This window comes from Nocardia sp. NPDC051463 (assembly GCF_040681975.1).
Lineage (GTDB): Bacteria > Actinomycetota > Actinomycetes > Mycobacteriales > Mycobacteriaceae > Nocardia.
Genome location: NZ_JBFBAB010000010.1, coordinates 114,783 through 172,453, shown reverse-complemented (window position 1 = coordinate 172,453; position 57,671 = coordinate 114,783). Strand labels below are relative to the sequence as shown.

At 66.3% G+C, this 57,671-nt stretch carries 42 protein-coding genes and 1 tRNA gene (2 of these 43 cut by a window edge); 17 read left to right on the top strand and 26 right to left on the bottom strand.

Translation table 11 applies throughout. The features are described from left to right. Positions 1-494 carry the 5' end (the start) of a helix-turn-helix domain-containing protein gene (locus tag AB0M74_RS16330; protein WP_366527048.1) on the bottom strand. 697 nt of this gene lie to the left of the window's left edge, so only the first 494 of its 1,191 coding nucleotides appear in the window; its start codon is at positions 492-494; the stop codon falls past the left edge of the window. 276 nt (positions 495-770) lie between these two features. Between AB0M74_RS16330 and AB0M74_RS16325 the strand changes: the two genes are divergently transcribed. Together AB0M74_RS16325 and AB0M74_RS16320 are read left to right on the top strand one after the other, a co-directional pair. Then, entirely contained in the window at positions 771-1,112 is a 342-nt protein-coding gene (locus AB0M74_RS16325; RefSeq protein ID WP_366527047.1) for a hypothetical protein, read from the top strand. Further along, on the top strand, positions 1,109-1,300 hold the full coding sequence (locus AB0M74_RS16320) for a hypothetical protein (RefSeq protein WP_366527046.1): 192 nt from the start codon (positions 1,109-1,111) through the stop codon (positions 1,298-1,300). The genes AB0M74_RS16325 and AB0M74_RS16320 overlap by 4 nt, the downstream gene beginning before the upstream one ends. An 89-nt stretch (positions 1,301-1,389) precedes the next feature. On the opposite strand, the gene AB0M74_RS16315 is transcribed toward AB0M74_RS16320, so the two are convergent. After that, positions 1,390-2,538 carry a methyltransferase gene (locus tag AB0M74_RS16315; RefSeq protein ID WP_366527045.1) on the bottom strand — a complete coding sequence of 383 codons (1,149 nt, stop codon included), beginning with the start codon at positions 2,536-2,538 and terminating at the stop codon, positions 1,390-1,392. A gap of 84 nt (positions 2,539-2,622) precedes the next feature. Continuing rightward, entirely contained in the window at positions 2,623-3,225 is a 603-nt protein-coding gene (locus AB0M74_RS16310) for a hypothetical protein (RefSeq protein ID WP_366527044.1), read from the bottom strand. A 148-nt stretch (positions 3,226-3,373) separates the two neighbouring features. On the opposite strand from AB0M74_RS16310, the gene AB0M74_RS16305 reads away from it, so the two are divergent. The 4 genes from AB0M74_RS16305 to AB0M74_RS16290 all read left to right on the top strand — a co-directional run bounded on the left by AB0M74_RS16305 (position 3,374) and on the right by AB0M74_RS16290 (position 5,826). Next, positions 3,374-3,952 (top strand): hypothetical protein, encoded by a 579-nt coding sequence (locus AB0M74_RS16305; protein WP_366527043.1) that lies wholly within the window; start codon positions 3,374-3,376, stop codon positions 3,950-3,952. 58 nt (positions 3,953-4,010) lie between these two features. Then, entirely contained in the window at positions 4,011-4,421 is a 411-nt protein-coding gene (locus tag AB0M74_RS16300) for a DUF6153 family protein (protein WP_366527042.1), read from the top strand. 87 nt (positions 4,422-4,508) lie between these two features. Beyond that, entirely contained in the window at positions 4,509-5,132 is a 624-nt protein-coding gene (locus tag AB0M74_RS16295) for a DUF305 domain-containing protein (protein ID WP_366527041.1), read from the top strand. Positions 5,133-5,283: 151 nt separating this feature from the next. Beyond that, on the top strand, positions 5,284-5,826 hold the full coding sequence (locus AB0M74_RS16290) for a hypothetical protein (protein ID WP_366527040.1): 543 nt from the start codon (positions 5,284-5,286) through the stop codon (positions 5,824-5,826). A 217-nt stretch (positions 5,827-6,043) separates the two neighbouring features. Here the strand turns inward: AB0M74_RS16290 and AB0M74_RS16285 are convergent, their stop codons facing one another. The 3 genes from AB0M74_RS16285 to AB0M74_RS16275 all read right to left on the bottom strand — a co-directional run bounded on the left by AB0M74_RS16285 (position 6,044) and on the right by AB0M74_RS16275 (position 9,322). Continuing rightward, entirely contained in the window at positions 6,044-6,385 is a 342-nt protein-coding gene (locus AB0M74_RS16285; protein WP_366527039.1) for a hypothetical protein, read from the bottom strand. Between the two features lie 453 nt (positions 6,386-6,838). After that, entirely contained in the window at positions 6,839-7,705 is an 867-nt protein-coding gene (locus AB0M74_RS16280) for a metallophosphoesterase (protein WP_366527038.1), read from the bottom strand. Between the two features lie 192 nt (positions 7,706-7,897). Further along, positions 7,898-9,322, bottom strand: a complete 1,425-nt coding sequence (locus AB0M74_RS16275) for an MFS transporter (protein ID WP_366527037.1) — start codon at positions 9,320-9,322, stop codon at positions 7,898-7,900. Between the two features lie 173 nt (positions 9,323-9,495). On the opposite strand from AB0M74_RS16275, the gene AB0M74_RS16270 reads away from it, so the two are divergent. Further along, positions 9,496-10,092 (top strand): TetR family transcriptional regulator, encoded by a 597-nt coding sequence (locus AB0M74_RS16270; RefSeq protein WP_366527036.1) that lies wholly within the window; start codon positions 9,496-9,498, stop codon positions 10,090-10,092. A gap of 1 nt (position 10,093) precedes the next feature. On the opposite strand, the gene AB0M74_RS16265 is transcribed toward AB0M74_RS16270, so the two are convergent. Then, positions 10,094-10,507 (bottom strand): nuclear transport factor 2 family protein, encoded by a 414-nt coding sequence (locus AB0M74_RS16265; protein ID WP_366527035.1) that lies wholly within the window; start codon positions 10,505-10,507, stop codon positions 10,094-10,096. A gap of 9 nt (positions 10,508-10,516) precedes the next feature. After that, a complete protein-coding gene (locus AB0M74_RS16260; RefSeq protein WP_366527034.1) occupies positions 10,517-10,921 on the bottom strand; it encodes a hypothetical protein in 405 nt (134 codons plus the stop codon). A 90-nt stretch (positions 10,922-11,011) separates the two neighbouring features. On the opposite strand from AB0M74_RS16260, the gene AB0M74_RS16255 reads away from it, so the two are divergent. After that, complete coding sequence (locus AB0M74_RS16255) at positions 11,012-11,392, top strand: helix-turn-helix domain-containing protein (protein ID WP_366527033.1); 381 nt, start codon at positions 11,012-11,014, stop codon at positions 11,390-11,392. Positions 11,393-11,404: 12 nt separating this feature from the next. Here the strand turns inward: AB0M74_RS16255 and AB0M74_RS16250 are convergent, their stop codons facing one another. The 3 genes from AB0M74_RS16250 to AB0M74_RS16240 form a co-directional block, all read right to left on the bottom strand. Further along, positions 11,405-12,709: an MFS transporter gene (locus AB0M74_RS16250; RefSeq protein ID WP_366527032.1), complete on the bottom strand. Its 1,305-nt coding sequence runs from the start codon at positions 12,707-12,709 to the stop codon at positions 11,405-11,407. A gap of 75 nt (positions 12,710-12,784) precedes the next feature. After that, positions 12,785-13,450, bottom strand: a complete 666-nt coding sequence (locus tag AB0M74_RS16245; RefSeq protein WP_366527031.1) for a trypsin-like serine protease — start codon at positions 13,448-13,450, stop codon at positions 12,785-12,787. A 141-nt stretch (positions 13,451-13,591) separates the two neighbouring features. Continuing rightward, positions 13,592-13,939, bottom strand: a complete 348-nt coding sequence (locus tag AB0M74_RS16240; RefSeq protein WP_366527030.1) for a DoxX family protein — start codon at positions 13,937-13,939, stop codon at positions 13,592-13,594. Positions 13,940-14,396: 457 nt separating this feature from the next. Between AB0M74_RS16240 and AB0M74_RS16235 the strand changes: the two genes are divergently transcribed. Next, entirely contained in the window at positions 14,397-15,641 is a 1,245-nt protein-coding gene (locus AB0M74_RS16235) for a fatty acid desaturase (protein WP_366527029.1), read from the top strand. 22 nt (positions 15,642-15,663) lie between these two features. Here the strand turns inward: AB0M74_RS16235 and AB0M74_RS16230 are convergent, their stop codons facing one another. Beyond that, on the bottom strand, positions 15,664-16,392 hold the full coding sequence (locus AB0M74_RS16230; protein WP_366527028.1) for a TetR/AcrR family transcriptional regulator C-terminal domain-containing protein: 729 nt from the start codon (positions 16,390-16,392) through the stop codon (positions 15,664-15,666). Positions 16,393-16,526: 134 nt separating this feature from the next. On the opposite strand from AB0M74_RS16230, the gene AB0M74_RS16225 reads away from it, so the two are divergent. The 3 genes from AB0M74_RS16225 to AB0M74_RS16215 all read left to right on the top strand — a co-directional run bounded on the left by AB0M74_RS16225 (position 16,527) and on the right by AB0M74_RS16215 (position 19,609). Next, on the top strand, positions 16,527-16,685 hold the full coding sequence (locus AB0M74_RS16225) for a hypothetical protein (protein WP_366527027.1): 159 nt from the start codon (positions 16,527-16,529) through the stop codon (positions 16,683-16,685). Positions 16,686-16,797: 112 nt separating this feature from the next. After that, complete coding sequence (locus AB0M74_RS16220) at positions 16,798-17,898, top strand: tryptophan 7-halogenase (RefSeq protein WP_366527026.1); 1,101 nt, start codon at positions 16,798-16,800, stop codon at positions 17,896-17,898. Then, positions 17,795-19,609, top strand: a complete 1,815-nt coding sequence (locus AB0M74_RS16215; RefSeq protein ID WP_366527025.1) for a LodA/GoxA family CTQ-dependent oxidase — start codon at positions 17,795-17,797, stop codon at positions 19,607-19,609. The genes AB0M74_RS16220 and AB0M74_RS16215 overlap by 104 nt, the downstream gene beginning before the upstream one ends. Positions 19,610-19,682: 73 nt before the next feature. On the opposite strand, the gene AB0M74_RS16210 is transcribed toward AB0M74_RS16215, so the two are convergent. After that, on the bottom strand, positions 19,683-20,714 hold the full coding sequence (locus AB0M74_RS16210) for a PDR/VanB family oxidoreductase (RefSeq protein WP_366527103.1): 1,032 nt from the start codon (positions 20,712-20,714) through the stop codon (positions 19,683-19,685). 238 nt (positions 20,715-20,952) lie between these two features. Between AB0M74_RS16210 and AB0M74_RS16205 the strand changes: the two genes are divergently transcribed. Further along, a complete protein-coding gene (locus AB0M74_RS16205; RefSeq protein WP_366527024.1) occupies positions 20,953-21,567 on the top strand; it encodes a helix-turn-helix domain-containing protein in 615 nt (204 codons plus the stop codon). 463 nt (positions 21,568-22,030) lie between these two features. Further along, positions 22,031-22,534 (top strand): hypothetical protein, encoded by a 504-nt coding sequence (locus tag AB0M74_RS16200; protein ID WP_366527023.1) that lies wholly within the window; start codon positions 22,031-22,033, stop codon positions 22,532-22,534. 6 nt (positions 22,535-22,540) lie between these two features. Here the strand turns inward: AB0M74_RS16200 and AB0M74_RS16195 are convergent, their stop codons facing one another. The 4 genes from AB0M74_RS16195 to AB0M74_RS16180 form a co-directional block, all read right to left on the bottom strand. Then, entirely contained in the window at positions 22,541-40,630 is an 18,090-nt protein-coding gene (locus tag AB0M74_RS16195; RefSeq protein WP_366527102.1) for an amino acid adenylation domain-containing protein, read from the bottom strand. A gap of 1,217 nt (positions 40,631-41,847) precedes the next feature. Then, positions 41,848-41,921, bottom strand: a tRNA-Leu gene (locus AB0M74_RS16190). Positions 41,922-42,087: 166 nt separating this feature from the next. Then, on the bottom strand, positions 42,088-43,602 hold the full coding sequence (locus AB0M74_RS16185; RefSeq protein WP_366527022.1) for an amino acid permease: 1,515 nt from the start codon (positions 43,600-43,602) through the stop codon (positions 42,088-42,090). A gap of 54 nt (positions 43,603-43,656) precedes the next feature. Continuing rightward, the gene (locus AB0M74_RS16180) at positions 43,657-45,123 is read right to left on the bottom strand and encodes an oligopeptide:H+ symporter (RefSeq protein ID WP_366527021.1); all 1,467 of its coding nucleotides are present in this window, start codon (positions 45,121-45,123) and stop codon (positions 43,657-43,659) included. A gap of 330 nt (positions 45,124-45,453) precedes the next feature. Here AB0M74_RS16180 and AB0M74_RS16175 point away from each other — a divergent pair, with 330 nt between their 5' ends. Beyond that, positions 45,454-45,903: an SRPBCC family protein gene (locus AB0M74_RS16175; RefSeq protein WP_366527020.1), complete on the top strand. Its 450-nt coding sequence runs from the start codon at positions 45,454-45,456 to the stop codon at positions 45,901-45,903. 7 nt (positions 45,904-45,910) lie between these two features. On the opposite strand, the gene AB0M74_RS16170 is transcribed toward AB0M74_RS16175, so the two are convergent. The 9 genes from AB0M74_RS16170 to AB0M74_RS16130 form a co-directional block, all read right to left on the bottom strand. After that, entirely contained in the window at positions 45,911-46,858 is a 948-nt protein-coding gene (locus tag AB0M74_RS16170; RefSeq protein ID WP_366527019.1) for a Ppx/GppA phosphatase family protein, read from the bottom strand. Positions 46,859-46,919: 61 nt separating this feature from the next. Next, a complete protein-coding gene (locus AB0M74_RS16165) occupies positions 46,920-47,450 on the bottom strand; it encodes a DUF501 domain-containing protein (RefSeq protein WP_366527018.1) in 531 nt (176 codons plus the stop codon). Further along, positions 47,447-48,106, bottom strand: coding sequence for a septum formation initiator family protein (locus AB0M74_RS16160; protein ID WP_366527017.1), 660 nt, complete (start codon positions 48,104-48,106; stop codon positions 47,447-47,449). The genes AB0M74_RS16165 and AB0M74_RS16160 overlap by 4 nt, the downstream gene beginning before the upstream one ends. Before the next feature lie 16 nt (positions 48,107-48,122). Continuing rightward, entirely contained in the window at positions 48,123-49,409 is a 1,287-nt protein-coding gene (gene eno / locus AB0M74_RS16155) for a phosphopyruvate hydratase (RefSeq protein ID WP_366527016.1), read from the bottom strand. 401 nt (positions 49,410-49,810) lie between these two features. Further along, entirely contained in the window at positions 49,811-50,536 is a 726-nt protein-coding gene (locus tag AB0M74_RS16150; protein WP_366527015.1) for a lytic murein transglycosylase, read from the bottom strand. A 55-nt stretch (positions 50,537-50,591) separates the two neighbouring features. After that, positions 50,592-52,190 (bottom strand): ATP-binding cassette domain-containing protein, encoded by a 1,599-nt coding sequence (locus tag AB0M74_RS16145; RefSeq protein ID WP_366527014.1) that lies wholly within the window; start codon positions 52,188-52,190, stop codon positions 50,592-50,594. Further along, the gene (locus tag AB0M74_RS16140; RefSeq protein WP_366527013.1) at positions 52,187-53,002 is read right to left on the bottom strand and encodes an ABC transporter permease subunit; all 816 of its coding nucleotides are present in this window, start codon (positions 53,000-53,002) and stop codon (positions 52,187-52,189) included. The genes AB0M74_RS16145 and AB0M74_RS16140 overlap by 4 nt, the downstream gene beginning before the upstream one ends. Before the next feature lie 212 nt (positions 53,003-53,214). Then, positions 53,215-54,144, bottom strand: a complete 930-nt coding sequence (locus AB0M74_RS16135) for an ABC transporter permease (protein ID WP_366527012.1) — start codon at positions 54,142-54,144, stop codon at positions 53,215-53,217. Beyond that, on the bottom strand, positions 54,144-55,658 hold the full coding sequence (locus tag AB0M74_RS16130; RefSeq protein ID WP_366527101.1) for an ABC transporter substrate-binding protein: 1,515 nt from the start codon (positions 55,656-55,658) through the stop codon (positions 54,144-54,146). The genes AB0M74_RS16135 and AB0M74_RS16130 overlap by 1 nt, the downstream gene beginning before the upstream one ends. Before the next feature lie 329 nt (positions 55,659-55,987). On the opposite strand from AB0M74_RS16130, the gene AB0M74_RS16125 reads away from it, so the two are divergent. Both AB0M74_RS16125 and AB0M74_RS16120 read left to right on the top strand, forming a co-directional pair. Then, entirely contained in the window at positions 55,988-57,199 is a 1,212-nt protein-coding gene (locus AB0M74_RS16125; protein WP_366527011.1) for a TauD/TfdA family dioxygenase, read from the top strand. Next, positions 57,171-57,671, top strand: the 5' portion of a protein-coding gene (locus tag AB0M74_RS16120) for an ornithine cyclodeaminase family protein (protein ID WP_366527010.1). It continues 510 nt past the right edge of the window; the window shows 501 of its 1,011 coding nt (coding positions 1-501); its start codon is at positions 57,171-57,173; its stop codon lies off the right edge, out of view. The genes AB0M74_RS16125 and AB0M74_RS16120 overlap by 29 nt, the downstream gene beginning before the upstream one ends.

Genomic DNA, 57,671 nt, shown 5'->3' with positions numbered 1-57,671 from the left:
GCGACATAGAAATCGGCCAGCTGGTACACGCCCGCCAACACCCGGCGCGCGGAGCGACGGCCATCGCCGACGACTCTCGCCGCGCTCTGCGCGTCTCGGATCAGACCGGGCAGCAGTGTCCCAAGTTGCGTGCGATGATCGGGGCTGCCATGCCGCACCTGCCACGCCTGCCGCAGCCGGGCGATCAGGTGGTCAATGCTCGCTGTGCGATCTGGTTCGGCGACCCGGAAATCTGTCAACGCGGCTTGCACCGCGGTCAGCGCCGAGTGCCGCTCTCCCGCAAACACCGCGACAGGTACAGCGTGGTCGTTGCCGGTCAACTCTGCGAGATCCTCGATTTCAAGTGCACGTGCGATCCGCAGCAACATAGGTAGACGGGGCGTCTGCAGGCGCCCGTTCTCCACAGCCTTGAGCCACTCGGCAGATCGTCCGACCAATCCTGCGAGGACTGGGCGCGACATTCCAGCACGTTCACGCTGGCGTTTGATTCGCACACCAACCGGCTCTTCGTTGGGGCTGTTGACCACCGCAACCCTCCCGCCGCTGATAGAACGCCTCCAGCGTAGCCGCAAATGTATGGGGTACGGAATGTACCTGGTGGTTCAGATCACAAGCCCTACCGTCAGTTCAGCAGCCAGCGCCGAGGTCTTAAACCAGGACAGGACTCGGCCCCGCTCCGGCCTCTCCGGTCACGCGGCGGATGGTCCGAGACTCCGGCGCTGATGCGCCTCCAACAACACATTGCAGACGCGCCGAGGGGGACCCGCCCAATGCCCGCAGAAACCATCGCAACGATCGCTGTCGCTTTATGTTTGATCGAGGGAGGTGGTATCTGCTATCTCCTTGCGAGAGGTCCGGCCTACCCGCCCAACGCCCAACCAGTCAACGACATCCTCGAGCGAATCGCCGCCGAAGGCTCCCTCCGTATGGACTCCTGGGATGTCGAGGCGGCACATCGTGCGCCCGACAAGCCTTTCACGATCGAGGAAGCTCACCGGGAGATGCAGTGTCACCGCAAGTGTGGTGTCGATGCCTGCGCCCGCAAGCACTCAGCGCAGGCCGTGCTCGTCGAGGCCGGACGAATCAAGGTTGATCTGCGGGTGGGGCGATGACGATGCCCGCCGATTTCGAGCGCGCGATGGATCGCTGCGACGAGGTCGCCAACCGGATGGATATCGAACGCGCCCACGGCATCAAAGTGATCCACGGCCACAAGAAGACACCTCGCTGCACCCCGGACGATTGCCCACGGTTACGGGGTGCATTGGAGTTCATCGCGCTCGCCGAAGGCCGCCGATGACCACCGACGACAATCCGGATCGGATATTCATCCAAGCCGTGGATGACCTGGAGCCAGGCTCCAGCAACCACCGAGACCGACGACTCGAACTACCGATGCGCGTCGCGCAGCCCACACACCGACCGCGTCACCGTGAACTTTCGATTGCGACCGATCACCTCGGTCTGCCCGACCATCCGCTCGATCACCCCTCGATAATTCAGGTGCGAGTTGAAGACCGTCCAGAGCTCACCGCCGGGCCGCAGTACCCGGCCGGTCTCGGTGAACATCTTGATCGCCGAGCCGGTGTGCACGGCCGCACCGACATGGAACGGCGGATTGCACAGCACCAGATCGGCGCTATTGTCGGCGGCCGAGGACATCGCGTCATCGCGCACCACCGTCACTCGGTCGGCGACGCCGTTGGCTTCGGCCGTTGCCCGCGCCGAGGCGACCGCGGCGGCCGACTGGTCGGTGCCGAGGACGGTGATGCCCGGCCGCGCCTTCGCCAGGGTGACCGCGAGGATTCCGGTGCCGCAGCCGAGGTCGACGGCGTCGCGGGCGTCTGGCTTCATCCACTTCAGGTGCTGCAGCAGGAACCTGGTTCCGATGTCGAGGCGGGCCCCGGAGAAGGCGGCGCCGTGCGCGACGACCTCGATGTCGAGATCCTCGATCCGCTCCCGCACCGGGAACGGCAACTCGCCAACCGGTTTCGGCCCCGTGACGAGCAGGGTGCGCGACTTCTGCCTGCCGCGACTGGCGCGCACCTCCGAAAAGGAATCGGCGAGTAGGTCGTTCATCGATGTGGTGAGGTATTTGTCCCGACCGCCCGCGAATACCTGGACCTTCGGATCGGCGTAGCGCGCGATGGCATCGGCGACCTCGGCAAGCCCGGCGAGGACCCGCGGCAGCCGCAGCAACACCACCTGCACATCCGCGAGCAGGCTGTCGGTGAGCGGCTGTGCGCTGTAGCGATCCGCGAGTCCGAGCGTGCGGGCGTTGTTGGCCAGCGCGAGCTCGCCGGTGAGCAGGTCCTGATGTACCCGGACATCGCGCAGGTCGTGTCCGACGATCGCGCCGAGGGTGAGCGCACCGTAATTGTCTCCGATAACGGCTATTCTCCCGCTACCAGCCGCGGCAATCGCGTCGTCGGCGATATCGAGGATCAACCGATCGGCGGCATCCACGGCGTAGAGGTTTTGCGCCTCGACATCCGGATACCGCCGCAGTCGGCCAAGTACTTCCTCGACAGTTTCCACACGTCAAGTGTGCTAGATCGTTGCCGCGCGGTCGCGTCGGGGCCGGGAAAACCACCGAGCCACAGCGCCGCAACGATATCCGGATCAGCTCACGACAGCCTTCCCGCCGCTCGGCGCCACCGCGAACCAGGTGCCACCGACGCCTTGGCCGAGCAGATCACCGGCTTTCTGATCCTTCCCGAAGTAGTACACCGGCCAGCCGCCGACGGTGACTTGGCAGGCGCCATCGGCACGTTCGATGAATCCGACGCGCTGCGGGTCGACGCCGGACACAGAGATCGACTGATCTCGCGCCACGGTCAGCGGCGGCCAGGTGACGGCGCACTGCCCGGCGCAATTGGAGGCCGACGGATTGGCGGTGTCCTTGTCGAACCGGTACAGCGACCGGCCCGCTCCGTCCGAGACATAGTGTCCGACACTCGGATTACTGGTCACATTGAGCTGCACCGTGTGCGCGCCCGCAGGAGCGGGCCCGTCGTAGATCTTCAGCCAGCCCTGCGTCTTCGCGACGGCGGGCACCTGTCCGGCCTGCGGCGCAGCGACGGCGGACGCGGGCGCGACCGAACTGGTGGCAGCGACCGGTTTCGCCGGTTCCGCACCTCCGCACGCGGTCAGCAATCCGGCGAGTGCCACCGCGGCCGCGGCGAACGGCAGCGCAGAACGACGGAAACTTGTGGTCGACAGCATTTTTCGAATCCCTCCATGGATCGTGGTGCACCCGGTGCACCCGGTCACCGGTAACTACGGGGCAGCCGGCGATCTGGTTCACCGGCATCGGAAACGGCATCGTGCAAATCAACGGCAACATTCGATTCGACGGCTACCATCGGGCTCTATGCGCACAAGGATGGTGTTGGCAGCCGCTGCCGCAGCGGCCCTGCTCGCCGGCTGTGACGACGACGGGACTGCCACCTCGGACTCCCCGACCACATCGGCCGCGAGCACGCTCGTCGACGCGACACCACGGTCCGCACCACCGGACGCGCAACCGAAGCGGGGCAAGCCCTCCGGCGACGCGGGCCTCACCGTGACCGATATACGGATCGGCCACCAGCCCGGATTCGACCGCGTGGTCTACACCCTCAGCGGAGTCGGCGCCCCAGGCTGGATCGTGCAATATACCGACCGAGCCGTCCAAGACGGCAGCGGCAAGATCATCGACGTCGCGGGCCGCTCGATCCTCGAGGTCCAAATCATCGGCTCCGCATATCCATTCGACAGCGGCGTAACCCCCTACGCGGGTCCCGACCCCGCCACCGACCCCAGTGCCGCCGTGGTCAAGGGCGTCTACCGGTCTGGTGTCTTCGAGGGCACCACCCAGTCCTTCATCGGCGTGAACGCCGACCGCCCGTCCTTCTCCGTCACCACCCTCGACAACCCCACCCGCCTGGTCATCGACATAGACACGCCATGACAAATTACCCACTAGGGGTATCTCAGAGCGTCGAACCGCCATGCCTAGAATGGGCGAGGTGACAGCACCGCACGCTCCACTGCGCGCATCCGGGCTCCCCCGGCTGCTCGGCGTGCTGGCGCTGCTCGCGGGCATCATTGCGATGCATGCGGGCGTGTTCGCGATCCCCGGCGAACACCATATGGCCGCAACCGTCACGACGACCACGCCCGCCGACGACCACGGCACCACCGCGACCGGAACGGACTGCGGCAGCGATGGCTGCGGCCACGCCCATGGCGGCATGCACGCGTGCGTATTCATCCTGACCGCCGTCGGTCTCGCCGTGATGCTGGTGTTGCTCTACCAGGTCACCGTCGATCGACCGCACCTCGACGCAGCAGCACTGCGCAATGGCAGGCCCCGGCGTGAACGGGCACCGCCATGGACGGTTCCGTCACTGGCCGAATTGTCGATTCTGCGGATCTGACAGGTCCACCGTGTCCGAGCCACCGAGCACGGCCGCGGCTTTCACCTGTCCGACACCGAGTCATTCGCATTCACCAGGAGCACAGATATGTTCATCACCCGTACCCGAATCACCGTCGCCATTGCCGTCGCCGCGGCAGCACTTTTCGCCGCGGGCTGCGGCAACGACGACTCCGGCTCTATGCCCGGCATGGAGCACGGCTCGACAGCAGGCGCGGCGGCCACCTCGGGCCCGCCTGCCGCCCGAACCGACTTCGACGCCGCAGATGTGTCCTTCCTGCAGATGATGTATCCCCATCACGCGCAGGCCGTCGACATGGCGAAGCTGGTCCCTGGCCGCAGCGAAAATCAGCAATTGCTCACGCTCGCCGCGCAGGTCGAGAAGGCACAGGCCCCGGAGATGCAGCAGATCAGCACCCTGCTGCAGAGCTTCGGCCAGCGGCCGCCGACCGGGACAGACGGACACGCCGGCCACGACATGGCGGGCATGATGACGCCCGAGCAGATGAGTTCCCTGCGCGCCGCGTCGGGCGTCGAGTTCGATCGTCAGTGGATGACCATGATGATCGATCACCACGCCGGCGCGATCGCGATGGCGAACACCGAGCTCACCACGGGCGCCAACCCGGAAGCGAAAGCATTGGCCGGTGCCATCGTCACCGCGCAGCAAGCCGAAATCGGCACCATGCGCGCCATGCTCGGCCAGGGCTGACGCCGCGGGCAACGGCCACCGCGCCGGTATCGGTTCGTCATCGATATCGGCGCGGTCCGCTGACGAGCGGCGCGCCGACGTACGGTCGAAACGTCCGGCCCCGTTCGGCACCTCCAGCGGCCGGGGACTCGGAGGGAGAGGGGATCGGACAATGCGTCGACCGGAACGCGCGGGTCTGGCCGCCACCGTCGCGGCGACTGCCGCTGGTCTTGTCACGATCGGCGCCTGTTCGACGCAGATCTCCGGCACCGCCGCGGTCGATCAGACCGACCTCGCCGCCTACACCTCCGAGGTCACGGCGTCCTCGATCGCCGCGTCCTCTTCACGTGCCGCGGCGGCGGCGCGCACGACCGAGGCCGCGTGCACCGCCCTGCGCAGCGCGAATGCCAGCTCCGTCCACGATTTCAATGAGTACATCACCGTGAGCAACAATCGCGGGCTCGACGACCCCGAGGTCAATGCCAAGGCCGACGTCGCAGTCAACACGCTGCGCGGCAACGCGCGCACTCTCGACGCACAGTTGACCAACGAGGTGGCGGCCGACGTAGCCGGTCCGCTGCGCGCCTACCGCGACGACACCAATGGACTGGCCGACACACTCGCCCAGCGCGCACCGACCGACACCCTGAACGCCGCCATCGACAGGTTCAACGCGACCAAGGATGCCGCGATCGCCGTCTGCAAGGGCCACTGAGACAACTTATGTCGAGCCGCGTTCCGCGCGCTCGAGAAAGGCTCCAGCAGTTCGTCGCACGGCGCGCCGATGTCGGGCACGAGGTGATCCATGCCGGGGCTAGGGCACGCTCACCGGGTTCGCGCGGCAATGGCCTCGCAGATCTCCTCGAATCCCCGCTGGAGTCCGCCTGAGACCATGGTCGCCGAGAGGCTGACCAAATTCGGTCGAGAACGGCTCAAGCCCCCGGCGGTAGGACCGCCTGCCAGGAAGCGTGCGCCCCGGACTCCGCCGTCCGGCTCTGCCGCAACCGCGCGTTCCGACGCTCGAGCACAATGAGCGCGGTGCCGCCGAGCACGACAACAATGGCGATGATCGCGCCGGCCACCGCCGCCCCGCTATAACCGGCCACCCCGATCACCACGGCGGCGACAGTCACCAGACCTCCGAGAAGGAGCAGGACGAACCCGGCCCGATTTCGGGCGTCGGCCAGCGCTCGTCCCGGTGGGGATTCGGGTGTGCGGGCGATATCGGGTGCGTCGTCGAGTGGGGGAATTTCCCACGATCCGTCCGCTGTCATGCTGGTACCTCACGTTTCAGTTCGGGCGAAGCGCCCTGCTGCGTCATGGTTTGGGCGAACCGCCCTGCTGCGTCACGGTTGGGGCGAAGCGCCCTGCTGCGTCACGGTTTGGGCGAAGCGCCCTGCTGCGTCATATCGAGGGATTGCCCGATTACGCGGCCCCAAACTGTTCGACGGCTACCACTCATCGATCGGACCAGGCTGTCGCGCCCAGCCACCCGACCGGGACCGGGTGAGAGGGACTGTTGAGTGCTGACGATCGACCCGACCACGTCGGCGATCAGTGGACCAGTGCCGTGCATCGCGAAGAACGGCAGGCCGTAGGTGATAATGCTCGACCCGGCCGACCAACCGTCATCGCCAACGAGCTGCACCCTCAGCCGACTTCCACGCGTCCGGCCGGGTCGGCTGGTTCACCACGCAGCGGGAAGGCGGCTCGGCGCACGGAACGGATCAGCTCACCAATGCCGGCTGCTCACGATCTGCCAGGGTGCGGCGATAGGGCAGTCGCAGGACCAGCCAGGATTGGTCCGGGGCATAGTCGCGCGGATGCGAGGCTTCCGGGTCGGCGCCGAGGCCCTCGACCCGAGTCCACCGATCGGCACCGCACCGGATCGTGTCGGTGTAGCGGTAGTGCAGATGGCCGTGCAACATCAAGCCTGGTCGCAGCGTGTTCACGGCGCGCTGGACGCGGTCCTGATTGGGCAGGCATTCGGGGAGGTTCTTGCGATTCCAATCCGGGGTCGAGTCGCGAGGTTTGTCGTGCGCCAGCAGCACATCGACCGGCGTGGGGTCGGCGGCGAGCGCCGCGTCGAATTCCTCGTCGGGCATCTGTTCCTCCGGAAACCACAACTTCCCCGCGGTGACGGGATGCCGCGACGATCCGAAGCGTCTGCGCCGCGCGGCATTCCGCTCGACCTGCGCCTCCTTCGCCAGACGCCACGGTTTGTCGACCGAATAGGCGCCGCCGAACGCCGCGAACCTCGTCTCCCCCCACACCCAGCGATGGCCACGCGGTGCGTACCGAATGTTGCTACGGCACACCAGAAAACCGTCGTCATCGGCTTTCTCGTCGTACAGCTCATGGATCAGCGACGTCTTGTCGTGGTTGCCGTCGAGGAAGTACACGTGGACCCGCCGCTTACGCGCGACCCGGTTCACCACATCGAAGTAGCGCCTGCCGTCCGGGGTGTGTTCCCAGGCGCCGAAGTCCCCGAGCACGAACATCCGCTCGCACTCCTGTCGCACCGCGATACCGACCAATCGGACCGCATGATCGGTATTGCCGTGCAGGTCTCCGGTCATCAGCACGCTCCCCATGACCACATGGTGGCAGGTGCGGCCGCACTCGGCATCCGCATTTCCAGCTACGATCGCCGCCGCCACCCACCGGGCCGGGTTGAGCCCCTTGCCGATCGGCGCGAGTGCATCTCCCCACGGCTCCCACCGAGGTGTGTCGAGATATTCCCGGCGCCGATAGTGATGCGGCCATCGACACCGGGATGCCTGCCGTCAGTGCGCGCCGACACGCATGCCGACCGGCGGCTTGCCGGCCGGGATGAACACCGTCGCGCCCGCCGCCACGACCGCCGCGACGACGGCGCCGAACACGAAGGCAGCGCTGAATCCGCTCAGATCGGCTCCGCCCGTCCGGAGACTCACGGCGGCCACAGTGGACAGCACCGCAACGCCGAGCGCCGCACCCACTTCGTGGAAGGTGTTGACCAGCCCGGAGGTAATCCCGGCCTGATCGTGTGTGACATTCGCCAGCGCGGTGGTCGTCGCGGTGACAAAGGTGGCGCCCTGGCCTGCCGCCGCGATCGTCAGGCCGATGATCAGGGCGGGGGTACCGTGCCACCCCGCGGGTATGGCCAGGCCCACGGCCGCGATCGCCAGGGCGACAACGCCGACCGGTCGATATCCGAACGTGCCGATCAGCCGCCCGGCGTTGTGTGCGCCGACTATGGTTCCCAGCGCGATGGGCACGAACAACAGCCCGGTGACGAGGGCCGAATTCCCCTGCGCCTGCTGAAGATAGAACGAGCCGAGGAAGAATCCGGTGATCAACAGCCCGGTCGCGACCAGCATCAGCACCGCCCCGGCCGCGATCGGCCTGCGCACGAGCAGGCGCGGATCCAGCAGCGGCGCAGCGGTATTGCGCTCATAGCCGACGAATATCACGCCCAATACGCCGGCCGCGAGCAACGGGACCACGGTGAAGGGATCGCCCCAACCGTCGTCACCCGCGTTGATCAGCCCGTATATCGCGGTGCCCACGGTGGCGGTGACGAGCACCGCGCCGAGCACATCGATGTTGCGCCCACCCCGCCCGCGCCGATCAGGGACGACCCTGGTCATCGCCACGAGCAGTGCCGACCCGACCGGCACATTGACGAAGAAGATCCACGACCAGCCGGGTCCAGCCGTCAGCAGACCACCGACCAGCACGCCGACCGCTGCGCCGGTGCCGCCGAGCGCACCCCACACGCCGAGAGCCTTGTTGCGCTCGGCGCCGTGGAAGGTGGTGGTCACGATCGCCATCGCCGCCGGCGACAGCAGCGCGGCCCCGATGCCCTGTCCGACCCTGCCGCCCAACAACATCGGCGCGTTCACCGCGAGCCCGGCGAGCAGCGACGATCCGGTGAAAACGACCAGCCCGGTCAGCGCCACCCTGCGGGCGCCGAACAAATCGGCCGATCGACCACCGAAGACCATCAGCCCGCCGAACAGCAGGGTGTAGGTCGTGATCACCCAGGTCGTGGCGGCACGACCCAGTTCGAGGTCCCGTCCGATATCCGGCAGCGCGACGGTCACCACGGTGATGTCGAGGATGAGCATGAACTGGGCGACGGCGAGCACCGTCAGGGCCCGCCATCGGCGCGGATCCGGGGCTTCTTCGGTGCCGTGATGCGGGTGAGCCGGCGTCTGCGAGTGCATGTCTGCCTCCTAAATTGAACGCAAGTGTTCGAGTTACGTTTCACACTGTAACTCGAACACCGATGTACGAGAAGAGGCGGATCTGGACAACGACTCACCGGCGCCCGGCCCACCGCCGTCCTATAGTGGCGACACAACCCGTACAAACTTGTTCGAGAAGAGGTGGCGACCTGATGGCAGCACCGCGGACGCGTCAGCAGGGCCAGGCCAAACGTGCCGACGCCAGACGCAATATCGCCGCGATCCTCGATGCCGCTCAGGAAGCGCTGATCGCCGACCCGGAGGCGAATATCGGCGAGATCGCCAAGCGAGCGGGCGTCGGCCGGGTCACCCTCTACGGACACTTCGCATCCCGCGCAGAACTGGTCGACGCGGTGTTCACCCGAGCCGTCGCGGCGAGCGACCACACCCTCGACGCCGTCGACCTCGAGGGTGACCCGCGGGCGGCCATGGGCAGGCTCGTCGCCGCTTCATGGAAACTCATCGACCAGTTCCGCGCACTGCTGCTCGCGGCACACAATCACATCCCGGCCGAGCGCATCCGGGCCGCCCACGACCGGCCGATGCACCGCGTCGGCCGCCTCATCGAGCGTGGCCGAGCCGAAGGCGCGTTCCGCGCCGACCTGCCCACCTCCTGGATGGTCGCGGTCTATCACAGCGTGATCCACGGCGCCGCAACGGAAATCGCCGCGGGTCGACTCGCCGACGACGATGCCGCAGATGTCATCACCAGCACCCTGCTCGCCGCGTACGCACCACCCGCCGAGTAGCTCAGTTGTCGGCGAACAGCACACGGTCGGCGTAAGCGGTATCGAAATACTCGCGGGCCGCCGCGATCTTGCCGTCGCTGACGCGGAAGAGGATCACCACTGTATTCACATACTCCGCTCCGGAAACAGTGGTCGCTCGCGTCGTCCACTCTGCACTCGCGCGGTCGCCGTCCGCCAGGACGGTGTGAACTTCCAGCGTCATGGGCGCGCCCGGATCGAAACGGCTGATCATCTGGGCGAGGAACCCGTCGAAGATCTCGTCCGGGCCGGTCCAGGTGCGTGAGGTCGGGAGATCACCGATCAGCGTCCAGGTGCCGTCCGGCGTGAACGCGGCGCGGCATTGCTCGATATCGCCGGTTTGCAGCGCGTTGATGTATGCGACGATCGCAGCGCGGGTCTGCTCGGTGGTCGACATGGTGGTTCCTCATTTCATTTCGATGGTGAGTACCGCGCTTCCCCGGATCAGCCGGTTATTCAGCTCGGTCAGCACCGTGCGGGTTTCGGCCCAGTCTTCGATTCGCCAGCTTCGAGGTCGGCACAGCGACCAGATCGGCCCGACCGCCGCTCTCGGGGTGCGCGACGACCCTGGTACCCGCCGCGGGCCCGGATCCGTCGGCTGCGACCGTGCGGACCCGCCGACGATGTCCTGCCCCATCACACGGCCCGATGCCACCGGCGTCCCGTACACGCCCGTCAGCGCGAAGATCTCACCTCGATTCACCGAGAACGCCTCGACCTGCACCAGCACCTCGTCGGCGGCGGGCACAGGTTCGGCCATATCGACGAATTCCACAAGCGTCGAATCAGCGGTAGCCGCCAGTGCTTTCATTGCGCTCTCCCTTCTCGAACCGTCACGAACAACCATATGAGCGGCGGTTTCCCCCTGGAAGAAGGCAGTAAGTAGTGGTATAGGTACCTGGTGGATACCAAGTCACCTGAAAAGGCGATGGCCTACGATATTTTCAACAGCAACTGCCCGTCTCGGCATGTGTTCGATCGCCTCGGCGAACGCTGGACCGGCCTGGTCCTGCTGGCACTCGGGCCGGGCACACAGCGGTTTTCGCAGCTGCGCCGCCAAGTCCAAGGAATCACGCAGAAGATGCTCACCCAGACCCTGCGCGGTCTGGAACGTGACGGAATCGTCGAGCGGCGGGCCTATCCGACAGTCCCGGTCACCGTCGAATACTCGCTGACTCCGCTCGGCCGCAGCCTCTGCGACGCGGTCGCGGTGCTGCGCACCTGGGCCTACGAACACATCGACGAGATCGAGGCCGCCAACGCGAAGTACGCCCGCCCCTGACGGACTTGCCCGTCAGCGCACCCGAATTCGGTGCCGCAGGACGAGCACGCCCACCGCCGCCCCCACCATGCAGAGCCCGACGACCCACAAACCAGCGCGCTGGCTGCCGGTCAGATCCTTCAGCGCACCGGTCACATACGGCGCGACGAAGCCGCTGACATTGCCGATCGAGTTGATCAGCGCGATACCGCCCGCCGCGGCGGCCCCGGAGAGGAAGGTGCTCGGCAACGCCCAGAAAGTGGGCAGCGCGGCGAGCACCCCGACCGCGCACACGGTAACAGCGGCCATGGCCGCGAACGGATTTCCGAGATAGAGGGCCACCGGAATGGCGAGCCCACCGATCAGTGCGGGCAGGGCGACATGCCAGGTCCGCTCGCCGGTCCGGTCACCGTGCCTGCTCCACAACACCATGACCACGGCACCGATGACATAGGGCACGGCATTGATGAGACCGCGCTGGACGATCGAGAAGTGCGTTCCGTATTGCTGCTGGAATCCGCCGATGATGGTCGGCAGGAAGAATCCGAGCGCATACAGGCCATAGACGATGCCGCCGTAGATGAGCGCGAGGCCGAGTACCCGCGGATGGGTCAGCGCCTTGCGCACCGTCCAGTGCTCGGCCTGCTCCAGCGCGGCCTGTTCAGCCGCGAGTTCGGCTGTCAGCCAATCCCGTTCCTGCGGTGAGAGCCAGCCCGCCTTATCCGGACGGTCGGTGAGATAGAACCAGGTCATGACCGCAAGGCCCAGCGCGGGCAGGCCCTCGACCAGGAACATGAAGCGCCAACCGGTGAGCCCGAACACGCCGTCGCCGTACTGGATGATCAGACTCGACACTGTCGAGCCGAGCGCGGTGGAAATCGGTACCGCGGTCATGAACAGTGCGACGATCTTCGCGCGGTGCTGCTGCGGAAACCAGTAGGTGAGGTAGAGCAGAATGCCGGGGAAGAAGCCGGCCTCCGCGACACCGAGTGCGAAGCGCAGCACATACAGCATGGTCTCGTTGGGCACGAAAGCCATTGCGGTGGCGACGATCCCCCAACTCGCCATGATCCTGGCGATCCACCTCCGTGCCCCGAACCGATGTAGCGCCAAATTGCTCGGCACTTCGAGAATGAGGTAGCCGATGAAGAAGATCCCGGAGGCGAGACCGAACGCGGTTTCGCTCAGCCCGAGATCGGCCTTCATGCCGCTGGGCCCGGCGAAGCCGATATTCACCCGGTCCAGGTAGTTGACGAAATACAGCAGCCCGAGAAAGGGCACCAGACGGAGGGTGATCTTGCGCACCGCCGCGCCGGATACATCAGTGGCATCGACCATTCGGGCACTCTCGACGCGCAACGCCCGGGAGTCAAGTCCTCGCCAGGCGCGACACTGTCGACCGCGCCGGTACCGCTACTCGATATACCAACGGAAGGTGTCGTATCCGACGGCGTGGGCATCGATGGCTTCCCGCAGGTAGTTGGCCGTTTCGACCACGACGCCACCGGATTCCCTGCCCCCGATCAGAATTCCGAGGAATGCCGCACGTCCCTCGGCGGTCTGGTTGTACACGATGCCGCCGGAATCGCCCCGGTCGGCGTTGAAGTCGGTGATGAAGTAGTTCTCGCCCACCGAGGTGATGTTTCCGCAGGTCCAGGTGGTTGCCCAGCCGACGTGGCACACGCCCTCGCCGACAAAGGGTTCGGTGTAAGTGGATTGGATGCCGAAGGTGCCCAGCGAGGCCGAGATGCCGACATTGTTCGCGAGCCGGATGAGGGCGAAGCCCAGGTTCGCGACCGTCGAGTCGTCACCGTAGCTCTGTTCGAACCATCCGACGAGGCCGCCGTTGACGTCGTAGACGCGCGCCCCCTGCTGAAAGCAGTGCGCGGCCGTGACGGCGTACTGCGCACTACCCATATGCCCCGTCGCCCCGACAGAGCAGATCCGGTCGGCAGTCCGGATCGTCATGCCCGGGTATGCGGTCACCTGAGCCTGCGCGGTCGCGGGAAATCCCACACTGAGACAGACCGCGAGGGCTGCCATCGTCACCAACATCGACAGCCTCTTGCGGTAGTACATGATTCGCCTTCTCGGTCGTGTCGACCCGGCCACTGCGCCGGTAGTCCGCCTGCGTACGCCGACCTATGCACGATATCGCCCGTCGCCGCGATGCGCGCGCTCAACGACGACCCCTTGCGTCCCTGCCGAGTCGAACAGAGTTCAGGCGGCGAATCCGAGTGCCGTCGCGCCGATGACCGGAGCCATGTACAGCAGCGGGAACGGGACATGGGAGTACAAGCGCGCCCTGAGCACCGTGCCGACGGCGCCGCCGAAATACAGCACCAGCCCGAGCGCGGCCATGATGCCGATCAACGGCACGAAAAGCCCTGATGCCAGCCCGATCGCACCCATCGCCTTGGCGGCACCGAGCCAATTCCACCACGACTCGGGCACACCGGATTCCGTCAAGGCTGCGATCACCCAGCCGGCCCGGCCGAAGACCGCAGCGGCCGAATAACCGACCCAAGCTGCGGCCAAGATGGTGGCGGCGGCATACGCAGTGGACATCGGTGCAGCTCCTCATCGCAATGGATCGGGGCCAGCCTATTGCCCGCTGTACCGCCGCGCGGTTGTTCCACCGGACATGCGAAGTCGAGCGCCCCCGGCGTCATTGCCCCACGAGATAGATCATCGGCCACACCGGGAATCCGTTAGGACATCGGCGGGAGCCGAGCCTGCAAGACCATTGGGTCGCGGCCTGTGGGCACCGACTCGGTGGTCGCCAGAAGGCAGGAACCGGCGAGACCGCGCTCGCGCATTCCGCGCATACCGGCTTTCATCGGTTATTCACACCGTAGTTGTCGCTCGTTGACCTACAGCGTTGACACTCGACCCCCTATCGGCGTGTACTGAGGTTCTGGCAGATCCGATCTCGGACATGTGGAGTTCCACCCGGATGGGCCCGTTCAGCACGACGGTGACCGCGCACCAGAGTTTCGATCTGACCGAACAACGAGGACCTGGTATGGCAATCACCGAAATCAAGGAATACGCGCATTTGAGCGCGGCGGACGTCGAGGCGCTCGGGCACGAACTCGATGCGATCCGCCGCGACATCACCGAGCAGCGCGGCGAGCGGGACGCGGCGTACATCCGTCGCACGATTGCCTTCCAGCGGGTACTGGACGCCGCGTCGCGGCTGGTGATCGGCGGCAGCAGGACCAGAGCCGGCTGGCTGCTCGGCACCGCGGGCTTGGCGGTGGCCAAGAGCATCGAGAACATGGAAATCGGCCACAATGTGTGCCACGGCCAATGGGATTGGATGAACGATCCCGAAATACATTCCAGCACTTGGGAATGGGACATGGCGGGCGTGTCGGCGCAGTGGCGCTATTCGCACAACTATCGCCATCATGTGTTCACGAATGTGCTCGACATGGACGACGACATCGGCTTCGGCGTCATGCGGGTGACGCGCGACCAAATCTGGCAGCCCCGTTTTCTACTGCAGCCGTTGCAGAATCTGTTTTTGGCCGCCACCTTCGAGTGGGGTATCGCTCTGCACGGCATGTATGCCGAGCGCGATCGCATGCCCACCCAGGAGCAGCGGACCGCGCAGACCAAGGCGATGATCGGCAAGCTGGTCAGGCAGGCAAGAAAGGACTACCTGCTCTTCCCGGCGCTCAGCGGGCGGCGGTGGCGGCGAACCATCGCCGCGAATGCCGCCGCCAACGTACTGCGCAATGTCTGGGCGTATCTGGTGATCTTCTGCGGACATTTCCCCGACGGCGCCGAGAAATTCACTCCCGAAGTCATGAAGCACGAGACCAAAGCGGAGTGGTACCTGCGGCAGATGCTCGGCACCGCGAACTTCGATGCGGGCCCGCTGTTGGCATTCATGAGCGGAAACCTGTGCTATCAGATCGAACATCACCTGTTCCCGGACCTGCCGAGCAATCGCTATGCCGAGATCGCCGAGCGGGTGCGCGTCCTGTGCGACAAATACGATCTGCCCTACACCACCGGGTCGTTGACCCACCAGTACCTGCTGACGCTGCGTACCATCCACAAACTCGCCCTCCCGGACCGCTTCCTCACCGCCACCAGCGATGACGCACCCGAGACCGCCTCCGAACGACGATTCGACAAGGATGTCGCCGCCACGACGCCGGACACCCGCTCAGCGGCGACCCGACGCGGTCTACGCACCGCCCTGAAGAACCGTGCCCTCCGTCGGCGCATCGAATCGATTGCCGCACTGCACCGTTGAGAACCCAATCGCCCCTCCCGTATCACCCATGCGGCGTGCGAGCAGCCTTGCCGGGATCAGGCAGTGTCGCGGCGAGCCCGGCGAGCAGGATGTCGAGCCCGCGCTCGAGTTCCGCAGCGCCGTCGTAGGAGGCCAGGACGGGGGCCAGCTCGCGTAGCAGCGGAAACTCACCGATCGGCAGCCGGTGCAGCCCGAGGCGCAGTACTTCGTCGGTTTCCTCCGGACGTTCCACGAGCTCCTGGAGTTCGTTGAGGATATGGCCGTAGAGGAATCCGAAGAGCGCACGGTAGATATGCAGTGCGTCGGCTCCCGAGAATCCGGCGCGGGTCAGCAGGCCGATGATGTCTTCCAAAGGCCGTACCACGGCCCGAGGACGCATCCCCAGTGGCGTCGCCAACGGCCGCGTCACCAGCAGCGGGACAACACGAGGATGAGCGAGCGCCAGTCGCCGGAAGTCGCGCGCGACCACCCGTAGCTGATTGCCCCAATCACTACCGGTGGCATCGACCGCCAGTTGGGCGAACACCGACTCGGCGACACCGTCGAGCACCGCGGCCTTGTTCGGGAGGTGCCGATAGATCACCATCGGATCCCGGCCCACCGCGTCGGCCAGGCGGCGCATCGATAGCCCCTCGACACCGTCACGATCGACGATCTCCAGCGCGGCCGCGAGCACCACCGCCCGCGTGATCTGGCCATTGTCACGACCCCCTGCGGCAGCGCCCTTGCCGCCGGTCGGCGATTCGGCCATCACAGAACACTCCCTCGATGGAACCAGTGTGGGTCATGAGTGTATACCTACAGCGTTGACACCTATGGTTCATCGGAGTTCACTGGAGGTATTCGGCGACCCAGCTGGTTACCGCCCGGAGAAAGACCACCGCAATGACGCTCGCCGACAAAGCCCGCACCGCGCTCCGTGCCATCAAGCGATTCCTCCGCCCCAGCGAACCCGCCTCGCTGTATAACGAGGGCCGCCCCACCCGCGCCGCAGTCAAGGCCGAACAAGCCGCGCGCAAAATCGGCCGCAACGCCGAGCACTGAGCAGTACCGATACCGAGCCCGGACCGATACTCGAGCACGCTGTGGGTTGCGCGGGTAGGACGAGTACTCGACTACCCGTGTAGTCGAGGTGCGCCGGTCCTACCGTGGGGCAATGGCCGTCCCCCAGCTCTCGGTGGATGTCGCCATCGCGGGCGCGGGAGTCGCCGGATCGGTGGCGGCGTTGGTCGCTGCCCGCGCAGGCAGGAGCGTTGCGCTGATCCACGCGCGGCCACGACGCCGACATCGGGGCGAGACCGTGCCCCCAGAGTTCCGGCCGCTGCTGGAAGAACTCGGCCTCTGGCCGGAATTCCTCCGGTCCGGACCGCGCGAGTGTTGGAGCAATCAATCGTGCTGGGGTAGTGCGCAGCCGCACGAACGGCATTACATCTGCCACCCGTACGGATGTGCTTGGCACATCTGCCTGCCCGCTTTCGAGGCCGAGCTGCGCGCGACAGCGGCCCGACAGCGCGTTCGCCTGATCGACGGCCACGTCACGCGTGCGCAGAACCACACCGAACATGTTGCGCTGCATGTCGAAACATCCGACCGCACGATAGGTGTCGATGCCGCCGTAGTGATCGATGCGACGGGCCGTTCGGCGCGGGTGGCACGTGGACTCGGCGCCACCCGCGTCAACATCGATCAAACGACGAGTTTCGCCGCTACCTGCGAGGCCACCGGAAAGACTTGGGCGACTGACACTTTGGTGGAAGCTACCGATATCGGCTGGTGGTATTCCGCACCGGCGATCGATGGACTATCGGTCATGTTGGTGACCGACACCGAGGTTGTCGATCTCGCGGCGAACGGACTGGGCAAGCAGTGGGTCGCGTTGCTCCAGCGAACTCCGAACACCAGTGCTCGCGCCAAGGCGGCACCCGTCCCCGACATTGCCGTCGCCGCGGCGGGCCCGTCCAGGCTGGCCCCTGTCGCCGGGCCGAATTGGCTCGCCATCGGCGACGCGGCGGCCACCTACGACCCGCTCAGCAGCAGCGGGATCCTGCACGCGGCCGGCAGCGCGGCCGCGGGCGCGCAGGCCGCCGATGCCCTACTCGACCAAGACTTTTCGGCAATCACCGACTACCCACACCGTGAGATGGAGCTATTCGATGAGCACCTCCGACAACGTAGCGAGCGATACCGGACCGAGCAGCGGTGGCCCGCCTCGGCCTTCTGGACTCGCCGCGGTATCCCCGCCGCCAGCAGGCACTGACACCGACCCGTCGCATATCGCCTTCGCGCGGATCCACCCCGGCATCGGAGTGGCGCGTGTCGGCAACAGCCCGGACGAGTTCTTCCTCGGACCGGAAGCACCGGGAATTCCGGCTAATCCCGAGGGGCCGTTCAAGGACGCACACGGTCGGATGAAGCGGCAGGCTGTTCGATTTCGGCTGTACGGGTACAACACCGCGGGCAAGGCGGTGCGGGAGCTGACCACGGCCGAGGCGAATATCGACTGGACAGTCCAGCTGGTGAACGCGAAGGCCGCCGCGGAGACCTTCGAGGCACCGGGCGCGCCGCGGCGACAGCGCAACGCAACGATCGTCGATACCCCCGACAATCCCACCGCACGAATGGCATTGGTGATCGATCCCGGTCCCCGCACGGTCTCTGGCTCGGATACCGGCGCAGCGGCACCGCGTTTCGACACCGGCAGCTTCCTCGGCGAAAAAGTCCCGCTCGGCGAACTACGCACCGACGAGGACGGCAGGCTGGTCGTGCTCGGTGGCTTCGGCACCTCACGGTCGGTCGCGAACGCGAAGATCGAGCAATTCGCCAATAACGACACCTGGTTCGACGATACCTCCGACGGCCCGGTGACCGCTCGCGCCGTACTGCACGACGGCCGCGAGATACCCGTCACTGCGTCGTCGTGGGTGATCGTCGCGCCGCCGGACTACGCGCCCGCGGTCGGGAACATCGTCACCCTCTACGACGTGCAGGTCGGCATCACACCCGCCACGACGCCACCCACGACCATCTCGTTCACCACCGACATTTATCCGATCCTGGCACGCGCGGCGGGCTATCGCTGGGTCAATCTCGGCGCCAACCAGTTTCACGGTCACGGCACCGGCGGCGACTTCCTGAATCCCGAGGCGCTGCGGGTGCTGTCGGACAACACCGCGACGGCGCGGACCGCACGCATGAGCGTGTTCCAGCGGTTGCGTGATCCGAATCTGCGGGACGCCGCCGCACGGCAGGCATCGAAACGCTTCATGCCGCCACTGTCGGGCGACGCGGGCGACGCAAGCACCGGCCAACCGGCAACGTTCCTGGCTTTGCTACCCCACCAATATGCGGCAATGCGCCGGTGGGCCGACGGCGACTTCGACGCGGACTGGCCGGGCCACGAACCGACGCCACGGCGGTTCGATCAGATACCGGTGACCGAGCAACCGGCCGCCCTCGATCGCGCGGCGCTGGAGGCATGCGCGGGCGGGCCATTCTTCCCTGGCATCGAAATGACCTACACCAGTCGCGATCCGAGTATGTATGTGCAACCACACCGGCTGCGCCCCGACCTGCCCCCCGGGGAACTCACCAAGCGAATGGCGCTGCCATGGCAGGCCGATTTCTACTACTGCCAGGTCCATTGGTGGCCCGCACAGCGGCCCGACGAGGTGGTCACGGAGGCCGCTTTCGCGGAATTCGTTGCAGCCCTCGGCGATCCAACCAGAACGAGCGACCCGCAAGCCGCGACCGCGAGCCCGCAGCCTGATATCGGCGACCTGCCCCGAACCGCACGGCCATGGGCGCGCAGCCTGAACGACACGGCAACGGTCGCCGACGACGAGATGGTGGCCGGCTGGAGCCGCCTCGGTGTGCTCCGACCACGTCGCCTTCCCGACGGCCGGGTCGTCGTGGTCGAGGGGGAATCAACGGACACCACCCCGGACTCGGAAGCGTCGACTATCGCTTGAACATGTCGACCGGCACCGGCCCAATCGCCTGTTGTCCACGCCGCCACGGAAGCTGTTGTCGGACTTCGAGCGGTCAGAGGTCGAGCACCAGACCGTCGCCTGTCGCTCGGGATACGCAGGTGAGCATGAAATTCGCACGTTCCGAGTCGGGCAGTGTGCGGTCGCGGTGCTCGACCTCTCCGGCGAGTACTTCGACCTTGCAGGTGCCGCAGAAACCCTGCTGGCAGGAGTAGGCGACGCCGGGAATCTCGCGTCTGATAGCAGCGAGTACAGGTTCGTCGGCGCCGACCAGGATCGTTGTCCCGCTGCGCGCCAGCCGCAGGCCGAATTCCTTGCCGTCGACGACCGGCAACGCCGAAAAGCGTTCGGTGTGTAGCGATCCCGTCGGGTTGACCACGAACATCGTCCGCTGCGCAGCGTCGAGCACCGGCGGCGGACCGCACACGTACACCGCCGCGCCGGGATCTGCCAACGCGATCAGATCCGCGACATCCGGGGTGCCGAATTCGTCGTCGGGGCGGATCTCGAGCTCGCCTCCCGCACAGGTACTCAGTTCATCCAGAAACGGCATCGTCGCACGCGATCTGCCGAGGTAAACCATCTTCCAGCGGACTCCGGCAGCGGCGGCCGCACGCACCATGGGCAGGATCGGCGTGATGCCGATGCCGCCCGCGATGAACAGATACGACGGCGCCTCGATGAAGGTGAACGCGTTGCGCGGACCGCGAATTCGCAGGGGGTGGCCCACGCGCACAACCTCGTGCAATTCCCGCGATCCACCGCCGCCGTCGTGGATTCGCCGCACGGCGATCCGATAGCGCGTCCGGTCCGCGGGTTCACCGCATAGCGAATATTGGCGCTGCCGCCCCGAGGGCAGAAACACATCCAGATGCGCACCCGGCCGCCACTGGGGCAACTGCTTCCCACTGTCCGCTACGAGCGTCAGGCTCAACACATCGTCGGCCTCGACACACACCGACTCGACGACAAGATCCAGCTCGAAGCCGCTGCGGCGCAGGGGGTTCGACCGCGAAAGCAACCGCGCGACCTTCCCCGCGACGAACACCTGCTTGTAGGCATCCATGACGACGCCGAGCATTCGCATGCCCACCGAAGGCACGAATTCCGCTGCCACCGTTTCGGTTCCCCTCCATCGCTCGTCGACCGTGCCACAGGTGACCCGGCCGGATATCGCGCTGCTGAGCGCATCGGTCCGCGCGGCAACGAGTGCCGCATCGTTGCGCATGACACGACCATACAGCGCAACAAATAGCATTGCAATGTTGCAGCAACAATTAGGTCAAGGATGTTTCAGAAGGCGTGATCCCTGCTAGCGTCGAAACGTGACCGCCACGCCCACGACCTCGTCGAATACGCGCGAATCGGCCGAAGCCATCGAATCGCGCATCCTCGACGCCGCACTGGTTCAGTTCGAACAGGTCGGGATAAAAAAGACGACGATCGAGGATATCGCCCGCCGCGCCGGGGTTGATCGGGTCACGGTCTACCGTCGCGTCGGCTCCCGCGACGACGTCGTGCAGATGGTCACTACCCGCGAGGTGGGGCGGGTGCTCGCCGAACTCGCCGAGATGCCCGCACACCACGACACTCTCGACGGACTCGTCACCGACATTTTCGTCACGGTCGTCACCCGATGGCGCACCCACCCCCTCGTACAACGCATGCTGGCCCTCGAGCCCGAGCGAGTCCTCCCACAACTCACCACCGGGGGCGCCGCCACCTTCGCCATGTCGGTCGCGGCGACGTTCGCCGCCCTGCAGCAGGCCGTCGAAAGCAATCTGCTGCCGGTCTCCCCCGATTTGCAGACCCGCGCGGAAATCGTCTGCCGTTTCGTGCACTCACTCGTTCTGCAGCCGGACGGATCCATCCCGCTCCAATCCACCGAGGAGCTCGCTGAATTCGCCCGAAAATATCTGCTGCCGATCATTTCCGGCTGACAACCTCCCGCGGCGCAGCGGTCGATGGGCGACGGCCAGCGCGACGGCGACGGTTTCCCCCGGCTCCGCGTTGTCCCGTGGTCGACCCGGATGTGGCCATGGGGCTACGGGATCACCGATGCGGTGCACTGCGGAACACTGATCCTGCGCATTCGGTGAGCAGCGCGTGTCACGCACCGACTTTGACATAGCCATAGATTTGCCAGACACACGGAAATAGGCGGTTATCCCTGGCCCAGCCGCGCCGACCGCTTAAGCTATCAGCGCCGCAACGTGCGACAAATACTCGAAGTCGAGAAGTGCTAAGAGGTAGACGTCCAGGAGGTGCGGAATGCCGGAAGCCGATCGTTGGGGCCGATCACGTCCACTATTGATTGCGAGCATGTTGCCACTTGCGATCGTGCTCGGAACCGGAGTAGCCAACGCATCACCGGATGACACCGCGCGAGCACCTGCTACGCCAGTGGCAACAGCGGATTGGCCATCGCATGAGCAGGGGCAAAATCCTTTCCCGGCGGATCTGCCCGCCGCCGACAGTCTGCCCCGCCTCACGCTGGTGGACACGCCGGACTCGCCGCCGGCCGTGGATCAGCGGCCGATCCAGGCATTCTGCGAATACGTCCCGGTAGATCCCCGCAGATGCACCGTCACCGCCGTCGACGCGGCCGTCGGTGCGGCAATCGGCGCGGGCATCGCCGCGGGAGTGTCCGCGCCCGTCGCGATAGCCGCCGCGATGGTCGGCGCGGGCGCCGGGTTCGTCGCCGGTATCCCGTTCCTGCCGACCGGCTTGGTGGTCGGCCCGCTCCTGGGTGCGGCCGTCGGCCTCGCCGTCGTCGCCGGACCCGCCGCTGTGCTCGGCGGGGCGCTCGGGGCGTCGATCGGGATGATCGTGGGCATCACCACGCCCCTCCCGCAAGAGGACGGCCTCACCGATGGATCCGCCGTGCCCACCGCCTCGCCGAACTGAACGCGGTCATAGATCCAGTCGTGAGTTGAGAATCCGGGCGATCTGGGCAATCGCACTCGGTTCGGTCATGGCGAGGTGGGTCGCATCGATGTCGAAAGTCGATATCTGCCCGCGGACCACCCGCACCCATCCCTCGTGCCCTGTGGCATCGGATCGCCGGTCACGTGCCGCGGTGAAATAGAGCATGTCGCTGTCCAAGACCACGGGCTGCCACCCACTAGCGGCCCGGATCGCCATGTTGTAGGCATCGGTCAGGCGCTCGATCCGTGCGGCGTCGATACCGAGGCTGCCCCCCAGGTGCCGTTCGATCAGGTCGGCGGCCTCCTCGGCAGTCGCATCGGGATTCACGAAATCGACGCCCATGACGGGGCCGAGATTGCTGATCAGTTCGCCTGCCGTGACAGCACTGAGTGTCGACTCGTCGATACCGTCCACCTCGGAGTCCAACAGTGCCAGGAGCGCGACCTCTTCACCGGCGGCGCGCATCTCGACGGCAATGGCATGGGCGATCGCACCGCCCAGTGACCAGCCGAGGAGATGGTAGGGGCCGTGTGGCTGAACCGCGCGAATCTCTTCGAAGTAGCGTTCGGCCATTTCCTCGATCGTTGTGGGACCGGGGATCTCGCCGCCGATTTGTGGCGCCTGAATGCCGTAGATCGGTCGACCGTCGGAAAGGTACCGGTCCAGTGTGCGGTAACACCACGACAGGCCCAAGGCAGGGTGGATACAGAACAGTGGTGGTCGCTCACCGCCGGTCCGGATCGGCAGCAGCGCGTCGAAGCCGACATCGGTCGGGTCGATGGCCACACCCGAGCGCATTCTGGTTTCGATCCGCTTCGCCAGGTCGGCCGGGCAGGAATCCGACAACATCCAGCTGATCGGAACCTCGTAGTCGAGTTCTTTGCGCAACTCGCTCACTACTTGCACCGACTTCAGCGAGTTACCGCCCAATGCGTAGAAGTCGTCATCGGCGCCCACCCGATCCACGCCGAGTACCGCTCCGAAGGCGCGTGCGACCTCCCTTTCCAGCCACGAAGATGGTGGTCTGAACTCCCCCACCGCGAGCACCGGCTCCGGTAGTCGCGGGCGGTCCAGCTTGCCCGACGCGGTGAGAGGCACCGTGTCGAGCACCATCATCGTGGTGGGCACCATGTAGTCGGGCAGTTTGGTCGCCGCGTGCGCCGCCACCGCCGCGGCGTCGACCGTGGCGCCCGCGGCGGGCACGAGGTAGCCGACGAGGTGGTCCACCGCGCCGACCGAGCGCACCACAGCGATCGCCCGGGCGACGCTCGGGTGCTCGGCGAGTACTGCCTCGATTTCACCGAGTTCGATACGCAGGCCGCGCAGCTTCACCTGGAGGTCGGTGCGGCCCAGGTATTCCAATTCGCCGGTCCGACGCCAGCGCACCAAGTCGCCGGTGCGGTACAGGCGCCTGCCCTCACCGTACGGGTCGGGCACGAACCGTTCCGCGGTGAGGCCCGGACGGGACTGATAGCCGCGCGCGAGCTGGGTGCCCGCCAAGTACAACTCCCCCGCGACACCGGGCGGTACCGGATGTAGCCGGTTGTCGAGAACATAGGCCCGCGCGTTCCATACCGGTGTGCCCATCGGCATGGAACCGCTATCGGCGTCGGTCACCCGATGCGAGGTCGCGCACACAGTGAACTCGGTCGGCCCGTACATATTGTGCAACTCGACCCCGGACACTATTCGCTGCGCCGCGGCCACCACCTCGGAGCCGAATGCCTCACCGCCCACCAGGAGCGTCCGCACCGACTCCAGTGACTCCGCAGGCGCCGCGTCCGCAAATACCGCCAGCATCGACGGCACGAACGCGGTGATCGTGACCCGCTGGGTGGCAATGGTTTCGGCGAGATAGGCCGGGTCGGTATGCCCGTCGGCCCGCGTGATCACCAGCCGCGCCCCGACCGCCAGCGGCGCGAACAGCTCCCACACCGACATGTCGAATGTGGCCGGGGACTTCTGTAGTACGACGTCATTCGGCGCCAGTGCGCAGACCCCGTTGACCCACCGCAGCTGGTTGACCACCGAACAGTGCAATACCGCAACACCTTTCGGTCGCCCGGTGGACCCCGAAGTAAAGAGCAGGTATGCGAGGTTGTGCGGTCGCAGCGGTGCGAGCCGATCGGCGTCGGTGACCGGCGCGTCATCGAATCCGGACAGCTCCAGCCCATCGAGGGACGACAGCTCCAGCACTGGTGTGGCGATCGACAGCATGTACGCGATGCGGTCGGCAGGCAGGTCCGGATCGACCGGCACGTACCCGCCGCCGGCGGCGTGCACCGCGTACACGGCGGTGACCTGGTCCAGTGAACGCCGCATCCGCAGCGCCACCAACGACTCCGGACCTACCCCGCGGGAGATCATCCACCGCGCCAACCGATATACGCGCGACCCGAATTCCGCATAGGTCAGCGACTGTTCTCCGATTGTCAGCGCGGCCCGGTCCGCATGCGCTTGCACGGAGTGGGCAAAGACGGAGGCGAGGGTCAGGTCGGGACGCAGCCTGTGATCAGTCGAATTCCATTGCGTCAGAACGGCTTCCCGTTCATCAGCGCTGAGCAGATCCACCTCGTGCACCGGCTGTGCCGAATCGGTCACCAGTGCGCCGAGCAACCGCAGCAGGCGATCGACGATCGTGGACACCGTCGTCGCGTCGAAGAGGTCGCTCGCGTAGGTCACCCCGCCGCTGATGCCGGCCGGGCCACCTGTGGCGTCATAGGAATCCGACACTGTGATCTGCAGATCGAACAGTGCGGTGTCGGCATCGGCCGTCACGACCGACGCCGAGAGCCCCGGAAGTTCGAACTGGGCGCCGGCGATGTTCTGGAACGCCAGCATCACTTGGAACAGTGGATGGTGGGCGTGTGACCGCACCGGGTTCAACTCCTCCACCAGTCGCTCGAACGGAACATCGGCGTGCCCGAACGCGGCCAGATCGGTCCCGCGCACGTGTTCGAGGAGCTGGGTAAATGTCATTCCCGGGGTCAACCGGGTCCGTAGCACCAGGGTGTTGACGAACATCCCGACCAGATCGTCGAGTTCGGGCTCACCGCGTCCCGCATACGGAGTGCCGATCGCTACATCGTCGGTATCGGCCAGCCGGGCCAGCGTGGCCGCCAGCGCAGCGTGGAAGACCATGAACAGCGTCGTGTTGTGTGCTCGCGCGACCTGCTGGAGTCCCGCATGCAGATCAGCACCGATGGTTATCGGCACGCTCGCGCCCGCAGAGGTCTGCATGGGCGGGCGCGGTCGGTCGGTCGGTAGCTCGAGCAAAACCGGGAGCTCCGCCAATTCGAGTGCCCAGTAGTCGATCTGGGCACGGAGCAGCGATTCGGGATCGTCTTCGGTCCCGAGCACCGTCCGCTGCCAGATCGCGTAGTCGGCGTACTGCACCGGCAGCCGCGGCCAGCTCGGCGTCTGCCCGAGCAGGTGCGCAGTGTAGGCGGCCATCATGTCCCGTGCCAGCGGGCCGAGCGAGGACCCGTCGCAGGAAATGTGGTGCACCACCACGGCCAGGACCCACTCGTTCGGCCCGAGCTCGAACAACCGTACCCGCACCGGCGCCTCGACCGTCACATCGAACACCGTCGAGACGAACGCCTCCGACAACGACTCGGCCAGTTCCGGTTCCGCGACCGAGGTCACGGTCATCGGCGCGAATGCCTCGGTGGCGGGAAGGACAACCTGCGACAGCTCGCCCTCGGCATACGGGTATATGGTCCGCAGAACTTCGTGCCGGTTCAGCACGTCCTCGATGGCCGCGCGCAGCGCGTCGAGATTCAGCTCTCCCGACAGCCGTAGCACGATCGGAATACTGTAGGCAGCCGAGCCGGGCTCGAGCCGATTCAGGAACCACATCCGCTGCTGTGCGTACGACAGGGGAATTCGTTGCGGCCGTGGCTGTGCGGTGAGCGCTACCCGACCGGTGTCGGCCTGCGATTCGGCGCGCGCGGCCAACCTCACGACCGTCGGCGCCTCGAAAATCATCGACGCCGGAATGGTCGCGTCGAGGGCGGCACCGATTCGCGCGGCCAACCGGGTGGCCACCAGGCTGTTACCACCGAGCTCGAAGAAGTCGTCGTCGGCGCCCACGGGACCGTCGATGCCGAGGACGTCGGCGAATACGCCTGCCACTATTTCCTCCACCGGTGATGCCGGGGCCCGGAACCGCTTGGCCTGCACAACGGGTGCGGGCAGGGCCGCGCGGTCGAGCTTTCCATTCGGCGACAGGGGGATCACGTCGAGGATCATCACCGCGGCGGGCACCAGGTACGACGGCAGCACCTCGGCCAACGCCGTGCGCAACTGTTCACCGGAGAGCCTCGCCCCGGTTTCGGGCACCGCATAGGACACCAACTGCGCCGGACCCGTGCCCGCACGCCACGGCACCGTGACCGCGTATGCCACCTCCGCCCGCGCGCTCAGCACCGCGTCGATCTCGCCCAGCTCGACCCGGTAGCCACGGATTTTCACCTGGAAATCGTTGCGCCCCAAGAACTCCAGTTCACCATCGGTATTCCAACGCACCACATCACCCGTGCGGTACATGCGGTGTCCCGGTTCCCCGAACGGATGCGCCACGAACCGCGCCGCACTGGTACCTGCCATATTCAAGTACCCGCGCGCCAGCGCCGAGCCCGCCAGATACAACTCTCCGGCCACCCCCACCGGCACCGGCTGCAGCCGGGCATCCAGGACCAGCGACTGCATTCCCGGCATCGGGGCACCGATCGTCGGCCGGTCATCCGGTTGCAGCGCACGCGTCGCCGTGGCGATCATCGTGGCCTCGGTCGGCCCGTAGAGCACCTGGAACTTTCGGGCGCCTGCGACGTCGGTGCCCGCCCATCGGCTCACCAGATCCGCCGGGACCCCATCACCACCGGACATCACCAACCGCAAGTCGTCCAGCCCAGCCGGATCCACCGACGCGAGCGCGGCCGGGGTCATGAAGGCGTGAGTGACCCGCTGCGCGCGCAAGAATTCAGCCAGCTCACCACCGCCGTAGACCCCCGTCGGCGCCACGACCAGTGCACCGGCCCGGCTCACCGCGATCATGGTCTCCATCAGTGCCGCGTCGAACGACGGCGACGCGAAATGCAACACCCTGGACGTGCGCCGGAGCTCGCGGTCGGCGCGCAACCCCGAGACGAAGTCGGCAATGCCGGAATGTGTCGTGGCGACGCCCTTCGGCACTCCCGTGGATCCGGAGGTGAAGATCACGTAGGCAACATCCGCGGCCCGCAGCGGCCGTGTCCGCTCGTCATCGCCGATCGGACCGCTCGCCGCCGCATCGATCTGCGCGGCCACAGCCGGGTCGTCGAGCACGATCCAGTCCACCGAATCGGGCACCTGGGCACGCACCGACGACACCGTAACCCCCAGCGTCGCACCAGAATCCGACACCATCTGCTCGATCCGACGTTCGGGATAGCCGGGATCCACCGGCACGTATGCCGCACCCGACTGCGCCACTGCCCACCACGCGACGACGGACTCCGTCGACCGCGCGGCCGCCACGAGCACCGAATTCTCCGGTCCGGCGCCACGGCGGATCAGCACCCTCGCCAGCCGGCTCGATCGTTCGGCCAGCTGCGCATACGTCAACGTGGCATCCCCCGAGACGACGGCGATACCATCGCCGTTGTTCCGGACCGCCGAGGCGAATACCTCCGGCAGCAATCCGGACGGCTCCAGCGCCGCCACAGCGTGTTTGCCCACCCGCGACGTGAGCGCCGAGCGCTCGTCGGCTTCCAGCCAGTCGATATCCCCGACTACTGCGGCCGGATCGTCGGCGACGGCTTCCAGTACCCGCACCAGCCGTCGGACAATGCCCACCGCGGTCGTCTCGTCGAATAGATCCCGAGCATAGGTCACTGTTCCCGAAATACCTTGCGCCACACCGGCATTACCAGTTGAATCGGACAGCACCAGTTGCAGATCGAACTGGCTCGCCCCGGTATCCACATCCGCCCGGGCAACCCGGACATCGGGCAGCACTACATCGACCGCCGACACGTTCTGGAACGCCAGGGCCACCTGGAACAACGGATGCCGCGCCGCCGATCGCTCCGGGTTCAACTCCTCCACGACCCGCTCGAACGGCACGTCTGCGTGTTCGAACGCCAGCAGGTCCGTCTCCCGGATGCGCATCAGCAACTCGGCAAACGGCTCGCCCGTATCCACCCGGGTCCGCAATGCCAGCATGTTCACGAACATCCCCACCAGATCGTCGAGACCAGGCTCGCCCCGCCCCGCGACCGGGGTGCCGATCACGACATCGTCGATGCCACTGAGCCGCCCCAATACTGTTGCCAGCGCCGCATGCATCACCATGAACAGCGATGACCCCTGCGACCGCGCCAGCGCAAGCAGCCGCTCGTGCAGACTCGCATCGATCTCCACCGGCACCCGGCCGCCCGACAGCGATGCGACGGCCGGACGTGGTCGATCCGCCGGTAGTTCCAGCCGGTCCGGTGCGCCCGCCAGCGTCGAGCGCCAGAACTCCAGCTGCGCGGACATCAGCGATGCCGGATCGTCTGCGGCCCCCAGCATCTGCCGTTGCCACCACGCGAAATCCGCGTACTGCACAGCGAGCGGCTCCCATTCCGGCGCCTGTCCGGACAGTCGCGCGGCATAAGCCACCATGACATCACGGGCCAGTGGTCCCATCGACTGACCATCACCTGCGATGTGATGGACCACCAGCACCAGCAGGAATTCTCCGGTGTCACCGTCCCGCTCGGCGCCGAGCTCGAACAATCCCACTCGCATCGGCACTCGGGCAGTCAGATCGAATCCACGCCGCACGAACTCGCCCACCACATCCGGGACCGAATCCGCAGACACTCCCACCGGCTCCAACGGCACTGCGGGCTCGTCGAGGACGACCTGCCGCGGCTCACCGGAGGTTTCCGGATATATCGTCCGTAATACTTCGTGACGTGCGACCACGTCGGCGAGCGCGGCCGCCAGCGCTTCGGTATCCAGTCGTCCCGACAACCGCAACAGCACCGGAATGTTGTATGCCGCGGAGTCCGGCTCGAACCGGTTCAGGAACCACATCCGCTGCTGTGCAAGCGACAACGGTACGGGCTCGGGGTGCACTCCCGGCAGCAGGGGCACCCGGCCTCCACTGTTGAGTGACCCCGCGAGCGCGGCCAATCCGCCAACTGTCGGCGCCTCGAACACCGCCCGCACCGGCACCCGCGCGTCCAGGGCCGCGCCTACGCGTGCCACCACCATCGAGGCGCTCAGCGAATCGCCGCCCAGCGCGAAGAAGTCGTCGTCGACTCCTACCCGGTCCACATCGAGCACCTGCTCGAACGTCCGCGCGACCAACTCTTCCAATCCTGGCGCGGGTGCCCGGAATTCTCGCGCGACGGCAACCGGCTCGGGCAACCGCGCACGATCCAACTTCCCGTTGGCCGTCAGCGGCACCTCATCCAGCACCATCACCGCGGACGGCACCATGTATCGGGGCAACGTCTCAGCCAGTGCCGCACGCAACTCCTCGCCCGATACCTCCGTCCCGGTCGCAGGCACGACATAGGACACCAGCAGCACCGGTCGCGCGCCATCACGGCGCGCCACGGTGACCGCAAATGCCACATCCGCACGCCGACCGAGCACCGCGTCGATCTCCCCCAGCTCGACCCTGGTGCCGTGCACCTTCACCTGGAAGTCGTTGCGCTCCAAGAACTCCAGCTCACCATCGGCGCTGTGGCGCACCACGTCACCGGTGCGATACATGCGCTGACCCGGCTCCCCGAACGGGCATGCGACGAACCGCGCCGCGGTCAAACCTCTCCTGGCGACGTACCCATCGGCCAGTCCGGCGCCGAACAGATACAGCTCACCCGTGACACCGTGTGGCACAGGCCGCAACCAGGTATCCAGGACCACGGCCGCGACGGGGCCGACCGGCCTGCCGATCGTGATCGCGGCACCGGAAGCCAGCGCATCGCCCGCGGTAGCCCAGATAGTGCTTTCGCTCGGCCCGTAGAGATTGACCATGGTGCGATGGGGCGCCCACCGATCGACCAGTTCCGGCCCGACCGGCTCACCGGCTGTTGCCAGCACGCGCAGCCCGTCGAGACCGTCGCACGGAACTGTCGCCAGCGCAGAGGGAGTCACTACGGCATGCGAAATACGTTCGCGCCCGATCAGATCCGCCAACGCGGGGCCGGCGTAGACATCGGCAGGCGATACGACCAGCCGGCCGCCCGAGCCGTGCGCCATCAACAACTCGAACACCGAGGCGTCGAAGCTGGGCGAGGCGACCTGCAGTACCACCGACATCGGGTCGACGCCGAGTATTCGCCGCTGGGCCGCGACGATATCGGCCAGGCCGCGATGGCTGACGAGTATGCCCTTGGGCGCACCGGTCGACCCGGAGGTGTAGCTCACGTACGCGGTCTGATCCCGCCGAATCGGTCCGCCGCGGTCGGCATCGGTGATCGGCATGGCGGCGGCCGAGTCCATGGGGCCGAGCATCTCGTCCTCGTCGAGGATCAGCCAGTCGACGCCGTTGGGTAGATCCTTCCTGACGGACGCGTCGGTCAGCCCCAGCACGGGTTTCGAGTCCGACAGCAGAAATTCGATCCGTTCCGATGGCAGGGTCGGATCGATCGGCAGTAGTGCGGCACCGGTCTTCGCCACGGCCCACAACGTGATCGTCGCCGCCGGGGATCGCGGAAGCACGGAGGCGACGATCTGTCCCCGCCGGGCGCCGTACCGCAGCAGAACCTGTGCCAGATGGGCGGATCGCTCGTCGAGTTGCCGGTAGGTCATGGCGACCGTGCCGCACCGCACGGCGATCGCGTCGGGTTCGGCGGCCGCGGAGGCGGCGAGTATCTGGTCCAACGTATCCGGGATCGCCTGTTGCGCACCCGAAACCGGCCACGACGGCCCCGGTTCCTCGTCGAGCGACAGCTCGCCCAGCCGCACGTCGGCGTTTGCGGCGATCCGGCACAGCAACTCGACGAAGCGGTCGAGGATGCGGCGCGCCGACACGGCGTCGAATTCACGGTCGTGGAATCGGAGAGTGATCCGCAGTCCCTGTGCCTCGCCGTGCTCGGACTGTTTCGGTTCCACGACCAGGCTCAGCGGGTACGGCGTTGCGTCCACACCACTGAGTTCGTCCACCCGCAGGCCCGCCGAATCGACGAGTCGCTGCAGTGCCACCCGGTCGACGGGGAACGACTGGAAGGTGATGGCGGTGTCGAAGAGTTCGGAAAGGCCGACGCTGCGGTGGATCTCGGGTAGGCCGATATGGTGATGGTCCAGCATGCCGGCGTGCCGCGCCTGAATGCCGGTCAGCAACTCGCGTACCGTCATGGTGGGGTCGAGCGGGACTCGTACGGGAATCGTATTCAGGAACATGCCGAGCGTCTGATCGACCAGCGGCAGCTCCGTGGGCCTGCCCGACACCGAGGAACCGAAGATCACATCGGTCTCACCAGTCAGTACACGCAGGTTCAGAGCCCAGGCCGCGGCGACCGCCGTATTGAGGGTGACGGCCGCCTCGGCCGCTACTCGACGGAGCTCCCCGAAACGATCTGCCGTCAGCTCGGCCCCGACCTCGGCGGCGGATACCGAACCCGCCGCGCCGGCGTCGCGGGACACCCGAGTGGGCGCGTCGACATCAGTAAAGGCTTGCGCCCATGCCGCTTTGGATGCGGCAGTGTCCTGCCGACCCAGCCACGACAGATAGTCGCGGTAGGAGGGAGCCGGTCCGGCGGAGTCGATATGGGCGGGAGATCCGTAGTAGTCGAGCAGTTCTCGCATCAGCAGCGGCATCGACCAGCCATCCAGGATCACATGGTGATTCGTGACGAGCAGCCGGAAGGACTCCGCATCGAGACGGATCAGTGTGAAGCGCAGGAGCGGAGGAGCCGACAGATCGAATCCCGCCGCCGCGTCCGCAGCGGCAATCGCCGCCGGGTCGGCCGGGGATTGCGCATCGCCACCGGCGAGATCGATCTCCCGGAACGGGATCTCGGCATGGTCGAGCACGATCTGGCACGGCCCCGCCGAGGTCTCCACAAAGGCGGCCCGCAGGATATCGTGCCGGTCGACCACGGCCTGGGCCGCACGTCGCAAGCGCTCACCGTCGACCGCGCCGGAAAATCCGATCATCGTCTGGACGGTGTAGTTGTCCCCGGCATCCGGGTCGAACGTCGAGTGGAAGTGCACACCGGATTGCATGGGCGACAACGGCCATACATCGGACAGGCCGCGGTACTGCCGCTCGAGCCGATCGATGTCGGATTGTGCGAGCGCGATGAGCGGAGAATCCGAGGCGCGATCCACCGTCGGGAGTCGAGGGGGTTCCTCGATTGCCACGGCAGCCGCATCGCTGTCCGCCATTGCGGCGAGGGCGGCAACTGTCTTGCCTTCGAATACATCTCGCGGCGTGAGCATGAGCCCGGCGGATCTCGCCAGCGCTACCAGCCGCATCGAGACGATACTGTCCCCGCCGAGTGCGAAGAAGTTGCTATCGGCGGACACCGTGTCGAGATGGAGTACATCAGCGAAGAGTTTCGCCACGATCTGCTCCGCATGCGTCGACGGCGGTCTGCCGCCTGCGGCGTCGGCATCGAAGGCGCGCTGCTGCAACGCTTTCCGATCGATCTTTCCGGTAGGCGTGCGCGGCATTTCCGCGAGCTGCACGATCGCCGCGGGATTCATATAACGGGGTAGCCTGCCCGAAAGGTCGTCGCTGAGCGCCGCCACATCCACGGCAGCGCCCGGCGCGGGGACGAGATAGGACACCAGAACCGGTTCGCCGGCAGGCCCTTGCACCGCAACGGTGGCGACGCTCGTCACATCCGGGTGCCGCGCCACATGGGCATCAATTTCCCCCGGCTCGATCCGCAGGCCGTGAATCTTGACCTGTTGATCGCAGCGGCCCAGGTATTCCAGTGCCAATCCGGCGCGTCCGCGCACCCAGCGCACGGAATCACCGGTGCGGTAGATCCGCTTGCCACCGGTGGATCGCGGATCCGCGACGAAGCGCGACGCGGTCACGCCCGGTCGATCGATGTACCCGCGGGCAAGTCCGGGCCCACCGATATAGAGTTCGCCCGCGACACCGACCGGCACCGGCCGCAGCCACGTGTCCAGAACCATCGCGGACGCACCTCGGATCGGGCCACCGATCGTCACCGGCTCGCCGGGTACGAGGGCATCCGACCCCGTCGCCCAGATCGTGCACTCGGTCGGTCCGTAATGATTCAGCAGCCTTCGCCCAGTACTCCACCGGCTCACGGTGTCCGGCCCGGTCGCTTCGCCGACGACCGCCAGCGATGTCAACGACGGCGTCCGGGACGGATCCATGGTGTTCAGCACGGACGGGGTGAGGATCGCGTGCGAAACCTGGTGCGCCCGAACCAATTCCTCGAGGTCGGTCCCGGCGTACACCTCCGGTGGCGCCACCACGAGACAGGCGCCATTGCCGTGCGCCAACAGCAACTCCGACAAGCAGGCGTCGAATCCCGGCGAGGCAACCTGCAACACCACCGAATCCGTACCCACACCGAAGGCGTCGACGTGCGCCGCGACAAGGTCGGCCAGACCTCGATGGCTGAGGTGGACCGCCTTCGGTTTGCCGGCCGATCCGGACGTATAGATCACGTATGCCGCATTGTCGGCCGACAGCCGGTCGGCCCCGACCGGGATACCGGACGGAGGTGGTAGGCCCTCATCAGCGTCCGAAGCCGAAGCGTCCAGCGTCAACCAGTCGACAGTATCCGGAAGCTGCGGCGCAACAGCGCTGGTCGTCACACCGAGATCGGTCTGCGAGTCGGACAACAACTCCCCGATGCGCGCGGCGGGATTGCCGGGGTCCAACGGCAGGAAGGCGGCACCTGTTTTGGCGACCGCCCAGATCGCGACGACCAGTTCGGCCGAACGCGGAACGGCCAATGCGACGATCGACTCGGCACGTGCACCGCGGCCTGCCAGCAGGCGAGCGAACCCGTCGGCGCGACGTTCCAGCTCGCGATAGGTCCATATGGCGTCACCACACCGGACAGCCACGGCATCCGGATGCCTGCGCGCGGTCCCCCACAGGATGTCGCGCAGCACTAGCTCCGCCGCAGGCTCCTCGCTGCCGACCGAAAGCAGTTCCGCGCGTTCGCAATCCCAGCAGGAGGAGATCGCGGCGACCTTACGGGCGGGATCGTTGACGATCTGTGTGAGCAGCAGTTCGAATCGCTCGAGCAGCGTGCGGGCATCATCCGCATCGAATCGGTCGGTGGCGAATTTCAGCGTCACTGTGTAGGTGCCGAGCCCGTCGGCGTCCGGTCGCCCGTCGCGCCTGGACCGCGGCGGGGTCACTTGCACACTCAGCGGATACGGCGTGGCATCGTGCGCGTCGATCTCGACGAGCCGCAATCCGGCGTCGGAGAGATTGCGTGCCAACAGTTCCCGGTCGATCGGATAGGACTCGAGCACCGTCGCGGTGTCGAACATGTCGGTGATACCGGTGGCCCGTTGCAACTGCGCCAAGCCGATGTGCTGGTGATCCAGCATCGCGGCCTGCTCGGATTGCACGCGGACGAGCAGGTCACCGACCGTTTCGTCGGGTTCGAGCCGGACTCGGACGGGCAGGGTGTTGACGAGGAGCCCGACCATGCGTTCGATATCCGGAATCTGCGGTGGGCGGTGCGACATCGTATTGCCGAACACCACGTCCGACCGTCCGGTCAGGACGGACACCAGCAAAGCCCACGCCACCTGCAGGGCGGTGTTGGCAGTGACACCGTGCGAGCGGCCCAGATCGAGAATCGCAGCGGTGGTCGCGGCGTCCAGGTTCAGGCCCACTTCACCGGCGTGCGCGGTGACGGTCCGATCCGATCCGCTCGTGACCCGCGTCGGACTGTCGATTCCGGCGAGCATCTGCTGCCACGCGGCGGTTGCGGCGGCGCGATCCTGAGCCTGGCACCACTGCAGATACTCTCGGTACGAACGAGGGGGCGCGAGCTCGGCGGTATCGCCATCGGATGTGTACAGCGCGAGCAACTCGTGGATCAGCAGGGGCATCGACCAACCGTCCAGCACGAGGTGGTGGTTGGTGACCAGCAGCTGGAACATATCGACGCCGGTGCGCACGAGGTGGAAACGCACCAGCGGCGGGCGCGCGGGGTCGAACGGAGCCGCAGCCGCTATCGCGAGTCGACGAAGTGCTTGCGCCTGCCTGCCGACGTCGCTGATATCGGTGATACTCGACTCGCCCCAATCGACCCTGGTGCCGCGCAGCACGATCTGACGTGGCCCGTCGGCACTCTCGACGAACGCGGTCCGCAGGCTGTCGTGCCGGTCGATGAGCACCTGCGCGGCGCGCCGCATCCGCTCCCCATCGACTTGCCCGGCAAACGTCAGCGCCGCCTGCACGATGTAGCCATCGACGCTGTCCCGGTCGTAGATCGTGTGGAACAGCAGCCCCGACTGCAAGTCGGTGAGTGGCCACACATCGGTCATCGACGGGTATTCCCGCAGCCAGTAGTCGACATCCTCCTGCGATACCGCGGTGAGAGGGAAGTCGGAGGGTGTGAAGCTGTATGCGGTGTCGGATCGGACGTGTTCGGCGAGCGCCCCCAGGGCTCTAGCCCACAGCCCGGCAAGCTCCTCGACCTCCGAACCTCCCAATACCTGCGAGGCGAACTCCCAGGTCGCGTCGAGCTCGAGCCCATCGAGACCTTCCTCGGCGATCGCATTGATATCGAGCACGGCCGATAGCGTCATCCGCGGATCGCTCGTCGCGGTCAGTGCGGTGAATTCGGTGGTAGGCGCCCAAGGCCCCGAGCGTTCACCGACCCCCACCCGCCCGAGGTAGTTGAAACTGATCTGGGGTTCGGGCAGGTCGGCGAGCTCGGCCCGTCCCCGGGAATCGAGGTGACGCAGCATGTGATAGCCGATGCCGTTGCCGGGTATCGCGCGCAGCTGCTCCTTCACCTGCTTTATCGCCAGCCCCGCACTTCTGCCGCCGGCCAGCGCGTCATCGAGGTCGACATTCTCCCATTCGATCCGGACCGGGAAGCGTGTAGTGAACCAGCCCACGGTGGCGCTGAGATCGGCGCCGGGTACGGCCCGCTCCTCGCGGCCGTGTCCCTCCAACGAGATCAACTCTCCCGCGGCCGCCGCCGCACCGCGCCTGCGCCGCCACTCACCGAGTGCCAATACCAGGGCCGCCAGCAGCGGATCGTTGGCACTGCAGTGGAAGCGATCCGGGATGGTGGTGAGAACCGCCTCGGCAACCGCGGCCGGGATGCGCTGATGTATCCGGCCCGCCGTGGCCCCGACGTCATGATCTGGGACCAGACGGCGCGATCCGAGTAGCTGATCACCTCGCTCGAGTACGTTTTTCCACAGGTCGAGCTCCGCCGACCGCCGGCCTGGCGCCCGCTCGACCAGGCCGTGCACCCAGCGCCGGAACGAGGTGGTGACCGGGCCGAAATGCGGTTGGCCGCCGTCGGAAACCTGCGACCAGGTCTGCGCGAGATCGGCGAGGATGATGCGCCACGACACCGCGTCGACGGCGAGATGGTGGACCACCAACCACATCAGGTCGGGCCCCGAACTGTGGCGATCCTGAAGCCGAACGGCCTGCACGAGCACACCGTTGCCCGGGTCAAGTCGATCCGCGGCCTCTTGCAGGTGCCGGTCGACTTCGGCGGCGTCACGTCGATCGAGCCGAACATCGACGAGCGCGACGTCCGGGTCGACCGCTGCCCGATCCAGTACCTCGAGGTACCGATCAACCGCATCGCCGCGCAGTACCGCGCGCAACATATCGTGGCGGTCCAGCAGCGATCCCAGTGCGCGCACGAGCCCCGCTCGATCGACCCCTTCGGGGAGCTGAACGAGCGCGGCCTGCGCGAATCGGTCGTAATGGCCCCGATCGAGCATCGCGTGCATGATCGGCGACAACGGCATCGGCCCTACGCCGCCGCCGGGCAACTCGGCCAGCTCGGGGGTGTCGCCGACTTCCGTCGCCGTGGCCGCCAGGCCCGCGACGGTCTTGTGCACGAACACATCCTGGGTCGAGAAACTCAGGCCCTCGGCCTTGGCCCGCGCCACCAGCCGGATCGACAGAATACTGTCCCCGCCCAGGGCGAAGAAGCTGTCGTCCGCTCCGACGCGAGGCACGCCGAGCACGTCGGCGAACAGGCTTGCGACCACCTTTTCCCGAGCTGTGGCCGGCGCCCGCCCCTCCGGCACGGTCCCGAATTCGGGCTTCGGTAACGCGCTGCGATCGAGCTTGCCGAAGGCGTTCACCGGGAGACTGTCCAACGAGAGGATCACCGCCGGGACCATGTGCGGCGGCAGCGCATCGCGGGCGAAACGCTGGAGTTCGAGCGGATCGATCCGGCGACCGCTGACCGGGACGACATAGGACGCCAGCACGGTCGTGCCTGCGTTGTTCTGCACCGGCACCGTGACGGAAAGATCCACGTCCTCGTATGTGGTGAGCGCGGCGTCGATTTCACCCGGTTCGATCCGGTATCCGCGGATCTTGACCTGAAAGTCGCTGCGCCCCGTCAATTCCAGCGTCATCTCGGCGTTGTCGCCGGTCCAGCGCGCGACGTCGCCGGTGCGGTACATCCGCTCGCCGGCGCCGCCGTACGGATCAGCGACGAACCGAGCGGCGGTTTCGCCGAACAGATGGCTGTATCCGCGGGCCAGTCCCGGCCCGGCGAGATACAACTCGCCCGCGGTGCCCTTGGGCACCGGTTGGAGTGATCGGTCCAGCACCATCGCCGAGACGCCACGGATGGGGCCACCGATCGGGTGCGCGTGCCCGGGTCTGAGCACGGCGGCGACGGCGGTCACCGTGGTTTCGGTGGGACCGTATTCGTTGTACATGGACAACGACGGTGTCCACCGCTCGATGACGTGCGGTGGGCATACGTCGCCGCCGACCACGAGCACTCGCAAGTCGGTCGCCGGATGCGGGTCCACGGTTGCCAACATCGTGGGCGTCAGTGTCAGGTGGGTTACGTGCTCGTCGACCAGCAGTTGCGTGAGCGGCTCACCGCCGGTCACCTCGGGCGGCACGATCACCAGCGTGGATCCGTTCGCGAAGCAGGTCAGAAACTGTTCCAGGGAAGCGTCGAAACTTGGCGAGAGGGCGTAGGACACCCGCGATGTCGCGTCGATTCCGTAGGTGGCGGCGCGGTCGGCAACCAGATTCGCGAGGCCGGTGTGGGTGACCTGGACGCCTTTCGGCGCTCCGGTGGATCCCGAGGTATAGGTGATGTAGGCGATATTGGACGGCCGCAGTGGGCGGATACGGTCATCGTCGGAAATCGGCCCGCTCGCGGCATCGCGTTCCCCCAGGGTTGCGGGGTCATCGAGAACCACCTGGCGCATCCGCGCCGGGAGCCGCCCGCGCAGGGCGTCGATCGTGATCGCCACAGCCGCGCCGCTGTCGGCGACCATATGTTCTATCCGCTTCGATGGGTACGCGGGGGCCAACTGGACAAACGCGGCCCCACATTTCGCGACCGCCCAGGTCGCCACGACCGACTCGACCGAGCGTGGCAGCATGATCGCCACCGCCGTGTCCGGCCCACAACCCAGAGCTATCAGATGCCTGGCCAGCTGGGAGGATCCGGTGTCCAGCTCGCCATAGGTCATCGTCTGCCCAGCCGAGGTGATCGCGCAGGCGCTGCGATTCCGGCGCGCGCTCGCGGTCAGGAGCTCCGGAAGCAGCCGTGTTTCGACTGCGCTGGCCCCCCGCACCCGCAGCAGCGCAGACCGTTCCTGCGCGTCGAGCAGCGGCAGTCGGCTGACCGGACATCCCGCTCCCCCGGCCAGGAATTCATGCAGAAACATGCGGAACCGCCGGTGGTGACCAGCGAGCTCGTCAGGGCTGTAGGCATTCGGATTTCCCTGGAAGTCGATATGCGTACTGTCACTGCCCGCGCCCGGGTAGATATTAACGAATAGGTCGGCGGTCGGTCCTGAGGTGAGAACGTTCAGGCGGCCTGTGGTGTTACCGAGCACAACCTCGTTCTCGATCATCATGAGGTTCACGGCAGGCCCGAAGGACGCCGCCTCGTCGCGCGCAATCCCCATATCGTGGAATATGTCCTCTTGGCGGTAGCGCTGCCGCCGAAGAGCGCTCGTCAACTCACTTTGCACAGCGGCGATCAGTTCACCGACGCTGCGGCCGGCGACCCGCACCCGCAGCGGCACCACATTTGCCACCATCCCCCCGGAACGACGCAGCACGGCAGAGTGCCGACCCGAAACCGGCAGGCTCAGCATTACTTCATCGCTGCCGGTCATCCGTGCGAGATAAGCGGCGAACGCCGCGACGATGGTCGGAGCCACGCTGGCGCTGTGCTCGAGCGCGACGCCCTCCAGTAGACGCGCGGTGGCGTCGGGCAGCTCGGTGCTGACCAGCGCCGGATGAATGGTGGGCTTGCCAACGCGGCCGGCCAGGCTGACGACGGGCGGCGCGCCTGCCAGGTGCTCCAGCCAGTACTGACGATCGTTATCGAACCGCGCCGAACCCCGGTACGCAAGATCCTGCTCGACGACGTCCGCCAGGTGCTGTGCCAGGCACGGTGCCGCTTCCTCGGACTTCACCCACGCGTTGTACAACGCGGTCATCCGGTGCAGCATGGTTACCGCGGCAAATCCGTCGAGCGCGATATGGTGCGCGCGCTGATACCACAGGAAATGTTCCTCGCCGACCTGGAACACAATGCTCGTCATGAGGTGGTCATTCAGCAAGTCCAGCGGAGCGGAATAATCCTGAACCATAATTCTGTGCGCAGTCGCAACCGGATCGGCGTGCCGGCGCAAGTCCATGACCGACACCGGACCGCCACGTTCCTCGTCGATGAACTGACCCGGCTCTCCGTCGACCTCGATCAGGCGCATATGTCCGGATCCGAACTCGCGACTGGCCGTTCTGCAGGCCTCGGCGAGTAATTCCGCGTCCAACTCGCCGACGATCTCGACGTATTGGGCTACAGATATCGGCGACGATTCCGCGAGATGCTGGGCAAACCAGATTCCCCGCTGCGCCGCAGTCAGTGGAAGAATGTCGAATGACAGAGGTCGCGTGTATCCATTACCGTTGGATCGCGCGTCGGATCCGTTACCAGAATCCGTGTTTCCGGAAGAACGGAATGAGTTGATTTCCAACCATTTCGACCGGTCCGGACTGTCATCAATGCCACTGTTTCGGCCCATATCGACCTCCGCTGATACCGTTACTTCAGGAGCTCAATCATATAGCTGAAAAGTTGCTGAAATCAGCTTGTTGGAAGCTTGCAACATGGTGACGGCAACAGGATTATCTGTCCTAGAAGGCGCAGTCATGGCGATCGGCACCCGATCTCGCCGACGCATGCGCGTCGTTCTCGTCGGTCGGACATCTCAGCCATCCGTCCATCGTCAGGTCGCACGCAGTGCCGGGGCCAGGGACTGAAGTCACCAGCTCGAGCACGATTCGGCATCCAGCCGCAAACACAGCGCAGACGCTCGTCGCGCCGCATATACGGCCACAACCTGCTACTAAGGCTACACGAGCACGAAGAGGCAGTTCTGGACAATGTAGCAGCAATAATGTAGCTAATGTTGCCCTGATCAGTCATACCGGACCGCCGTCAGTTCCACCACCCGACGACCGGACCCGTCAATAGGCCAACCGCGCGATCTGTTCCAAATTATTCAGCACCGCGCAGGCATCGAACCCCGCAAAATATCCGGAGCCCCGAACCTGACGATGACAATTCCCGACCAAGAGAGTGCTAACAGTTAACTACACTAGGGATCAAGTCGGCTGATGACATCCGAAAGAGACCCCGAGTTGGCTAATGCATTAGGGGATTACGAATTTACGCAGCGAATTACCCGGTCCCGTCCAGGAACGAGCCGAAAACGATCCGCACGGGAATGGCCATCCGGGGCGGGACGTGAAGATCCAGAACATGCTGCCCTCCGGGGCCCGGCCGGGCCACTTGGCCCAGGTGGGGGCAGCCACCCCGAGGACGACCGCTTGTCCGGAGTCGACGTCGTTGCCGCTATGCGCGCGAATATCCTTGCCCTCGTGATCAGCTCAGGGCCATCGCCGCTACGACCCGGACTGATGCCGACCACGCGGAATCCGCTCAGCCGCAGCGTTCGGGCCGATCATGGCGGGGGTGGATCGCGGCCTGAGCGGTCACCACCGGCGCGCGACCTGGCTGTTCGAGCTTGACAGCTCACGAATCCAAGGATGACGCCACCGCCGAAACCCGTCCCGACCTGTCAATGCCGGAGACATGTTGTGCCCCCAGTCGGATTCGAACCGACACTTTGCAGATTTTAAGTCTGCTGCCTCTGCCAATTGGGCTATAGGGGCGCCCGGTCAGCGTACCGACTCGTACTGCCGTACCGAAATACTCCTCGGACGGCTGTGCCTGCCACGCTAGGCCGGATGGGCATACCTGGGTGACGAGTGGCACATGATGGCGAGGTTCACGGCGTGTCGCCGCCCTCATATGCTGCTCGTCGAAGAATTTGCCGGTTCAGTCGGTGGCGTCTGCGGACTGAGCCTTGTCGGGGTCTTCGGCGGGGGTGGTGCGCAGCACGGAGTGGCGGCGGCCGTAGGCGACGTAGACGAGCAGGCCGAGAGCCATCCAGACCACGAAGCGGAGCCAGGTTTCGACGGAAAGGTTGAGCATCAACCAAGCGCAGGCCAGGACGGCGAGTATGGGGATGAGGGGGACCAAGGGGACTCGGAAGCCGCGCGGGAGGTCCGGACGGGTGCGGCGCAGGATGAGCACCCCGATGGCAACGAGCACGAAGGCGAACAGGGTGCCGATGTTGACCATCTCTTCGAGGGTGCCGAAGTCGATGAAGCCGGCCAGGATCGCGCAGATGACACCCACGATGATCGTCAGGCGCACCGGGGTGCCGTGCTTGCCGGTGTGGGCAAGCCTGCGCGGCAGCAGCCCGTCGCGGGACATGGCGAACAGCACTCGGGTCTGCCCGAGGTACATCACCATGACGACGGTGGTCAGACCGGCGAGCGCGCCGATGGAGATGATGTTCTTCACCCAGGTCGCCCCGTGGATCGCGAAGGCGGTGGCGAGCGTGGCATGGTCACCGGCGAGGGCGGTGTAGGGGACCATGCCGGTGAGCACGAGGGAGACCGCGACGTAGAGCACCGTGACGATCAGCAATGAACCGAGAATGCCCCGAGGCAAGGATTTCTGCGGGTTCTTCGTTTCCTCGGCGGTGGTCGCGACGACATCGAAGCCGATGAACGCGAAGAACACCAGACTGGCGGCGGCGAGCAAGCCGTACCAGCCGAAGGTGCTGTGGCCCGCGCCGGTGAGGAACGAGAACAGCGACTGGTGCAACCCCTCACCTTCGGCTCCCGGCTGAGACGGCGGAATGTAGGGCGTCAGGTTCGACGAGTCGAAATAAGTGGCGCCGACGACCAGCACCAGCGCGACCACACACAATTTGATAGCCACCGCCACCGCGGAAACCCGGGATGAGACCTTCGTGCCGACCGCGAGCAACACCGCGAGAATCGCGATGAGGAGTACGGCACCCCAATCGAAGGTGATAGGCCCCAGATGCACGACCGGCTGTCGCGACCCCATCACTTCACCGAGGTACTGCGACCACCCCTTGGCCACTACGGAAGTCGCGAGCGCGAACTCCAGAATCAAGTCCCAGCCGATGATCCAGGCCACCAGCTCACCAAAAGTCGCGTAGGAGAACGTGTACGCACTGCCGGCTACCGGCACAGTCGAGGCGAACTCGGCGTAACAGAGCGCCGTGAGCCCACAGGCGATCGCGGCGAAGACAAAGGCGAGCGAAACCGACGGCCCTGCAACGTTTCCGGCGGTCCGCGCGGTGAGGGTGAAGATACCGGCACCGACGACGACGGCGACACCGAAGACCGTGAGGTCCCAGGCGGTCAGATCCTTGCGTAGCTTGGAGTCCGGCTCGTCGGTGTCCTGGATCGACTGCTCCACGGATTTGGTGCGGAACAGAGCGTTTCGACGATCGGGTCGCGAAGTCGTCACACGGTCTCCTTGTATCGTTGATCTCGAAGGGGTTACTCGAGACCTCGCTGAATGCTAGTGAACGCCTTGCATGTGTCGGCTCACCAAGGGTGACAAGGCAACGACTACCAGCCCCGCGAGAATCGCGACCGCACCGGTGATGCCGAAGTAGGCGAATTCGTGGTCGGCATCGTAGAAGCGGGCCAGCGTGCCCGACATCGAGGTGCCGAGGCCGACCGAGAAGAAGTACAGCGCCATCATCTGGGCGCGGAAGGCTTCGGGAGCCAACTGCGTGGTGACCGAAAGCCCGATGGGCGAGAGCAGCAACTCCGAGACGGCGAACGCGGCCATGACAGCGAACACCGCCAGTGCGGGGACCGACTTGCCCTCGGCACTCGAGAACAGCACGAACAGCCAGAATGCCAAGCCCATACCGATGACGCCCATGGCGAACTTGTGCGGGGTACTCGGCGCTCGGTTACCGAGTTTGGTCCACATCAACGCGAAAAGCGGTGACAGCAGGATGATCCAGACCGGCTCCACCGAACCGATCCAGCTCGACGGTGCGGTCCAGCCGAAGATGCTCCAGTTCATTCGCTCGTCGGAATACACCGCGAGCACCGTGAAGATCTGCTGGAACAGCGACCAGAACACGGCGTTCGCAATGAACAGCGGAATGAACGCACGAACTCGGCTGCGCTCGACCGTGGACACCTTGGCGCTGGTCAGCATGACGACGAAATAGCCGATCGACGCGACGACGATGACGCCGGTGGTGACCTCTGAAAGGTTGTTCAGGTTTACCAGCCCGGTTGCCAGCACTATCGCGACAACGATCGCGGCACCGACGAACAGTGCCGCGATCGGGCGCAGAGCACTGCGCGGCAACGGGTTAGGCACCTGCCTGCCCGCAGCGCCGAGGTTGCGGCGGAACACCACATACTGCGTCAGACCGACCGCCATGCCGATCGCGGCAGCGCCGAATCCATAATGAAACCCCCAGTGCCGTTGCAACAGGCCGGTGAGCAGCGGGCCGCTGAAGGCGCCGAGGTTGATCCCGAGATAGAACAACGTGAAGCCGCCGTCGAAACGCGGATCGCCGGGCTTGTAGAGGGTGCCCAGCAGCGAGGACGCGTTGGCCTTCAGCCCGCCGCTTCCGAACGCGACGAGCACGAGGCCGACACCGACACCGACCAGGCCCGGCAACACTCCGAGCGCGACATGCCCAGCCATCACCACTACGCCGCCGTAGAACACGGTGCGCTCCATACCGAGCAGCCGGTCGGCGATCCAGCCGCCGAGCACCGTGGACAGATAAACCAGGCCGCCGTACGCACCGACGATGCCGACGCCGGTGCTCTGCGATAACCCGAGACCACCCTCGGTCGTCGAGTAGTACAGGTAGTAGCCCAGGATGGTGAGCATCCCATAGAACGAGAATCGTTCCCAGAGCTCGACACCAAAGAGGTTGGTCAGTCCAATGGGATGACCGAACAGGGTCCGTCCCTCGACCGGTTGCTCAGTTACGGCTGTGTCGGACATGCTCCGACGATCCCACGCCAGGATGGAAATATCCGAGAACCGCGAGATCCGTAAGAATGTTTCAGTGATCAGGGTTGATGTTCAGGTGATATGACCGATGATCTGAACAAAACCTCGCATCACCGGATTGTGGAGCTCACCTGTGCGGGGCTCGATACCGTGCGGCGATCGCAGATCGTGGCGAAGGACAGTCATCGACACCGCCTGGCCGTAAGAATGCTCCGCTTGTCGACTCATTAGGCTGGACATCACGGCGGATCGGCACTGATCGCGCGTTTTCATCGACAGTGGCGTCGCGGCGGCACACGGTCCACGAAGGCGGGTACACCGATGATCGAAGCCGAAGTCACCGTGCCTGTCGCCCCCGAGCGGGCGTTCGCGGCCCTTGCCGAGGGCTGGCTGTATGCGAGCTGGGTAGTAGGCGCATCGCATATTCGGGAAGTCGATCCCGGCTGGCCCGCAGTCGGCACCCGTATCCACTACAGCCTCGGACTGTGGCCGCTGACCGTGCAGGATGTCACCGAGGTGCGCGCGGTAGACCCACCTCGGATGCTCGACCTGGAGGCGCGGCTGTGGCCGCTCGGCTCGGCTCGCATTCGCTTGAACCTGGACGAAGTGTCGCCCGGCGTGACGCGGATCAGAATGACCGAGCATGCCATGCGCGGCCCCGGTCAGTTGGTGCCGAAAGCCGTGCAGAGCCTGCTACTGCAACCGCGCAACCAGGAGTCGCTGGCACGACTGTCCGATCTCATCATCGGCAAATCCCGCCCGCAAAGGTAACCGGACCTCAGGCGATCGACAACGCGATGCCATCGAGGATGTCGTGCTCACTCACGATGAGTTCGGAAATGCCCGCACGCCGGGACAATTCGTCGGCGAGTACCTCGGTGATCACCGCGCCGCCGCCGATGACATCGACGCGGCCGGGATGCATCGGACCGAGGGCGGCGCGCTGGTCGTGATTCATGGCGATCAAGCTGTCGCAGACCGCGCGGATCTCCTGCGCATTCAGGCGGGTCAGATGCACTCGCTCGGAGTCGTATTCGGGGAGATTCAGGGCGACGGCGGCAATGGTGGTCATGGTGCCCGCGACGCCGACCCACGTGTGCGCGCTCTCGACGGGCACGCGCGCGAAGGCCTCGGCTAGTCGCTGCGCGGCGAATTCCCTTGCGGTACTGACTTGTTCGGCCGTCGGCGGGTTGCCGGGCAGACAGCGCTCGGTAATTCGGACGCAGCCGATGTCGGCCGAAAATGCGGCCTGCACACCCGCACTGTCGCCGAGGACGAGCTCGGTCGAGCCACCGCCCAGGTCGACGACCACGAAAGGGCCACGCTCGCTGGACAATTCGCCGACCGCTCCGGTGAACGACAGCCGCGCCTCCTCGTCCCCGGTGATCACCTCGGCCTCCGCGCCGGGCACCACGGTACCCAGTTCGGCACGGGCCATAGCGAAGAAGTCCTCCCGGTTGGAGGCATCGCGAGTGGCAGAGGTGGCGACCATCCGCACGCGGCTGACGCCGGCCTCGCGCATCAATACCGCATAGTCGGCCAGCGCGACCCTGGTGCGTTCGATGGCCTCAGGGGCCAGCGAGCCGGTCGCGTCGACGCCCTGACCGAGCCGGACGATGCGCATCTCACGATGCACGTCCGCGAGGCCGCCGTCGCCGAGCACGTCGGCGATCAATAGTCGGATCGAATTGGTGCCGCAGTCGACGGCTGCTACTCGGTCACTCATGCTGTGCTCCGTCCACTTCCACCGCGAGGTCCACTCGCCGCGAGGTCCCATTCAGCGCCGGTCAGCGCTCGTCCGCGTGCGCCTCGGTCTGTTGGTATGTCGGCCAGTCGGTGGGGATCGCCGTGCCACGCAGACCATTGTCGGCCGCGAGAGCCACCGCCTCGTCGCCGAACGGATTCACCCCCGGCCCCTTCGCCAGAGCGTGCGCGATCAGCACGTGCAGGCATTTCACCCGCTCCGGCATCCCGCCACCGGTGAAATCGGTGCCGAGGGACTCGATGTCGTTGCGCTCGGCCAGATAGCTCTCGTGCGCGGCACGGTAGGCGGCGGCCAATTCCGGGTCGGCGGCGAGCCGGTCGGTCATCTCCCGCATCACACCCGCCGATTCCTGCCTGCTCGCCTCGGCGGTCAGCCTCGGGTCGGTCAGGTAATACAGCGTCGGGAAAGGCGTGCCGTCGGGCAGCCGGGGCGCGGTCTTCACCACTGCGGGCAATCCGTCCGGGGTGCGATAAGCGACGGCGAGCACACCGCGCGGTTCGCGGCCGAGTTGCTTGGCGATGATCTCGAGATCACGGTCGGTCGGTTCGGTCACCTGGGTCCTTCCGGTCCTGGCGGGGGCGGTGCGACAGGCGGCGGTCCGGGCGGCGGCGACGCCACCGGATCGGCCGCGGGGGCCTGCGGTTGGGAGATGCTGCGCCACAGCTCGGTGTACCAGGGGTCGGGCGCCTTCGATTTGGGCGCCGCGGTCGGCTGGGCAGGTGCTTCGATACCGGGCACCTGCACGATGTAGGGCGTTTCGCCGGGCATCACCAGCCGCAGTCGATCCCTGGCCTCGGACTTGACGTAGGCCGGATCCTGCTGCTGCGCACGGCGATCACGCAACCGGGCCAGATCGGCTTCCAGCTCGGTACGCTGCTGCGCCAAGTGCGCCGCCTCGGCTTGCTGCGTGAAGTAGGTGCGCAGCGGCACCGCCAGGGTGAGTGCCAGTGCGCACACGACGATGGCGAGGACTACCGCTTTACCCGTGGACAGGCCGAGGATGGTGTGCTCATGCCGGTCGTCGTGGGCACCGGACCGCGCTTCGCTCTTCTGTGGCGCTGCTTTCTTGTCCGAATCCGCCCGCTTGCGCGAGGTGCGCGCGGCGGCCGGGCGGGCAGTGGTGTCGGCAGGGCGCGGCCGGACGGCGCGCGACGTGCGGCGGTTCCCGCGTCCGGCCGGACTGGTACCACGCGCACGTCGCTCCGTCATACTGCTCCCCTACTGACTAGCCTTCGAACGCGAACCGCGGGAACGCGACGTCACCCGCATAGCGAGCCGAGTCCCCGAGCGCGTCTTCGATCCGCAGCAGCTGGTTGTACTTGGCGACCCGCTCGCTACGCGCCGGTGCACCGGTCTTGATCTGGCCACTGCCGACCGCGACGGCAAGGTCGGCGATGGTGGTGTCCTCGGTCTCGCCGGACCGGTGGCTCATCATGGTCTTGTAGCCATTGCGATGCGCCAGCTCTACCGCGTCCAAAGTCTCGGTGAGCGTGCCGATCTGGTTGACCTTCACCAACAGCGCATTGGCCGCGCCCTTGGCGATGCCTTCTTCCAGACGCTCCGGGTTGGTGACGAACAGGTCGTCGCCGACGATCTGGATCTTGTCGCCGATCTCGTCGGTGAGCGCGACCCAGCCGTCCCAGTCGTCCTCCGACAGCGGGTCTTCGAGGGAGACCAGCGGGTAGGCGGTGAGCAGTTCCGCGTAGAACTGTGTCATCTCGGCGGCAGAGCGCACGCTGCCCTCGAACTTGTAACCACTACCCGAGGTGTAGAACTCGGTAGCCGCGACATCGAGCGCCAGCGCGACATCGGTGCCGAGCTTCAGGCCGGTCTTCGCGATGGCGACGCTGATCAGGTCGAGCGCCTCCTTGGTGCCCGCGACCGACGGCGCGAAGCCACCCTCGTCACCGAGACCGGTCGACAGGCCCTTCGACTTCAGCACGGACTTGAGCGCGTGGTACACCTCGGTGCCCCAGCGCAGCGACTCCTTGAAGGTGGCCGCGCCGATCGGGGCGACCATGAATTCCTGCACGTCCACGCCGCTGTCGGCGTGCGCGCCACCGTTGAGGATGTTCATCATCGGCACCGGGAGCACGTGTGCGTTCGGGCCACCGAGGTAGCGGAACAGCTCCAGCCCCGAGGATTCGGCGGCGGCGCGGGCCACGGCGAGCGAGACGCCGAGCAGCGCGTTGGCACCCAGGCGCGACTTGTCGGGGGTGCCATCGAGATCGAGCAGCACCTGGTCGACGGTGCGCTGTTCGACGGCGTCCAAGCCGATGACGGCAGGCGCGATCTCGTCGAGCACACCCTCGACGGCCTTCTGCACGCCCTTACCGCCGTAGCGATCACCGCCGTCACGAAGTTCTACGGCCTCGTGCTCGCCGGTAGAGGCACCCGAGGGCACCGCGGCCCGGGTAAGGGTGCCGTCGTCGAGGGCGATCTCGACCTCGACAGTGGGGTTACCGCGAGAATCCAGGATCTCGCGCGCTCCGACCTGTTCGATGATGGCCACGAAACGACACTCCTTCGGCTGCTGGCACGGTGGATAACACGGGAGAACCGTGCGCCTGCGAGCCTAACGCCCCGTCCCCGCTCTGCCACAACGCCCCGGTCGGCGCGCCCTGATCTGCGCACCCGATCCACCACACAATGCCGATCGATCCGGTCCGATCCATGCTCCCGATCCACCACACCACACCCGAAAAAACACATCACCCGCCGAATTGCACGCCCCGGCAGGCCCACGCTGCCCGACCCAGCGGCGCCAGGTCTGCCGCATCGTGACGGTCGACCTGGTCGCCCACACCGCATCACTCCTCGGGGTCCGCACCGAGCGTGTGCGGCGGCCGGACCACGTCCGGATCCCTGGGCGGGGGCTCGGATGTCGCGGATGTGTCGGGGTCGAAACGCGGGTTATGCGCGGCGGCCAACGCTGTAGGCCGCGGCGCGGTCGCGCACTGTGAGTAGGTAGGTATTGGACTGGTTGTAAGTGAGCAGCGCGCTTTGCCAACCGCGCTCAGAGGTCAGGTCGCCACCGCTGGCACACAGGTAGCGGGCGGCGGTGAGGGCGGAATCGTCGATGTTCTGCGGGTCGATCACGCCGTCACCGTTGGCGTCGACACCCCAGCGTTTCCAGGTTTCGGGAATGAATTGCAGTGGGCCGAGTGCTCGATCGTAGACCGGGTCGCCATCGAGCTTGCCGCCGTCGGTGTCACGCACGAGCGCGACGCCGGGGGACCCGTCCAGCGGGATGCCGATGATCGACGGGCGCACGGAGCCGTCGGCGCCGACCTCCGCCCCCCGGTGCGTGCCGTGCTTGCTCTCCACACTCGCGATGCCTGCGAGCGTCGTCCACGCGATGCCGCAGTCCGGCCGCGATCGCGTCAGCACCGCCGCCGCATACCCATACGCCGCCAAAGCGATCGACGGGATGCCGAGCCGGTCGGCCTGATCATCGGCCCAACCGCGTAACTGCACGGCGGTACGACCCGGCGCATCCAGATCGATCACGGGCAACGCAGTACCGGGGCCGGGCGGAATATCCTCGGGAATCGGTGGCAGATTGCGTTCCCCTCCGCAACCGGCAAGCACAACGGCCACTATCGCAGCGGCCAGGACGCCGGTCTTCTTCAGGAGCATCCCTCCATCATCCAGATCCGGCGCGCCACTCCTACGAAACCGGAGCGCACGACCATCAGGGGAGGAGTTCTCTGGTGGCGTTGTGGGTCGGGGATTCGAGGATTGTGGGGGTGCTGCCGGATTCGACGATGCGGCCGTGGTCGAGGACGACTACCTGGGGGCAGTGGGTGAGGGCCAAGGGGATGTCGTGGGTGATGACGAGCAGAGCGGTGTTGTGGGCGGAGCGGATGTGGTCGAGCAGAGCCATGATCGTGGATGCGGTGGTGTGGTCGAGGGCGGAGGTGATTTCGTCGCAGACCAGGACGGCAGGGGCGGCGGCCAGTGCGCGGGCGAGGGCTACTCGTTGGCGCTGGCCACCGGATAGTTGGTGGGGGTAGCGGGTGGCCAGGTCGGCAGCCAGTTCGACCGAATTCAGCAAGTCTGTGATGCGTTGGGCTAATTGCTTTTTCGGTATGCCGCCGATGCGTCGAAGTGGGCGGCCGAGGGTTTGGGCGACGGTTCGGCGGGGGTTGAGAGCCGATCTCGGATTCTGCGTCACCAGCTGGATGCCGTTGCTGCCGTGCCGGATTCGTCGGCGTGGGCCGACAGGGATCGGCTCGCCGTGCAATTCGAGCGCCCCGGTGGCCTCGCGGTGCAAGCCTGCGATTACACGGGCAAGAGTGGTCTTGCCTGCACCGGAGGCGCCAACGACAGCGAGTGCCGAACCTCGACGCAAGGTGAGGTCGATGTCCGCCAACACCAGGTGACCGGCCACCGAGGCACCCACGTTCCGGACGCGCAATACCTGCTCCGCAGACCTGTCGCCGGGCTGGGCTTGTCGCTGAATATCTTGCCGGGCGGCACGCCGGACTTCGTCGGCCGGCTTGTTTTCGGCGCCGTCATCTGTGTTCCGGAGTCGGGTGTGTGATGCCGTTACGACAGGGGCTCCGTTGCGGCGCCCGCCCGCGGTCGCCGCGACCAGGTCCGGCGCGGCGATCGGGCGGCTCGGGCGTGGTTGTGCGGCGCCGAGTTCCACGATGTCGTCGGCGATGGCGTGGACCGCGGCGGTGTCGTGGCCGGAGAGCAGGATTGCCACTGAACGGTGGGTGGCGATGTCGGCGAGGACGCGAGCGATTTCGGTGCGCAGCGCGCCGTGCAGGCCCGCCAGGGGCTCGTCGAGGACGAGCACGTCGGTGTGGCGAACCAAGGCGCGGGCGAGGGCGACGCGGCGTTGTTGGCCGCCGGAGAGTTCACCGGGGTGGCGACGCAAGTGTTCGGCCGACAGACCGACCAGCTCGAGCGTTTCCAGCACCGAGTCGCAGGAACGGTCTCGACTGACCTCACCGAGCAGCGTGCGCACCCGCATCAGCGGATTGAGCGCGGAGCCGGGGTCTTGGCCGACATAGGCGATGTGGTCGCGACGGAAGCGTTGCAGTGCAGCGTGTTTCAGCGTGAACGGGTCGTGGCCTGCGACCCGCGCGACGCCCGCGGATCGGCTGGCGCCCGCGGGTAGATGACCGAGCAAGGCGCGCATCAGAGTCGTTTTGCCCGAGCCGGAGGGGCCGGTCAGTGCGGTGACGGTGCCCGCGGGCATGCCGAAGGTGATGGGGCCGAACAGTTTCTGACGGTTCGAACCGCACACCGTCAAGGTATCGACGTCGACCAGTGTGTTCATGCCTGCTCCCCTCGTCCGAATACCGAGACCGCAAGATTCACGCTCACCGCGACGACGGCGATCGCCAGGCTCGGCGCCAGTACCGCCCAGGGGTTGAGCAGCATCCCGGCGGCGTTCTCGCGCACCATGACCGCCCAGTTGCTCGCGCCGAGCGTGGTGGGCAGCTGCAGGAACGAGGCCGTACTCACCAGATAGATGCCCGCGACGAAACGCAGACCCAGCTGTGCCGCGAGCACTTCACGGAGGTTCGGGATCACCTCACCGAACACCAGGTGTGTCAACGATTCCCCGCCGGCCTGCGCACTCTCGACATAACCACTGGCCGCCACACCCACCGCCGCCGCGGTGAAAACCCTGGCACAGTACGGCATACCGAACAGCAAGGCGACCACGATGAGCCCATACGTACCCGCATCCGGCCACGCTGTGAGCACCAGCAGGATCCCGAGGACAGCGGGCACCAGCATCGCGAAATCGCCGGCCCGCTCGATCACCACACCGACCTTCGGACGCAGCGCGGCAACAGCGCCGAGCACACAGGACACCGCCGTCACGGCCACCGCGATCACCGCGGCGAGCAACAACAGCCCCCAACCGCCATAGAGCAATTGGCTCAGCACATCACGCCCCAGCCGATCGGTGCCGAGCCACGCGCCGCCGCCGGGCCGCGTGAACGGAATGCCGACCGGCGTCTCGGCCGCATACGGCGCCAACGTCGGTCCGACCACCGCGACAAGCATCACGACGACAGCAGGCAGCACCGTCAGCAACCGGATGCGATGCACGGGGAGCTGTTGCCTCAGTGCCCGCACAGCGACCACGTCCCGCCTACATCGCGGACCTCGATCATGACGACATCGGCGACACAGAGACGGTGCGCACTCCGCGATATCGACCGGCCGGACCAGAACACACGGCGACCGAGCGGCCATCCCGCCCAACGCGACACGCTCCTGAAGCTGCTACCGGCAGTCATCGAACCCGACCGTCCGTCCGTGCGGCATCCCACACACCGCGCTGTTTCTCATCCGCGCCCCCGCAGCGACCAGCCGCGGATGCCATCGGCGGCGGCGAGCATGATCATGATGACAACACCGGACAGGGCTACGACTGCGGCGACCAGGGAGGTGTCGCGGTCGGCTACCGACCCGGCGAGCAGGGCGCCGAGGCCCGGGTAATTGAAGATGGTCTCGACCACCAGGGATCCGCCGAGCAGGACGCCGACGGTGGTTGCGAAGCTGGCCACGATGGTAGGCAGCGCGAAGGGCAGCGTGTGTCGTAGGAGCACGGTTCTGGTTGAGAGTCCTTCCAGCAGAGCACTTTCCACGTGTGGTGACCTGGCTGCGTCGAGCAGGGCAGCCCGCACCACTCGGGTGTTCCATCCGGTCTGCGGTATCGCGAGGGCCAGCACCGGCAGCATCAGCATGTCCGGGCTCGTCGGCAGACCGGAGCGTCCGGTGACGGTGACGGCGGGCAACCAGCCCAGCGCCAACGAGAACACCATGATCAGCAGGGTGGCGACAACGAACTCGGGTACCGCCGCAGCGACCGTGCTCGCCGGCTGCAGCGTGCCACGCAGCGCGCCGCCGCCGCGTGCCGCCCACCACATCCCGAGCGACAACGACACCGCGACGGTCAGCGCGAGTGCGAGTCCGCCGAGCAGCAGCGTCGGCGGAAACTTGTCGGCGAGCAGCTCATTGATCGACCGACCGCGGGCGGTGCGGCCGAAATCGCCGGTCGCCACCCCGGATATCCAGTCGGCGAAGCGCACTGGCAGCGACCGGTCCAGCCCGAGTTCGTGCTCCTTGGCCACGATCCGGTCCGGTGTGGCGTCGCGGCCGAGCACCGCGCGGGCGGTGTTGCCCGGCAGCAGGTCGATGGCCACGAAAACCGTTGCCAGCAGCGCGATCAGCAGGGCAATGCGGCGAATGATTAGGCGCGCGACAGAGATCACTACGCCAGCCAGGCTCTTTCCAGCTGCACCCTGGCGAAGCCGCCGAGCACCGGCAGGTCGCGCACTCGCGCCGAGGCGATGTCGATGCCATCGGCCATGCCCCACACCAGGTAGCCGCCCCGGTCGTACTGGATGCGCTGCACGACACGGCAGGCTTCTGCGTAGGCCGACTCATCGTTCGCGGCAAGCGCTTTCGCGATGGCCGCATCGAATTCGGCATCTTTGAAACCGGTTTCGTTGCGGTTGGAGCCGCTGGTCATCAGTTTCGAGGCGAGGAATAGGGTGGAATCGTTGGTGCCCCAGGAGACCGTGTAGAGCGGCGCCTGCAGCCAGGTCTGGTCGTAGAAGGCGTTCGATTCCTGGATGAGGACCTCCAGGCGCACGCCGACGTCGGCGAGTTGGGTCGCGATCACCTTGGCCGACTCGACCTCGCCGGGCGCTTCGGCTTTGGTGCGGAAGGGGTAGCTCTTTGCGGTATCGAAACCCGACTCGCGCAGTAGCGTTTTCGCGCGCTCGATGTCGCGGGCGCGCTGGGGGATGCTGCGGTCGTAGGCCGGATCCGCGGTGCCGAGAATATCGTCGGCGACCGCGCCGTAGCCCGAATGCACCTGATTCACCAGAGCGTTCCGGTCGACCCCGAGCCGGATCGCCTGTCGGACCCGTGGATCGGCGAACGGCCCGTCGGAGGTCCGCATCGCGACACCGACCATGGTGTCGTCCGGCCGCCGGACCACTTGCAGATCGCCACGTCCCGCGGCAGTGCGACCCGCGATGGCACCGACGTTCGACGCGAGGTCGATCTGCCCACCGAGCACCGCATTCCCGAGCGCGGTGACGCTGTCGAACATCGTGATCTCGATGGCGTCCAGCAGCGGTGGCGTGCCGTGCCAGCGATCGTTGCGCACCAGCCGGGCGTTGCCGCCCTGGTAGGACTCCAGCCGGAACGGTCCGGTGCCGATGGCCTTGGTGAAGTCGGTGGTGTCCTTCTGCACCGTGAAGGTCATCAGCCGGACCAGCAGCGGCAGTTGGGCATTCGGCTCGGGCAGCGCGATCACCACCCGGTTCGGTCCGTCCGCGGTGATGTCGTCGGCCGCCGCAGGCATCTTCGACGCACCGCCCACGGTGCGCAGCCTGCGCAGTGACCACACCACGTCCTCGGAGGTCACCGACGTGCCGTCGTGGAAGGTCGCGCCGTCGGCGATGGTGAAGGTCCAGCGTCGGCGCTGCGCATCGGGTTCCCACCGACTGGCAAGGCGCCCGGCAACATTCGGGTCGGCGGCCGGGACGGTCAGCGCGTCGTACACCAGCGAGGTGATCAGGAAGTCGCTGTCATTGCTGAGATTCGCGTGCGGATCGCGTTCGATTCGCGCCGCGGTGCCGAGCGCGCCGACCCGCAGCGTGCCGCCCTGACGCGCGGACCCCATGGAGTTGCCGGTCTCCGAACATGCGGCGCCCAGTAGGACCGCGCCGACTCCGAGACCTGACCGCAGAAGCTGCCGCCGGTTCCATCCCATCGTGCCGCCTTCCTCGTGGCGCCCGCGTGCGATCGCGGACATTTAGCGATCGAGGCCAGGACAGGCTAGCCTAATGACGGCGACGACTCGCCGGAATCCAGCCACCCGATGCCGAGATCACCGTCGACACAACACCCGGCCACCACCCAGCAATCGGCACCATTAGGTGGCTTCGACTCCCCCCGAGAGGACATAATCTCGGTGATGCATTCTCGCTATTTTTACCGACTCGCTTAGGTAAGCCTTGCTTAAGGCGACAAGAGGCGATAGCTTCGCAGATCGAATCGTCCCCACCTGCTTTTCGACCCGATGCGAAGAAGGGAACCCCGGTGAAAAGCGTTCTCGCCGAACGTAAGACGTTTCACCCGCAAGACACCGAACAACGCGAGCTGAGCACCGCCGCAGGACGAGCGGTCCGCGAGCTGGCAGCAGAAATATGCATCACAGTGGACGGTCGTGCCGGTGGTGCCGCGCACCTGGCACGCACGCTGACCGCCCCCGAGCTGCTCGCGCAAATCGACAGCCGCGTCGGCGAACTGCCCGCCGAAGTACGCACGGCGATGCGCCCACCCGCCACTACCGCGGGCGCGACCATTGTCAGCGGGCTGCCGCTGACCGACGAAGAATTCGGCCCGACCCCGCCCAGCTGGCACGACGCGGCGCGGTGGAGCGGCGAATCAGCGCGTAGCGCAAGCTCTTTCCAGCTCGACATCGCCATGCTGCTGTTGGCCAGAAGCGCGGGCGAACCATTCGGTTGGCACGGCCAGCAGGGTGGTCGCCTTGTCAACAACATCGTCCCGTCGCCCGGCCACGAACACGAACAGTCGGGCGCGAGCAGCACTACACTGCTCAGCCCACATACCGAGGACGCCTTCCACCCGCAGCGGGCCAACCTCCTGATGCTCGCGTGCCTGCGCAATCCGGATCGGGTCGGCACCACGGTCTCCTCGGTTCGCCGCACCGAACTCACTGCGGCGCAACGCACTCTGCTCAGCACTCCGACGTTGCCGATCCTGCCCGACGTGTCATACGGTTCCGGCCACCAGCGCTACTCGGCGACTCCGCTGCCTACTCTCTGGCATGACGAATCTATCAGCGACATACCTGATCTGACGCTTAGATACGACCCTGCCTATACCCCGCTCGCCGACGCCGACGCCGAATTCCGCAGTGCCTATGCGCACCTCACCGCGGAGCTGGAGCGCGTGTGCGTCACCGCGGCGCTCACGCCCGGCCAGCTGCTGCTGGTCGACAATGACGTCGCCGTGCACGGTCGGGTACCGTTCACCGCGCGTTACGACGGCACCGATCGATGGCTCAAACGAGTGAACATCCGTCTGCCCGAACGACGTCGCCGCGCCGCCGAGGCCGACGAGAATGGCTATGGGCAGCAGATCGTCGCCCCGTTCCGCTCGGCTCGCACTGCCCCGCTCGCGACCGGCGGAGCAGTACCGATTCGAGCGGGTGCAGGCCGGGGCCCCGCCTCGGCCGGAGCAGAGCGGGACACAGCTGATGATCGAGGAACCGATGACCACGCGTGACCGGAGCACACCACTACGTGTGCTGAGTCGCAGCGACCTCGCCGAGGTCCCCATCACACCCGGTGATGTCGTACGCGCCGTCGAGGAGGCGTATCTGGCTTTCGCCGCGGGAGATTCGGACAACCCGCGCAAGCTCAGTGTCGCGAATCCGGATGGCTGGTCGGTGGCTTACGCCATGCTCGGTCGCGATGGCAGGCGTCGGGTGGTGGCCATGAAAACCTCGTACAAATTCGACCCGGGCCATGATCGCAGCACCAAGCGCTACTACACGACGATCACCCTCTACGACGACACCACCGGTGCACCGATCGCCATGATGGATTGCGCGCGGGTCGGCGCGCTGCGGACACCCGCGGTCTCGGCCTTGCTCGTCCGGGAGACGGTTCGCCGCGGCGCCGAGAGCGTACTGCTGATCGGCACCGGCACCCAGGGCCGAAACGCGCTGCCGCACTTGCTCGCCGCAAATCCGCAG

Excerpts from the sequence above, each read along its gene's own strand:
- AB0M74_RS16325 (WP_366527047.1), top strand. The coding sequence starts at position 771 with ATGCCCGCAGAAACCATCGCAACGATCGCTGTCGCTTTATGTTTGATC.
- AB0M74_RS16320 (WP_366527046.1), top strand. The coding sequence starts at position 1,109 with ATGACGATGCCCGCCGATTTCGAGCGCGCGATGGATCGCTGCGACGAG.
- AB0M74_RS16310 (WP_366527044.1), bottom strand. The coding sequence starts at position 3,225 with ATGCTGTCGACCACAAGTTTCCGTCGTTCTGCGCTGCCGTTCGCCGCG.
- AB0M74_RS16305 (WP_366527043.1), top strand. The coding sequence starts at position 3,374 with ATGCGCACAAGGATGGTGTTGGCAGCCGCTGCCGCAGCGGCCCTGCTC.
- AB0M74_RS16295 (WP_366527041.1), top strand. The coding sequence starts at position 4,509 with ATGTTCATCACCCGTACCCGAATCACCGTCGCCATTGCCGTCGCCGCG.
- AB0M74_RS16290 (WP_366527040.1), top strand. The coding sequence starts at position 5,284 with ATGCGTCGACCGGAACGCGCGGGTCTGGCCGCCACCGTCGCGGCGACT.
- AB0M74_RS16285 (WP_366527039.1), bottom strand. The coding sequence starts at position 6,385 with ATGACAGCGGACGGATCGTGGGAAATTCCCCCACTCGACGACGCACCC.
- AB0M74_RS16280 (WP_366527038.1), bottom strand. The coding sequence starts at position 7,705 with ATGGGGAGCGTGCTGATGACCGGAGACCTGCACGGCAATACCGATCAT.
- AB0M74_RS16275 (WP_366527037.1), bottom strand. The coding sequence starts at position 9,322 with ATGCACTCGCAGACGCCGGCTCACCCGCATCACGGCACCGAAGAAGCC.
- AB0M74_RS16270 (WP_366527036.1), top strand. The coding sequence starts at position 9,496 with ATGGCAGCACCGCGGACGCGTCAGCAGGGCCAGGCCAAACGTGCCGAC.
- AB0M74_RS16265 (WP_366527035.1), bottom strand. The coding sequence starts at position 10,507 with ATGTCGACCACCGAGCAGACCCGCGCTGCGATCGTCGCATACATCAAC.
- AB0M74_RS16260 (WP_366527034.1), bottom strand. The coding sequence starts at position 10,921 with ATGAAAGCACTGGCGGCTACCGCTGATTCGACGCTTGTGGAATTCGTC.
- AB0M74_RS16250 (WP_366527032.1), bottom strand. The coding sequence starts at position 12,709 with ATGGTCGATGCCACTGATGTATCCGGCGCGGCGGTGCGCAAGATCACC.
- AB0M74_RS16245 (WP_366527031.1), bottom strand. The coding sequence starts at position 13,450 with ATGTACTACCGCAAGAGGCTGTCGATGTTGGTGACGATGGCAGCCCTC.
- AB0M74_RS16240 (WP_366527030.1), bottom strand. The coding sequence starts at position 13,939 with ATGTCCACTGCGTATGCCGCCGCCACCATCTTGGCCGCAGCTTGGGTC.
- AB0M74_RS16235 (WP_366527029.1), top strand. The coding sequence starts at position 14,397 with ATGGCAATCACCGAAATCAAGGAATACGCGCATTTGAGCGCGGCGGAC.
- AB0M74_RS16230 (WP_366527028.1), bottom strand. The coding sequence starts at position 16,392 with ATGGCCGAATCGCCGACCGGCGGCAAGGGCGCTGCCGCAGGGGGTCGT.
- AB0M74_RS16225 (WP_366527027.1), top strand. The coding sequence starts at position 16,527 with ATGACGCTCGCCGACAAAGCCCGCACCGCGCTCCGTGCCATCAAGCGA.
- AB0M74_RS16220 (WP_366527026.1), top strand. The coding sequence starts at position 16,798 with ATGGCCGTCCCCCAGCTCTCGGTGGATGTCGCCATCGCGGGCGCGGGA.
- AB0M74_RS16215 (WP_366527025.1), top strand. The coding sequence starts at position 17,795 with ATGAGCACCTCCGACAACGTAGCGAGCGATACCGGACCGAGCAGCGGT.
- AB0M74_RS16210 (WP_366527103.1), bottom strand. The coding sequence starts at position 20,714 with ATGCGAATGCTCGGCGTCGTCATGGATGCCTACAAGCAGGTGTTCGTC.
- AB0M74_RS16180 (WP_366527021.1), bottom strand. The coding sequence starts at position 45,123 with ATGTCCGACACAGCCGTAACTGAGCAACCGGTCGAGGGACGGACCCTG.
- AB0M74_RS16175 (WP_366527020.1), top strand. The coding sequence starts at position 45,454 with ATGATCGAAGCCGAAGTCACCGTGCCTGTCGCCCCCGAGCGGGCGTTC.
- AB0M74_RS16170 (WP_366527019.1), bottom strand. The coding sequence starts at position 46,858 with ATGAGTGACCGAGTAGCAGCCGTCGACTGCGGCACCAATTCGATCCGA.
- AB0M74_RS16160 (WP_366527017.1), bottom strand. The coding sequence starts at position 48,106 with ATGACGGAGCGACGTGCGCGTGGTACCAGTCCGGCCGGACGCGGGAAC.
- AB0M74_RS16150 (WP_366527015.1), bottom strand. The coding sequence starts at position 50,536 with ATGCTCCTGAAGAAGACCGGCGTCCTGGCCGCTGCGATAGTGGCCGTT.
- AB0M74_RS16145 (WP_366527014.1), bottom strand. The coding sequence starts at position 52,190 with ATGAACACACTGGTCGACGTCGATACCTTGACGGTGTGCGGTTCGAAC.
- AB0M74_RS16130 (WP_366527101.1), bottom strand. The coding sequence starts at position 55,658 with ATGGGATGGAACCGGCGGCAGCTTCTGCGGTCAGGTCTCGGAGTCGGC.